Source organism: Myxococcus eversor (assembly GCF_010894455.1).
Taxonomy (GTDB): Bacteria; Myxococcota; Myxococcia; order Myxococcales; family Myxococcaceae; genus Myxococcus; species Myxococcus eversor.
In genome coordinates this window covers 400,655-456,688 of sequence record NZ_JAAIXY010000003.1, presented here as the reverse complement: position 1 = coordinate 456,688, position 56,034 = coordinate 400,655, and the positions used below count along the sequence as shown (strand labels likewise).

47 protein-coding genes and 1 pseudogene (2 of these 48 only partly in view) are annotated in these 56,034 nt (G+C 69.1%); 19 read left to right on the top strand and 29 right to left on the bottom strand.

The annotated features are described in order from the left end of the window. On the bottom strand, positions 1-508 hold the 5' portion of the coding sequence (locus G4D83_RS08710; RefSeq protein WP_163864210.1) for an ABC transporter ATP-binding protein. The gene continues 254 nt to the left of window position 1, outside the view; the window shows 508 of its 762 coding nt (coding positions 1-508); it begins with the start codon at positions 506-508; the stop codon falls past the left edge of the window. A 22-nt stretch (positions 509-530) separates the two neighbouring features. Then, complete coding sequence (locus G4D83_RS08705; RefSeq protein WP_420826625.1) at positions 531-1,094, bottom strand: YdeI/OmpD-associated family protein; 564 nt, start codon at positions 1,092-1,094, stop codon at positions 531-533. On the opposite strand from G4D83_RS08705, the pseudogene G4D83_RS47200 reads away from it, so the two are divergent. Then, a pseudogene (locus tag G4D83_RS47200) lies at positions 1,087-1,170 on the top strand (hypothetical protein); the annotation flags it as partial. The gene G4D83_RS08705 and the pseudogene G4D83_RS47200 sit on opposite strands and share 8 nt — an antisense overlap. 153 nt (positions 1,171-1,323) lie before the next feature. On the opposite strand, the gene G4D83_RS08700 reads toward G4D83_RS47200, so the two are convergent. Then, the gene (locus tag G4D83_RS08700; RefSeq protein WP_163864208.1) at positions 1,324-1,929 is read right to left on the bottom strand and encodes a macro domain-containing protein; all 606 of its coding nucleotides are present in this window, start codon (positions 1,927-1,929) and stop codon (positions 1,324-1,326) included. Between the two features lie 79 nt (positions 1,930-2,008). Between G4D83_RS08700 and G4D83_RS08695 the strand changes: the two genes are divergently transcribed. Then, the gene (locus tag G4D83_RS08695; RefSeq protein ID WP_163864207.1) at positions 2,009-2,797 is read left to right on the top strand and encodes a glutathione S-transferase family protein; all 789 of its coding nucleotides are present in this window, start codon (positions 2,009-2,011) and stop codon (positions 2,795-2,797) included. A 7-nt stretch (positions 2,798-2,804) separates the two neighbouring features. On the opposite strand, the gene G4D83_RS08690 is transcribed toward G4D83_RS08695, so the two are convergent. The 4 genes from G4D83_RS08690 to G4D83_RS08675 form a co-directional block, all read right to left on the bottom strand. After that, positions 2,805-3,581, bottom strand: coding sequence for a LolA family protein (locus G4D83_RS08690; protein ID WP_163864206.1), 777 nt, complete (start codon positions 3,579-3,581; stop codon positions 2,805-2,807). Between the two features lie 60 nt (positions 3,582-3,641). Continuing rightward, on the bottom strand, positions 3,642-4,532 hold the full coding sequence (locus G4D83_RS08685) for an alpha/beta hydrolase family protein (RefSeq protein WP_163864205.1): 891 nt from the start codon (positions 4,530-4,532) through the stop codon (positions 3,642-3,644). A 175-nt stretch (positions 4,533-4,707) separates the two neighbouring features. Beyond that, complete coding sequence (locus tag G4D83_RS08680; protein WP_163864204.1) at positions 4,708-5,742, bottom strand: rod shape-determining protein; 1,035 nt, start codon at positions 5,740-5,742, stop codon at positions 4,708-4,710. 169 nt (positions 5,743-5,911) lie between these two features. Further along, positions 5,912-6,454 carry a putative ABC transporter permease gene (locus tag G4D83_RS08675; protein WP_163864203.1) on the bottom strand — a complete coding sequence of 181 codons (543 nt, stop codon included), beginning with the start codon at positions 6,452-6,454 and terminating at the stop codon, positions 5,912-5,914. Between the two features lie 564 nt (positions 6,455-7,018). On the opposite strand from G4D83_RS08675, the gene G4D83_RS08670 reads away from it, so the two are divergent. Both G4D83_RS08670 and G4D83_RS08665 read left to right on the top strand, forming a co-directional pair. Beyond that, the gene (locus tag G4D83_RS08670) at positions 7,019-7,489 is read left to right on the top strand and encodes a hypothetical protein (protein WP_163864202.1); all 471 of its coding nucleotides are present in this window, start codon (positions 7,019-7,021) and stop codon (positions 7,487-7,489) included. Positions 7,490-7,663: 174 nt separating this feature from the next. Further along, positions 7,664-9,775 (top strand): monovalent cation:proton antiporter family protein, encoded by a 2,112-nt coding sequence (locus G4D83_RS08665; protein ID WP_163864201.1) that lies wholly within the window; start codon positions 7,664-7,666, stop codon positions 9,773-9,775. Positions 9,776-9,814: 39 nt separating this feature from the next. On the opposite strand, the gene G4D83_RS08660 is transcribed toward G4D83_RS08665, so the two are convergent. Then, positions 9,815-10,534, bottom strand: a complete 720-nt coding sequence (locus G4D83_RS08660) for a glycosyltransferase family 2 protein (protein WP_163864200.1) — start codon at positions 10,532-10,534, stop codon at positions 9,815-9,817. Positions 10,535-10,734: 200 nt separating this feature from the next. On the opposite strand from G4D83_RS08660, the gene G4D83_RS46775 reads away from it, so the two are divergent. Beyond that, positions 10,735-13,242, top strand: a complete 2,508-nt coding sequence (locus G4D83_RS46775) for an ATP-binding response regulator (RefSeq protein ID WP_163864199.1) — start codon at positions 10,735-10,737, stop codon at positions 13,240-13,242. On the opposite strand, the gene G4D83_RS08650 is transcribed toward G4D83_RS46775, so the two are convergent. Continuing rightward, on the bottom strand, positions 13,220-14,662 hold the full coding sequence (locus tag G4D83_RS08650) for a pyridoxal phosphate-dependent decarboxylase family protein (RefSeq protein ID WP_163864198.1): 1,443 nt from the start codon (positions 14,660-14,662) through the stop codon (positions 13,220-13,222). The genes G4D83_RS46775 and G4D83_RS08650 overlap by 23 nt on opposite strands. 242 nt (positions 14,663-14,904) lie before the next feature. On the opposite strand from G4D83_RS08650, the gene G4D83_RS08645 reads away from it, so the two are divergent. Next, positions 14,905-15,144: a SelT/SelW/SelH family protein gene (locus G4D83_RS08645; RefSeq protein ID WP_240356218.1), complete on the top strand. Its 240-nt coding sequence runs from the start codon at positions 14,905-14,907 to the stop codon at positions 15,142-15,144. A gap of 50 nt (positions 15,145-15,194) precedes the next feature. Here the strand turns inward: G4D83_RS08645 and G4D83_RS08640 are convergent, their stop codons facing one another. Together G4D83_RS08640 and G4D83_RS08635 are read right to left on the bottom strand one after the other, a co-directional pair. Then, on the bottom strand, positions 15,195-16,865 hold the full coding sequence (locus G4D83_RS08640) for a DUF1501 domain-containing protein (RefSeq protein WP_163864197.1): 1,671 nt from the start codon (positions 16,863-16,865) through the stop codon (positions 15,195-15,197). 23 nt (positions 16,866-16,888) lie between these two features. Then, entirely contained in the window at positions 16,889-19,285 is a 2,397-nt protein-coding gene (locus G4D83_RS08635; protein ID WP_163864196.1) for a carbohydrate-binding domain-containing protein, read from the bottom strand. A gap of 211 nt (positions 19,286-19,496) precedes the next feature. On the opposite strand from G4D83_RS08635, the gene G4D83_RS08630 reads away from it, so the two are divergent. From G4D83_RS08630 to G4D83_RS08615, 4 genes are all read left to right on the top strand, one after another. After that, entirely contained in the window at positions 19,497-19,802 is a 306-nt protein-coding gene (locus tag G4D83_RS08630) for a hypothetical protein (RefSeq protein WP_163864195.1), read from the top strand. Between the two features lie 73 nt (positions 19,803-19,875). Next, positions 19,876-20,700 carry a 2,3,4,5-tetrahydropyridine-2,6-dicarboxylate N-succinyltransferase gene (locus tag G4D83_RS08625; protein WP_163864194.1) on the top strand — a complete coding sequence of 275 codons (825 nt, stop codon included), beginning with the start codon at positions 19,876-19,878 and terminating at the stop codon, positions 20,698-20,700. Positions 20,701-20,742: 42 nt separating this feature from the next. Then, positions 20,743-21,399: a cupin domain-containing protein gene (locus tag G4D83_RS08620; RefSeq protein WP_163864193.1), complete on the top strand. Its 657-nt coding sequence runs from the start codon at positions 20,743-20,745 to the stop codon at positions 21,397-21,399. A 108-nt stretch (positions 21,400-21,507) separates the two neighbouring features. Next, entirely contained in the window at positions 21,508-23,265 is a 1,758-nt protein-coding gene (locus G4D83_RS08615) for a hypothetical protein (protein ID WP_163864192.1), read from the top strand. A gap of 52 nt (positions 23,266-23,317) precedes the next feature. Here G4D83_RS08615 and G4D83_RS08610 read toward each other — a convergent pair whose 3' ends face one another. Continuing rightward, the gene (locus G4D83_RS08610; protein ID WP_163864191.1) at positions 23,318-25,051 is read right to left on the bottom strand and encodes an ankyrin repeat domain-containing protein; all 1,734 of its coding nucleotides are present in this window, start codon (positions 25,049-25,051) and stop codon (positions 23,318-23,320) included. A gap of 244 nt (positions 25,052-25,295) precedes the next feature. Between G4D83_RS08610 and dapE the strand changes: the two genes are divergently transcribed. From dapE to G4D83_RS08595, 3 genes are all read left to right on the top strand, one after another. After that, the gene (dapE, locus tag G4D83_RS08605; RefSeq protein ID WP_163864190.1) at positions 25,296-26,378 is read left to right on the top strand and encodes a succinyl-diaminopimelate desuccinylase; all 1,083 of its coding nucleotides are present in this window, start codon (positions 25,296-25,298) and stop codon (positions 26,376-26,378) included. A 72-nt stretch (positions 26,379-26,450) separates the two neighbouring features. After that, entirely contained in the window at positions 26,451-27,590 is a 1,140-nt protein-coding gene (locus G4D83_RS08600) for a sensor histidine kinase (protein ID WP_163864189.1), read from the top strand. Further along, positions 27,587-28,357, top strand: coding sequence for a LytR/AlgR family response regulator transcription factor (locus G4D83_RS08595; RefSeq protein WP_163864188.1), 771 nt, complete (start codon positions 27,587-27,589; stop codon positions 28,355-28,357). The genes G4D83_RS08600 and G4D83_RS08595 overlap by 4 nt, the downstream gene beginning before the upstream one ends. 13 nt (positions 28,358-28,370) lie before the next feature. On the opposite strand, the gene G4D83_RS08590 is transcribed toward G4D83_RS08595, so the two are convergent. Then, the gene (locus tag G4D83_RS08590) at positions 28,371-28,607 is read right to left on the bottom strand and encodes a helix-turn-helix domain-containing protein (protein ID WP_163864187.1); all 237 of its coding nucleotides are present in this window, start codon (positions 28,605-28,607) and stop codon (positions 28,371-28,373) included. Continuing rightward, positions 28,607-29,110 (bottom strand): DUF2975 domain-containing protein, encoded by a 504-nt coding sequence (locus tag G4D83_RS08585; RefSeq protein ID WP_163864186.1) that lies wholly within the window; start codon positions 29,108-29,110, stop codon positions 28,607-28,609. Before G4D83_RS08585 ends, G4D83_RS08590 begins: the two co-directional genes overlap by 1 nt. An 87-nt stretch (positions 29,111-29,197) precedes the next feature. Here G4D83_RS08585 and G4D83_RS08580 point away from each other — a divergent pair, with 87 nt between their 5' ends. Together G4D83_RS08580 and G4D83_RS08575 are read left to right on the top strand one after the other, a co-directional pair. Then, positions 29,198-30,106 (top strand): ABC transporter ATP-binding protein, encoded by a 909-nt coding sequence (locus G4D83_RS08580; RefSeq protein WP_163864185.1) that lies wholly within the window; start codon positions 29,198-29,200, stop codon positions 30,104-30,106. Then, entirely contained in the window at positions 30,103-30,888 is a 786-nt protein-coding gene (locus G4D83_RS08575; RefSeq protein ID WP_163864184.1) for an ABC transporter permease, read from the top strand. The genes G4D83_RS08580 and G4D83_RS08575 overlap by 4 nt, the downstream gene beginning before the upstream one ends. Positions 30,889-30,906: 18 nt before the next feature. On the opposite strand, the gene G4D83_RS08570 is transcribed toward G4D83_RS08575, so the two are convergent. Further along, the gene (locus G4D83_RS08570; protein WP_163864183.1) at positions 30,907-31,287 is read right to left on the bottom strand and encodes a hypothetical protein; all 381 of its coding nucleotides are present in this window, start codon (positions 31,285-31,287) and stop codon (positions 30,907-30,909) included. Positions 31,288-31,458: 171 nt separating this feature from the next. Here G4D83_RS08570 and G4D83_RS08565 point away from each other — a divergent pair, with 171 nt between their 5' ends. Together G4D83_RS08565 and G4D83_RS08560 are read left to right on the top strand one after the other, a co-directional pair. Then, positions 31,459-32,613: a tetratricopeptide repeat protein gene (locus tag G4D83_RS08565; RefSeq protein WP_163864182.1), complete on the top strand. Its 1,155-nt coding sequence runs from the start codon at positions 31,459-31,461 to the stop codon at positions 32,611-32,613. 128 nt (positions 32,614-32,741) lie between these two features. Further along, positions 32,742-33,149 (top strand): cell envelope biogenesis protein TolA, encoded by a 408-nt coding sequence (locus G4D83_RS08560; protein WP_163864181.1) that lies wholly within the window; start codon positions 32,742-32,744, stop codon positions 33,147-33,149. Between the two features lie 57 nt (positions 33,150-33,206). On the opposite strand, the gene G4D83_RS08555 is transcribed toward G4D83_RS08560, so the two are convergent. The 6 genes from G4D83_RS08555 to G4D83_RS08530 all read right to left on the bottom strand — a co-directional run bounded on the left by G4D83_RS08555 (position 33,207) and on the right by G4D83_RS08530 (position 41,187). Further along, entirely contained in the window at positions 33,207-34,763 is a 1,557-nt protein-coding gene (locus G4D83_RS08555; RefSeq protein ID WP_163864180.1) for a hypothetical protein, read from the bottom strand. Positions 34,764-34,952: 189 nt separating this feature from the next. After that, entirely contained in the window at positions 34,953-36,221 is a 1,269-nt protein-coding gene (locus G4D83_RS08550) for a hypothetical protein (protein ID WP_176435864.1), read from the bottom strand. Between the two features lie 44 nt (positions 36,222-36,265). Further along, complete coding sequence (locus G4D83_RS08545) at positions 36,266-36,577, bottom strand: 4a-hydroxytetrahydrobiopterin dehydratase (protein ID WP_163864366.1); 312 nt, start codon at positions 36,575-36,577, stop codon at positions 36,266-36,268. A 55-nt stretch (positions 36,578-36,632) separates the two neighbouring features. Beyond that, positions 36,633-38,018 carry a hypothetical protein gene (locus tag G4D83_RS08540; RefSeq protein WP_163864179.1) on the bottom strand — a complete coding sequence of 462 codons (1,386 nt, stop codon included), beginning with the start codon at positions 38,016-38,018 and terminating at the stop codon, positions 36,633-36,635. Further along, positions 38,015-39,505, bottom strand: coding sequence for a glycerol kinase GlpK (gene glpK, locus G4D83_RS08535; protein WP_163864178.1), 1,491 nt, complete (start codon positions 39,503-39,505; stop codon positions 38,015-38,017). Before glpK ends, G4D83_RS08540 begins: the two co-directional genes overlap by 4 nt. Positions 39,506-39,555: 50 nt before the next feature. Then, the gene (locus G4D83_RS08530; protein ID WP_163864177.1) at positions 39,556-41,187 is read right to left on the bottom strand and encodes a ligand-binding sensor domain-containing protein; all 1,632 of its coding nucleotides are present in this window, start codon (positions 41,185-41,187) and stop codon (positions 39,556-39,558) included. 418 nt (positions 41,188-41,605) lie between these two features. On the opposite strand from G4D83_RS08530, the gene G4D83_RS08525 reads away from it, so the two are divergent. Continuing rightward, entirely contained in the window at positions 41,606-42,571 is a 966-nt protein-coding gene (locus G4D83_RS08525) for an MBL fold metallo-hydrolase (RefSeq protein WP_163864176.1), read from the top strand. A gap of 4 nt (positions 42,572-42,575) precedes the next feature. Here G4D83_RS08525 and G4D83_RS08520 read toward each other — a convergent pair whose 3' ends face one another. The 8 genes from G4D83_RS08520 to G4D83_RS08485 all read right to left on the bottom strand — a co-directional run bounded on the left by G4D83_RS08520 (position 42,576) and on the right by G4D83_RS08485 (position 53,042). Beyond that, complete coding sequence (locus G4D83_RS08520; protein ID WP_163864175.1) at positions 42,576-43,133, bottom strand: TetR/AcrR family transcriptional regulator; 558 nt, start codon at positions 43,131-43,133, stop codon at positions 42,576-42,578. Between the two features lie 23 nt (positions 43,134-43,156). Next, positions 43,157-44,500 carry a POTRA domain-containing protein gene (locus G4D83_RS08515; protein ID WP_163864174.1) on the bottom strand — a complete coding sequence of 448 codons (1,344 nt, stop codon included), beginning with the start codon at positions 44,498-44,500 and terminating at the stop codon, positions 43,157-43,159. A gap of 19 nt (positions 44,501-44,519) precedes the next feature. Beyond that, entirely contained in the window at positions 44,520-45,971 is a 1,452-nt protein-coding gene (locus G4D83_RS08510) for a TolC family protein (RefSeq protein WP_163864173.1), read from the bottom strand. Between the two features lie 159 nt (positions 45,972-46,130). Beyond that, positions 46,131-49,250, bottom strand: a complete 3,120-nt coding sequence (locus G4D83_RS08505) for an efflux RND transporter permease subunit (protein ID WP_163864172.1) — start codon at positions 49,248-49,250, stop codon at positions 46,131-46,133. A 39-nt stretch (positions 49,251-49,289) separates the two neighbouring features. Further along, a complete protein-coding gene (locus G4D83_RS08500; protein ID WP_163864171.1) occupies positions 49,290-50,405 on the bottom strand; it encodes an efflux RND transporter periplasmic adaptor subunit in 1,116 nt (371 codons plus the stop codon). 136 nt (positions 50,406-50,541) lie between these two features. Next, positions 50,542-51,144 (bottom strand): TetR/AcrR family transcriptional regulator, encoded by a 603-nt coding sequence (locus G4D83_RS08495; protein ID WP_163864170.1) that lies wholly within the window; start codon positions 51,142-51,144, stop codon positions 50,542-50,544. Positions 51,145-51,216: 72 nt separating this feature from the next. Continuing rightward, complete coding sequence (locus G4D83_RS08490) at positions 51,217-52,080, bottom strand: AraC family transcriptional regulator (RefSeq protein WP_163864169.1); 864 nt, start codon at positions 52,078-52,080, stop codon at positions 51,217-51,219. A 92-nt stretch (positions 52,081-52,172) separates the two neighbouring features. Beyond that, the gene (locus tag G4D83_RS08485; RefSeq protein ID WP_163864168.1) at positions 52,173-53,042 is read right to left on the bottom strand and encodes a hypothetical protein; all 870 of its coding nucleotides are present in this window, start codon (positions 53,040-53,042) and stop codon (positions 52,173-52,175) included. Positions 53,043-53,430: 388 nt separating this feature from the next. On the opposite strand from G4D83_RS08485, the gene G4D83_RS08480 reads away from it, so the two are divergent. Beyond that, positions 53,431-56,034 carry the 5' portion of a S8 family peptidase gene (locus G4D83_RS08480; RefSeq protein WP_163864167.1) on the top strand. The gene runs 429 nt beyond the window's last position, so the window shows 2,604 of its 3,033 coding nt (coding positions 1-2,604); the start codon lies at positions 53,431-53,433; its stop codon lies beyond the right edge, outside the window.

Here is a 56,034-nt window from a genome sequence, read left to right as displayed (position 1 = left end):
GCGAGGCGGTGGGCTCGTCGAGGAGCAACAGTTGGGGCCGGTTGAGCATGGCCTTGGCGAGCGCGACGCGCGTCTGCTCTCCCGAGGACAGCACCCCGCACTTGGTGTCGCGGAAGCGCACGAGGTCGAACTCCTGGAGCAGGGCCTCGATTCGCTCGGAGATGCGCTGCACGCCGTAGATCATCCCGAAGTAGCGCAGGTTCTGGACGACGGTGAGGTTGCCGGGGAGCGGCGCGTAGACGGCGGCGAAGTTGGTGTACTCGAGCGCCTGCGAGCGGCGCTTGGAGAGGTCCACGCCCTGGATGTGGATGGTGCCGGAGGTGGGCTCGAGGACGCCGAGAACCATGTTGATGGTCGTCGTCTTTCCGGCGCCGTTGGGCCCGAGCAGACCGACGATTTCGTTGCGGCCGACCTCGAAGGAGATGCCATCCACGGCGACGGTGTTCGCGTAGGACTTGCAGAGCTCGCGGACGGAGAGCACCGGTGGATTGCTGGAGGATTCGGCCATGTCGGAGGTGGAGCGTCCTGCGTCAGTTGTGAAGCTTCTCGTGCTTGCCGAGCATCTCGACGTACTCGGCGATTTTGCGCGCGCGCGTCTCGGCCTTCTTCACGTGGTGGATGCGGAAGAGGACCGCGTAGCGGTTGACCGAGTTGAGGGTGGCGAAGAACGCCTCCGCGCGGGGATGGGCGGCCAGGGCCGCCGCGAGGTCCTCGGGCACGGTGATTTTGCTCTGGGAGTCATACGCGGCCTCCCAGCGTCCGTTCTGTTTCGCGTTCTCGATTTCGGCCAGGCCCGAGGGCTTCATCCGGCCTGCTTCGATGAGCGCGAGCACCTTGTCGCGATTGATTTTCGACCAGATGCTCCGAGGCCCGCGCGGGGTGAACTTCAGGACATAGGCCGAGTCGTCGAAGCGACCCTTCTGGCTGTCAATCCAGCCCCACGTCAGCGCGACCTCGAGTGCCTCCTGGTACGTGAGGGACACGGGGCTCTTGCCCTTCTTGGAGAACTTGAGCCACGCACCGCGCGACGTGGCAGCGTGTTTCTGGAGCCACGTGTCGAAGGCGTCCGGGTTCGCGAAGAAGACGATGGGCAAGTCGCCCGTGGGCGTCGCGGTGGCGGGCGCGGACTTCGAGGCCACGGACTTCGCGGGAGCGGACTTCGCGGCCACGGACTTCACGGGCGCGGGCTTCGCGGGAGCGGACTTCCCAGCGGCCGATGACTTCGTGGCCGGAGACTTCTTCCGCGCGGACGGGGTCTTCTTGGCGGGGCTCATCGGGCGGGCTTGTACCACGGGGCCGAGGAGGCGGAGGACCCGCGCGGCGCTACTGTCTCAGCTTCCAGTCATCCTCAGCGGCCTGTCGTACAGAAACGGGAATGTACTGCGGTCCCCGCACGGTGTTCAGCCAGGCTTCCTTCATCTGCTTCGCGCACCGTGCTGGTGGCATGCGACCGACGGCGGTGCCCAGTCCTGGGCAGAGCACGGTGCGGATGGGGTGCTTCGCGGTGGCGTTGTGAGCGAGGACGGCTCGGAGTGAGGCCCGGAGCGCCAGATAGGCATTGACGGTTTCGCTGACGTCCGAGGGGACGCGCATGGTGGGGGCGCTGATGCACCAGGGAATCTCCTCGCGCCCTGTGGGCACGATGACGGCGCAGCCAACGGGCAGCTCGCCGCCGTGCTCCTGGGCGAGCAGTTCCTGGAGTCGCTCCTGTACCTGAGGGCCGAGTTGGTACGTGTAGACCGCGTCGATGCCTCCATCCATGAAGCCGAAGCTGTTGGCGGGGCTGACGATGGCGTCCGCGCGCACGTCGATGGGGGCCTCGGAGGAGAGGGTTCCCTCTCGCTCGGAGAAGATGTCGCCGTGGGAGATGGTGACGCCGGGCAGGTCCGCGAACTCCTGTCGCCAGGCTGTGACCAGGGCGCTGCTCAAGTCTCGGAGGTGAAGCTGGAGCGCTGGAAGCATGGGGCCAGTATGCATGGAGCCCATGGAGGCTGTAGCGTCCCGGCGCATGCGCACTCTTTACGGGATGCACTACTCGGGTTGGACGGAGAAGGCTCGCTGGGCGCTGGACCACCACCGTGTGGACTACCGTTACCGTGAGCACATGCCGCTCATCGGTGAGTTGGCCCTGCGTTGGCGCACCCCGAAAGGCACGCATCCCTCTGTTCCGATGTTCGTCGACGAGGATGTCGCGACGACGACGGGCTCGTTCGCCATCGCCCGCCGCGCGGAGACGCTGGGGCAGGGCTCGGCCTTGTTTCCCGACAGCGCGATGGCCTCCATCCAGCGCTGGGAGGCGTTGAGTGACCAGGTGTTGGGCATCGCCCGCTCCAGCGTGGTGAGTCGCCTGTCTCACCATCCGCGCGCGCAGGCGGAGAGCCTGCCTTCCTTCATCCCAGGCTTCCTCCGGGGTGTGTCCGCGCCGACGGCCCGGCTGGGGGCGCGCTTCATCGCACGCAAGCACAAGGCGATGGCCGACCCGGAGGCGGCGATTCGGCAGACGGCCATCCCCGCGCTGGAGCACCTGCGCGCGGAGCTTCGGGGGCGGCCCTACTTGGAAGACGGCTTCACCTACGCGGACGTCACCGCGTGCATGATGCTCCAGTTCACGCGGCCGGTGGATGATGCGTGGATGCCGCTTGGCCCGGGGACGCGCGAAATCTGGCATCACGAAGCAGTGGCCGCCGAGTTCCCCGACCTGCTGGCGTGGCGAGACGACCTGTATGCGAAGCACCGCCGCCCCCAAGCTCGTGCATTGAGCTCCGGTAGCGGCGGCGCGGCGTCCCGCGTGGGGTGACTCGGAGCTACTTCGTCTTCGCGGGGGGAGGCGCGGGCGGCGTGCCCTGCTGGCCCATGCGCTGACGAATCATCTCCTGGATCTGCTCGGGCGTCTTGCCCTTGAAGTCCTCCGGCTTGAAGGACCCCATGATGGGGGGCGCGGCGCTGGTGGCGTCCAGCTCCTCATAGCCGGGAGGAACGGCGAAGAGCGCCGCGGCCTGCGCGCCCATCTGGATGTTGGTGACCTCGATGTCCGCTTGGACCTTGCCGTCCTTGCCGAACGTCTGGCTGCGCACGTAGGCGACCTCGGGGAGGTCCGTGGGACGCCAGACCTTCTGACGCTGGATGCTGCCCTCGGCGCCAGGAGGCACGCCCTCATACACGACGGTGGGATGTCCGTTGACCTTCTCCGTGCCGACCTTCTTGAAGCCCTGCTCCTTGAAGCAGGCGTCGAAGTCCTGCGTCTTGCCCACGCAGGTGCCGGGAATCTTCACGGACATGTCATCCAGGCTGCGGCTCGTGGCCGCCTTCTTCGCGTGGAAGAGCGTGGTGCCCGTGCGCTTCTCCCAGTCGAAGATGATGGACATGCCGCCGGGAACCTCGGCCGGCGCCAGGTCCATGCGCAGCATGCCCGGACGGCCGAACATCTTGCCCTTCGTCTCCGGGGCCGCCCCCTTCTGTCCGGCCAGCGGCGCGCTCTTCACCCGCAGGTCCCCGACCCAGTCGGCCAGGGCGGGCGTGGACAGCAGCAGCGTGGTGGCGAGGACTCCCGACAACCTGTGACGCACCGAGAATGAGCTCATGCGACGCACCACAATCCAGGCGCCGCATGGCTGTCAAACCCGGACGGATTCATCCACCCCTCAGGGCAGGACACCGTGCACGCGATACCAATTCCTCACGCGAGTCAGCATCGTGGCGTCGAGCGGAATCTGCGTGTGCGTATACCCCGCGTAGACATGGAGCTGGTGGGGGATGCCGTTCCCCACGAGGATGGACCGAAGCGCCTGGTCCTGCGAGAGCGGCACCACCGTGTCCGCGTCGCCGTGGTGGAGCTGATACGGCGTGGTGATGAACCCCGCGGTCACCGGGTCGGTGGAGTTCGGACCCGTGCTCACGCCCCCCGCCGTGTGCGAGGCCGCGCGGAAATCCGCCGGATGCGTCCCCAACAACTGTCCCGTGACGAAGCCCCCCATGCTGTGGCCATGCGCCGCCACGCGCGTGAAGTCGACGTTGCCCACGCACGAGAGCAAATCCCAGGCCTTGTGCGCGCGCTGCACGTTCTCCGCAGAAGCGCCCTCAGCGCCCGTCGGCAGCGTGCCCGCGGCGTCCGAGCCATGCGTGTACGAGGTGGCGATGGCCACCAACCCCCACGTCACCATGCTCCGCGCGATGTTGGCCGAGTAGCCGCGCGCGCTGCCTCCCTTGCCGTGGCTGATGACCACCGCGGGAAACGGCCCCGTCCCCGTCGGCGGGACGAAGACGACACCCTTGAGCACGTAGTGCACACCCAGGTCCACGGAGTTATAACTCCACGTCGCCCCCGTCGCCGCCGTCGGACTGCCGACGACGATGAACCGCGAGCAGTCCGCCACCGGCGTGGAGAGCGCCGCGGGGGACGTGCCCACGGGCGCGGAACTCTCGGGAGCCGACAGCGACTCGGGCACACCACCCCCACAGCCCATGAGCAGGGCGCTCAGCGCTCCCGCACGGACACTCCAGGATGAAACGGTGCAACAGCTCCACGTCGTCATGGCTCGGGCTCCCGCGCGCGGCCTGCGCGTTGAACCAGGAACAACCCGCTTCCCATGCATGGGTTGCGGGGGCCCATGCTTTCCAGCCAATGCCCAGGCCCCGGACACACGAACGGCGCCGGCCTCGTGAAAGGCACGGCGCCGTGGCGCACGCGGGCACGAGGCTTTCAGCCTCTCAGCCCGGCTGGCAGACCTGCCGGAGGATATCGAGCGACTCCAGCGCCTTGCCCGCGCCCATCACCACGGCGGAGAGCGGGTCCTCGGCGAGGAACACGGGCAGGCCCGTCTCTTCGCGCAAGAGCGTGTCCAGGTTCTTCAGGAGCGCGCCACCACCGGCCAGCACGATGCCCCTGTCGGCGATGTCACCGGCGAGCTCCGGCGGCGTGCGCTCCAGCGTCAGCTTCACGGCCTCGACGATGCCGTTGACGGGCTCGGCGAGCGCGTCGCGGACCTCGTCGCTGGACACCGTCAGCGTGCGCGGCACACCGGCCACCAGGTCGCGACCCTTGATCTCCATGGTCATGACCTCGTCCGTCGGGTACGCGGTGCCGATGCCCATCTTGATGAGCTCGGCCGTGCGCTCACCGATGAGCAGGTTGTACTTGCGCTTCACGTACTGAATGATGGCTTCGTCCAGCTTGTCGCCGCCGATGCGCACGCTCTTGGCGAACACGATGCCGGCCAGGCTGATGACCGCGACGTCGGACGTACCCCCGCCGATATCCACAATCATGTTGCCGCTGGGCTCCGTCACCGGAAGGCCCGCGCCGATGGCCGCCGCCATGGGCTGCTCAATCAGGTAGACCTCGCGCGCTCCCGCGTTCGCCGCCGCCTCACGCACCGCGCGACGCTCCACCTCGGTGATGCCCGAGGGGATGCCGATGATGATGCGCGGATTGACCAGCGTCTTGCGATTGTGCGCGCTCTGGATGAAGTAGCGCAGCATCGCCGCCGTGATTTCGAAGTCGGCGATGACGCCGTCCTTCATCGGCCGGATGGCAACGATGTTGCCCGGCGTCCGCCCCAGCATCTCCTTGGCTTCCTTGCCCACCGCGAGGACCTTCTTGCCCCCGCGCGAGTCATGCTGGACGGCCACCACGGAGGGTTCGTTGGACACGATGCCCTGACCGCGGATGTAGATGAGCGTATTCGCCGTCCCGAGGTCGATGGCGAGGTCGCGCGAAAATAGGGTGTGAAGCCAGTCGAACATACGGGGGCGGAAACTTTCGAAGAGTCGGCGGAATTTCCCGCTGGCGCGTGGGAAGAGCGGTCGCGAAGGTACTACGCGACGCGGCACGGAGGAAGAAAAGCCGGCGGCGCTCCAATAACCGCCTGGGGGGCAGTCGGCCACAGGACTCGGAGGCCCGAGTCCAGGGAGTTCAGGGGGACGCTTCCGAGTGGGCCTGCTCGAAGCGCGAGGCCACCACCCCGGCCTGCTCCGCCTGGCCTTCCGGCAGGCACACGGGCAGTTCCCCCGCCTGTTCCGCCTCCCGATACTCGGGGGTGTGGCGCAGGGCCTCGCTGGTGACGTGGAGCAGGCCATCCCGGACGGGCTCGAACATCAGCGCGGTGAGGTACCAGGCGGGCGCGTAGTCCAGGCGGATGAGCCCGTGCACGCTCCACCGGTGCGGCGCGTAGTCCCACGGGCAGCGGCCGAGCAGCTTCCGGAGCATCCACCCCGTGGCGTACTCGGCGCCGAAGATGAGCGCGGTGTAGGCCAACGCCCGCAGGGGCCGGGGCAGGGGCTTGAGCCGCGCGGAGACCTCCTCGAGCGCCAGCGCCGTGCCCCCATAGATGGGGTGCATCCACAGGTAGGTCCGCGCCGTGGCGCTCCTGTCCCTGCTCAAGGCCGCGCCCGCCCCGGTGAAGAGGACCTCCAACACCCAACCCGTGCACCCGTAGAGCAAGAATCGTGAAAGCACGCGCTCAAGTTAGGTCTGATCCTCCCGGCCGGCAGGCCCCGCCGCGCGCCGAATCGCCGCCTGCCGTGGATGTGCACCGGTGGACGTTCTCCCCGTCCACACGGGGGTGACGGCCACGACTCCGGGCCGATGCGCCGACGCAGCGGCGTTTTCGCTCGGGGGGACATGGCCCTACAGCGCCGTGACGCACCCGCCTGGAGCGGGGCGCCGTCTCCACGCGTCAGCGACAGCCCTGGCCGATGGCGCGAGCCGCGAGCCTCGGCTCGGCGTCCAGGCGTCTGGGCCTCGGGCTTCGCTGGCGGGCCTGGCCTCGGCGTCGAGGTGCTCGGCCCCGGGCTTCGTCGCCGGACCTCGACCTCCGGGAGCGCGGTGCCTTGGCCACGTTGGATGGCGCGGGACTCCGAAGCGAGCCTGCGTGCTCGCGGGGGGCAGCGCCTGTCACCTCGTCCGCGCCAGTAGCCAGGCTCCAGCGGACTGGCGGGCGTGAGGCAGGGCGCGCTTTACGGGCCCAGGTCCGGCGTAGTACCTGAACGAGTGATGCGCTCCCCCGGCACGACATCGCGAATGCCCGGCTCCGGGAGCGAGACGCTCCGGACGGTGCTGCTCGCCTTGGGGGTGGCCCTCGTCCTGGCCACGGTGCTGCGCGCCGAGGCCGCCGAGTGCCCCACGGCGACGGAGCGGGGCTTCTACCTGGACACCGGCGCGACGTCCGTCCGCCAGGGCGCGAAGTCCTCCAAGGGCCCCGCCCGCCGGTGGGGCGCGCAGTTCCACGTCACCGACCTGGGGGGCTGGGACGCGGGGCTCCATGTCGGCTCCGGCCCCGCCTTCTCGCCGCCCTCCTCCGCGCGGGGCCGCACCCCCTTCGCGCCCGACCTCCAGGCCCTCCATCGCTGGGGCCGGGAGCGGCGGCACGCCGTCGCGCGCGTCACCTTGAGAGAACGTCGCTCCGCGGCGGCCCCCACCTCGAGCGGGGACATCGCGGACCGTCCCTCCATCGTCACCCGCCCGCTGCGAGGCCCTCCTCGGGGCGCTTGAGCGGTGAGCGTCGCGCCGGAGTTCCTCCGGTACCGAGCGCTTGAGCGAGCCCGGCGGTATTCCGGGCGTTACGACGTCTTTTCCTTTCCTTCGCGCGCGACGGCCCTTGTCTCCGGTTTCCCGGGGTGGGGCAGGTCGTGCCCCAGCCGAGCTTCCCATTCTTGAGGTGACCTGATGCACGGAGCCCACGAGGTCCTCCAGGCCATTGCCATTGTCCTGTGCGTCGCCGCGGTGACGACCGTTCTCTTCCAGAAGCTGCGACAACCCGTGGTGCTGGGCTACATCCTCGCGGGCCTCGTGGTGGGGCCCTTCGTGCCCATTCCACTGGTGGCCAATCCGGACGTCGTCACGACGCTGTCGGAGCTGGGCGTCATCCTGCTGATGTTCTCGCTCGGGCTGGAGTTCAGCCTGCGCAAGCTGTTCTCCGTGGGCTTCACCGCCGGCGTCACCGCCGTCATCCAGTGCAGCATCATGGTGTGGCTGGGCTTCGTGGTGGGCCGGGCCTTCGGGTGGACGACGCTGGAGAGCCTCTTCACCGGCGCGCTCATCGCCATCTCCAGCACCACCATCATCGCCAAGGCGTTCGACGAGCAGGGCATCAAGGGAAAGCTGCGGGAGCTGGTGGTGGGGGTGCTCATCGTCGAGGACCTCATCGCCGTGCTGCTGATGGCGACCCTGACGGCCGTCTCCACGGGCGCGGGCCTGAACGTGAAGGACCTGACGCTCACCACGGGCAAGCTGGTGGCGTTCCTGGTGGGCCTGGTGGCGGTGGGCCTGTTCATCATCCCCCGGGCCATGCGCGCGGTCATCAAGCTGAACCGGCCGGAGACGACGCTGGTGACGAGCGTGGGCATCTGCTTCGCGGTGGCGCTGCTCGCGCAGTCGTTCGGCTACTCGGTGGCGCTCGGCGCGTTCCTCGCGGGCTCGCTGGTGGCGGAGTCGGGTGAGGAGAAGCTGGTGGAGCACCTGGTGCAGCCGGTGCGAGACATGTTCGCGGCCATCTTCTTCGTGTCGGTGGGCATGCTCATCAACCCGGAGCTCATCGTCGAGCACTGGGCGGCCATCCTCGTGCTCACCGTGACGGTCATCGTGGGCAAGCTCATCAGCGTCACGCTGGGCGCCTTCCTCACCGGCAACGGGACGCGCACGTCCGTCCAGGCGGGCATGAGCCTGGCGCAGATTGGCGAGTTCTCCTTCATCATCGCCGGCCTGGGACTGTCGCTGAAGGCGACGGGCAGCTTCATCTATCCGGTGGCGGTGGCCGTGTCCGCCATCACCACGCTGACGACGCCCCTGCTCATCAAGACGTCGGGGCCGGTGGCGACGTGGGTGGACCGCAAGCTGCCCAAGCCGCTGCAGACCTTCGTCACGTTGTACGGCACGTGGGTGGAGCGGCTGCGGCAGGCGCCCCGGCGGGAGACGCTGGGCGCGGGCGTGCGGCGACTGATTCGCCTGCTCGTGCTGGACGCCGTCCTCCTGGTGACGCTGGTGATTGGCACGTCCCTCTCCGCCGAGCGGATGGCCAGCTTCGTGGAGACGCGGACCGGCGTGGACGAGGACGTGTCCAGGAACATCATCCTCGGAGGCGCGGTGCTGCTGGCGGTGCCGTTCATCCTGGGCGTCATCGGCATCGCCCGGCGGCTGGGCGCGACGCTGGCGGAGGCCGCGCTGCCCGCGCGCAAGGACGGCAAGTTGGACCTGGCCGCGGCGCCCCGGCGGGTGCTGCTCGTCACGCTGCAGGTGGGAATCATCCTCCTGGTGAGCATCCCCATCGTCGTGGTGACGCAGCCCTTCCTCAAGGGCGCCACCGGTCCCCTCATCGTGCTGACGCTGGTGGGCGCGCTGGGCGTGGCGTTCTGGCGGGGCGCGACCAATCTGCACGGCCACGTGCGCGCCGGAGCGCAGGTCATCGTCGCGGCGCTGGCGGCGCAGTCGCACTCGAAGGAGCCGGGCGCGGAAGAGCACGCGCTGGACCACGTCCAGGGGCTGTTGCCGGGCCTGGGCGCTCCGGCCTCCGTGCGGCTGGAGGAGACGAGCCCCGTGGCGGGCAAGACGCTGGCGCAGGTGAACCTGCGCGGCCTCACGGGCGCGACGGTGCTCGCGATTCAGCGCGGGGAGGAGAGCCTCTCGGTGCCCACCGCGCAGGAGGTGCTGCGGGTGGGTGACGTGCTCGCGCTGACGGGCACGTGCGAGGCGGTGGACGCGGCGAAGGCGCTGCTGTCGGGCGTGGAGCCCGCGGCGCCGCTACCCGAGCCCCCGGCACCGGAGACGCGGGCCCACGGGTAGAACCCGGTGGGTGGGGGCGGCGGCCGTGTCCCGCCGTCCCTACCGCTTCAGCGCGTACTTGCCGATGACGTAGAGGGCGCGCACGCCGTCCTTCCAGCCAATCTTCTTGCCCTCTTCGTACGTGCGCCCGTGGTAGCTGATGGGCACCTCGAAGATGCGCCAGTTGCCGCGCGCCACCTTGGCGGTGATTTCGGGCTCGAAGCCGAAGCGGTTCTCCTCCACCTCGACGGAGCGCAGCACCTCGGCGCGGAAGGCCTTGTAGCAGGTCTCCATGTCCGTGAGGTTCAGCCCGCTCGTCATGTTGGAGAGCGTGGTCAGGATGTTGTTGAGCACCGTGTGCCAGTAGTACAGCACCCGCCGGGGCGTCCCGGTGAAGCGGCTGCCGAAGACGACGTCCGCATCTCCGTCGATGATGGGCTGAATCACCTTCGGGATATCCTTCGGGTCATATTCCAGGTCCGCGTCCTGCACGAGGATGATGTCCCCCGTGGACTCGGCGAAGCCGCGCCGCAGCGCCGCGCCCTTGCCCTGGTTCTGCTCCTGGAACAGCACCCGGACTTCGTTCCGGTTCTTGGGGGACCCACCCAATACGCCCACCCCCTGCTCCGCGAGCTGCTGGAGCAGCTCCCGACTTCCGTCCCGGGAACAATCGTCCACCAGGACGAGCTCCTTCGGAAAGTCGACGGCGATGCAGCGGCGCAGCAGCTCCGCGAGGGTGGGAATCTCGTTGTAAACAGGAATGACAAGAGAGACGAGCATGGCGGTGTGCGCTCTACCTCATTTTGACGCGGGGGGCGACTGTCCAGCACCCGGCGCGCTGCACCCAGGTGCATGCCCTTTCCTCGCGCGAGGGTGTGAGATGGGCGGTATCAAGAGTCGCCTGCTTTTCGTGGAATGCTCCGTTGAGGGGAGGGCCTAGGGGGGCTCCTCTTTCATGCGGGACAGCGGAAGGGAACGCCATGAACGACCAGCTCGGACGTGCGGTGCGCGGCGCGGTTTCCCTGGAGCGGTTTTCCCTGGTGGATGAGGGCCCCTGGGCGGGCCTGCGGGACTTTTTCCTCGGTGCCTGGAACATGCCGCATGGCCACTGCTACCTGTGGAAACAGGACCTGGTGGCGATGCATGTCGTGTCGGACGCCCTCATCGGCTCCGCCTACTTCTTCATCTCGCTGACGCTGTACGCGATGGTGCGACGCAGCCGCCTGCCCTTCGGCGGGATGATTCTGTCCTTTGGTGTCTTCATCGCCGCGTGTGGGCTGACGCACCTGATGGAGGTGTGGAACGTCTGGTATTCGGCCTACTACCTGGGAGGGGGCATCAAGGTGGTGACGGCGGTGGCGTCGGTGGCCACGGGCATGTACCTGGTGCCGCTGCGCGGGCGGGTGGTGGAGTTCACGGACGCGGCGCGGCTCTCCGAGGAGAGGCGGGTGCGTCTGGAGAAGAGCTCCGTGGAGCTGGAGGAGCTGTACGCGAGGCTGAAGGCGTCGGAGGCGCAGCGCACGGGCTTCTTCGCCAATGTCAGCCATGAGCTGCGCACGCCGCTGACGCTCATCCTGGGGCCGGTGGAGCGGCTGCTGCACGACGGGGAGCTGTCCGAGTCCGCCCGAAAGGACCTGGAGGTGATGCGCCGCAACGCGCGGGTGTTGTTGCGGCACGTGAATGCATTGCTGGACGTGGCCAAGCTGGACGCGGGGAAGATGCGCCTCCAGTACGAGGAGATGGACCTGGCGAGGCTGGTGCGGCTGGGCGCGGAGAACTTCGAGGGCCTGGCGGCGGAGCGGCGGCTGGACTTCGAGGTGGAGCTGCCGGACATGCTGCCGGCGCAGGTGGACTCCGAGAAGCTGGACCGCGTGGTGCTCAACCTCCTGTCCAACGCGGCCAAATTCACTCCGCCGGGCGGCGGCATCCGCGTCGCGCTGAGCTCGGAGGCTGGCCGGGCGCGCCTGGTGGTGGAGGACACCGGGCCGGGGGTGCGGCCGGAGCTGCGGGAGGCCATCTTCGAGCGCTTCCGCCAGGGGGACGAGGCCACGGTGCGGGATTTGGGAGGCACCGGGCTGGGGTTGGCCATCACCCGCGACTTCGTGATGCTGCACGAGGGACGCGTCTGGGTGGAGGACCGGGAGGGAGGGGGCGCCCGCTTCGTGGTGGAGCTGCCGCTGATGGCGCCCGAGGGCGTGAAGCTGATGGCCCGGCCGGAGCTGGAGGTCCGGGTGGAGCAGCGCGCGGCGGCGCGCGCGGAGCTGGACGTGTTGCGGCCGGAGGCGCGGGAGGTGGTGGCATCGACGCGCTCGGAGGACTCGAGCCGCCCGCGCGTGCTGGTGGTGGAGGACACGCGGGAGATGCGCCGCTTCGTGGTGGAGACGCTGTCGAAGGACTTCCAGGTGGCCACCGCGGTGGACGGCGTGGACGGGCTGGTGCAGGCGGAGCGGATGCAGCCGGACGTCATCGTCAGTGACCTGATGATGCCGCGCATGGGGGGAGACCAACTGGTGCGCGCGGTGCGCTCGCGCCCCGGAATCGAGTCCACGCCCATCCTGCTGCTCACCGCGCGCGCGGACGATGCGATGCGGGTGGACCTGCTGCGCTCGGGGGCGCAGGACTACGTGGTGAAGCCCTTCGTGTCCGAGGAACTGGTGGCGCGGGTGAGGAACCTGGCGGTGATGAAGCGCACGCGCGAGGTGCTCCAGGGCCTGTTGGCCGCGCGCTCGGTGGACCTGGAGGCGATGGCGCGAGAGCTGGGCATGCGCAAGCGCCAGTTGGAGGTGGCGCTGGAGACCACCGAGCGCGCCAGCACGTCGCGCAGCACGCTGCTCCAGTTGGTGTCGCACGAGCTGCGCACGCCGCTGTCGGTGCTCCAGCTCACCCAGCACGCCCTCCAGAAGGAGCTGGGCGGCATGCCACCCCGGGCGCTGGACATGTTCGACCGGATGCACCGCTCCACGGTGCGGCTGCGGGACATGGTGGAGATGGTGCTCCAGTACAACCAGCTCGAAGAGGGCCGGCTGGTGGTGAGGCGTCAGGCGGTGGATTTGGGCGAGGTGGTGGAGGAGGTGGTGGAGGAGGCGCGCGCGGAGGCGCGGCGCAAGGGGCTGGCGCTGGAGCTGGAGCGTCCGCCCGGCAAGGCGGTGGCGCGCACGGACCCGCGCATCGTCCAGATGGTGCTGCTCAACCTGGTGACGAACGCGGTGAAGTACACCGAGCAGGGCGGCGTGTCGGTGGCGGTGGAGGAGCACGCCCAGGGCTGGCGGCTGCGGGTGCGCGACACCGGCCCGGGCATCCCCCGCGCCGCGCAGTCGCGCGTCTTCGAGCCCTTCGCGCACCTGGAGCCCCTGGAGAACAAGTCCAAGCCGGGCGTGGGCCTGGGGCTGACGCTGGTGCGGGAGATGGTGTCGGTGCTGGGCGGCGTCGTCTCGGTGGCCTCCGAGCCTGGCGTCGGCAGCGAGTTCACCGTCGAGCTGCCGTCCTGAGCGCCTCCATCAGCGCGTCCAGGTCCGCGTCGGTGGTGAGGGGGTTGATGAGGGTGACGCGCAGGTACACGCCTCCGGGCAGCTTCGTCTGCACCAGGTAGAAGTCCCCGCGCGTCACCAGTCGCTCGCGCAGGCGCGCCTGCAGGGCGTCCCACTCCTCGGGCGGGACGTGCGCGGGCGTGTGGCGGAAGCAGACGATGTTGCAGTCGGGGGAGACGGGCACGTCGAAGTCGGGGGCGGCGGACAGGCGCTCGGCGAAGCGGCGGGCCAGGGTGTATGACTCCGTCACCGCGTCCGCGAACAGGCGCGTGCCCAGCACGCTGAGGCAGGCGTAGAGCTTGAGCGCCATCATCTCCTTGGTGCACTCCATCGTCCTCAGGCCCACGTCGCTCCAGGGGCGCTGCGTGTCGCCGAAGAGGTAGCTGGCCTCCTGGGCGAAGGACTCGAAGGAGCGCGCGCCGTCGCGGAAGAGGACGGCCGTGATGAGCGCGGGCATCAGCAGGCCCTTGTGCGCGTCCCAGACGACGGAGTCGGCGCGGTCGATGCCGCGCGCCTGGTGGCGGTACTCGGAGCTGAGCACGGCGGCGGCGCCATGCGCGGCGTCCACGTGGAACCACAGGCCGTGGCGCTCGCAGAAGTCGGCCACGGGCTCCAGCGGGTCGAACGCGCCGGTGGCGGTGGAGCCGGCGCTGGCGACGACGGCGATGACCTTGCGCCCCGCGCGCGTGGCCGCCTCCAGCGCGGGCTCCAGGCCTTCCGGACGCAGGCGGAAGCGCTCGTCGACGGGGAGGGGCACCACGCCGCCCGAGCCCCAGCCCATGACGCGCGTGGCGCGCGACAGGCAGTAGTGCGCGGTCGTCGGCACCAGCACGGCGAGCGGCGGCCCCGCGTGCGCGCCTTCGTTCCACGCGTCATAGCCGGCCTTCGCCTGCCGCGCGGCGAGCAGCGCGGTGAGGTTGCCGAGCGAGCCGCCCGAGGTCAGCACCCCGTCGCTGGACTCCGGCAGGCCCAGGCGCGCCGCCATCCACCTGAGCACGTTGCGCTCCATGGCGGTGGAGACGGGGCCCATCTCGTACACGGCCATGCCGTTGTTGAGCAGGGAGGACACGGCGTCGCACAGCGCGGCCAGGGGCACCGGGGCCGTCACCTGGTGGCCGACGTAGCGCGGGTGGTGCAGGTGGTTGGAGCCGGAGAGCACGCGTGCCACCAGCTCCGTGAAGTCGCCCGTGGGCTCCTCCGGGAAGGACGCGGCGAAGCGGTCCACGTTCACCGCGGGCGCCGCCCACGGCAGCACGGGCATTCCCTCGCCGCGTTCCGCCTGGCCCAGGTAGTCCGCCAGCGTGTCCACCAGGGTGCGGCCCTCGCGACGGAAGGCCTCGGTGTCATAGGCGGCGGCGATGCGCTCACGAAAGTCGGTCATGGCGGAGCGGGAACCTATCCGTATCGGGTGGCGACGTCCTCGGCCGCGCGCGGAGTGTCCGAAGTCCCGCTCGCCAATGAACGACCCTCGCGGACGTGCGGCGGGGAGGAGGGGGCCCAGGGTCGCGCACGATTCGCGCGGACGTGCGGCGCGGGCAGGCAAGCAGGCTGGCCCGCGCACTCGAAACGCATTATCTCCAGGGGAACGGGCGCGGCCGATGCGCCCGGCGGAGGAGACACGCCATGGCGGACGCGAAGCAGGTCTCGATTACGTACTGCAATTCCTGAGGCTACAAGCCTCGGGCCGCCCGTGCGGCGGCCGTGCTGAAGGATGAGCTGGATGTGGAGACGGAGCTGAAGCCAGGACCGTCGGGCAGCTACGAGGTCCGGGTCGGCGACAAGGTGGTCATCCGGAAGGACTCGCTGGCCTTCCCCACGGACCAGGAGGTGGTCGACGCGGTGGCGCGCGCCCTCGACGGATGAGCCGCGCACGAGGGCGACCCGGAGCGGAACTCCAGGTCGCCTTCGTCACTTCAGCGCTTGATGAACTTCATCGCCGGCCTGTCGTTCTTGCCCTTGCCCGCGGCCTTCAGGGCCACGGGGTCCAGGCCGGACAGGTGCAGCGCCGTCGCGTACAGGTGGCCCGCGTCGGAGATGAAGCTGTTGGCGTTCTTGGTCCGCCCCGAAATCAGCAGGCCCGTGTCCGGGTCGAAGGCCGGGTCCAACGTGCCGTCCGGCATCATGGGGATGCCGTCCAGCGACACGCTGCCCACGCGGCCGTACTGCGTGTTGCCGCGCACGGTGCCGCCCAGGAAGGCCGCGCTGTTCACCCGCCAGTGCTGGCAGCAGTCCTGGAGCATGATCTCCTCGTACTTCTGCGCGTCCGTCACGTCCGCCTTGGTGAGGATGCCCTCCACGTCGCCCTGAATCGTGCGGCCCATCTCCGAGGCGAGGACGATGGTGGTGAAGTCGTAGTAGCTCTTGCCCGTCGTCCCGTACGGCGTCGACTTGAGCTTCGCCACCAGCGTCTTGAGCGGGTCCCAGAGGTTCTTGCGCATGGTGTCGCGCTGCTCCGTCTGGCCCTTGTTGTTCATGATGGAGCGCCTGTCCCGGTGCGTGTCGAACTGGCGCAGGCCCCGGTTCTCGATGAAGAAGCCGATGGACAGCCCCTTCGTCATCATCTCGTACGTCATCAACGCCTGCACGTTGGTGTTGGGCGTCTCCTTCGTGCGGGCGGGGTTGCCGTTGATTGACGAGGAGTCGGTGGCCTCGTCCGCGGCGGTGACGCCGAACTCGGCGCGCAGCGTGGTGTTGGTGAACAGCGTGCGCGGGTCCAGGTTGATGCTGCCGCCGGCCGTCAGCGCGCGGTGAATCTGGAGCGCGGACGAGAAGGCGCGCACCGACTCGCTGTTCTTCTCCGCCAGGAAGCTGGCCTGGAGGTTGTCGGTGAACTGGCGGATGCGCGCGTCGCGCTGCCCCTGCGCCACGTTGCCCAGCGAGGCCAGCCTGTCGCGCATCGCGGCGGGCGTCTTGCCGTAGAGCGTGTGGGCGTGCACCGGGCCCAGCTTCTCGTAGTAGCCGGTGCCCTCCGGATAGGACGGAATGGACAGCTCACCGTCCGACAGCCAGCGGTGCCAGGAGACGTGGGGCAACAGGAAGCCCGTGCCGTACGCCTCGCAGAAGGCCTGCATCACCGTGCGCTCGTCCGCGTTGCGCTTGCCGGACAGCGACGCGCTGTACTTGCCGTAGTGGTACTCCCACCGGCCGCCGGAGTGGAAGGTGTTGCCGTTGTGGCTGGACACCACCGCCATGTCCGGGAACAGGTCCAGGCCGTCCTGCGCCAGGTAGCCGTACTGGATGTTGCCCTTCGTCCGCGGCGGGTCCCAGGGCGTGGTGCCGTAGTTCTTCGGACGATACCGGTGCTGCGTCCACGAGGGCACGGGCCGCAGCTCTCCCGCGGGGATGACCCGGATGGAGTCATTGGGCGTGTGGACGGGGTTGAGCATCGAGTACCCGTCCCAGCCTCCCTCCTGGAACCAGTAGATGAGGAAGTGCGGGTTGTCGGCCTCGGCGGCGGCGGCCTCGGCGAAGCCCAGCTCCTTCTTCGTCCCGGGCACTCCGAAGGAGCGGAAGAAGCGGAGCCAGTCCAGGGTGCTGATGGCGGCGCCCGCTGCGGCGCCCGCGAGGAATCGGCGGCGGTTCATGGCGGCGGTCCTTTGGGGCGCGGTTACTGGCGCAGGTATTCGGGCGAGGTGGCGAGAGACTTGAGCACGGCCTTCAGGTTGCCGTGCTGCGCCTGGCTGACGTCCCACAGGCGCTTGTAGATGACGCGCTCGTCCTCCAGGTGCCGCATCTCCCGGCCGAAGAGGAGGGCGTACTGGGCGTTGAGCGTGCGTCGCACGAAGGCTTCCTTCTTCACCGCCTGGGTGGCGAAGGCCTCCATGCCCGAGCCCTTGAAGGCATACGTGGTGGCCAGGTTCCGGTCCGTGTCGTCCAGCGTGACGCCCTGCTCGTCCGCCGTGCGGAAGTTGCCCTCGTCGTCCCACTTCAAGCGCTGGTGCGCCAGCGGGGTGAGCGTCTGGTGGCACGAGAAGCAGATGCTGCTGGGGTCCACCGTGGAGGAGGCCGTGGCCGCGCCGCGCATGTCGAAGACCTCGGCGGGCACCTCGTACATCGTGCCCATGAAGTCCGTCATCACGCGGGCCGCGTAGTTGTAGTGCGGCAGGCCGGGCTTGTTCTTGATGAAGCCCTTCATGGTGAGCACGCCCGTCTTGCCGTGCTGCGAGGGCCGCGCCACCTGCTTGAAGGCCGCGTCCACCGAGTAGTCACCGACGAGCAGTTCTTGCAGCGGGCGCTCCTGGTCGACGAGGAAGGTCCACAGGCGCGCGGGCTCGTCCGTGTCCGCGGTGCCCTCGCTCTCCGTGCGCACGCGCATGCGGCGGAAGTAGTTGGAGCGGAAGTCCGCTGACGCCAGATAGGCGTCCACCAGGGCCTCCCACGTCTTCGTGCCGCTCTCCAGCGCGGTGAAGTCCGCGGCCGTGGGCGGGTGGCCGAGGAGGTCCTGCGCCAGCTTCACCAGCAGCAGCCTGTCGCGCTCCTTGCCGGAGAGCGTCTCGTAGGAGGGTGGCAGCGTGAAGAGGAAGTCGGGGGCGCGCATCAGGCCCTCGCACAGGCCGCTCCACGCCTTGGTGGCGTTGGCCTCGATGTCCATCAGGCTCGTCACCAGCGCGTAGCCGTTGGAGCGCTCCTGCGACGTCGCGGCGCGGTACAGCATCCGCCGGTAGAGGGTGTCCACCTTGGCCTTCGCCGCGTCCGCGCGAGTCGTGCCGGTGGCGGCCTCCGTGGGGCCGTACACCACCAGCGCGTCCACGTGCAGGTTGCGGTCGCAGACGCCCGTCTCGCCGTAGTCGTTGGTGAAGCCCACCGTGAGGATGTGGTCCCCGCTGGTGACGGCCTGCGTGTGCACGAAGTCCGCGTAGGCCGTGTTGTTGGGGACGGTCCACTCCTTCACCAGCACGCCGTCCACCTTGAGCTGCATGTTCGGCAGGTCCGGGCCGCACAGGTCTCCCTTGGCCTTCACCGTGAAGCGGTAGGTGGCGGACGCGGGGAAGACATACGGCTGGAGCGTGGTGAGGGTGCCGGTGGTGTAGAGGTTCCACCCGGTGCTGCCGGACTTGCCGCCCGTGCTCGCGAGAATCTGCGTGCCCGGGGGAATGGTGGTGCCGTCCTTCGCGGCGGCCTCCATCTCATACGTCTTGGTGGAGGGCGCGGGGATGTCCGTCAGCGGCAGGCCCAGGTCCAGGCCGGAGAAGGGCCCCGTCTTCGCGGTGGCGGCCGTGAGGCACACGTCGCGAGACAGGTCATCCAGGCCCAGGAAGAAGTCGGCCGAGGCCACGCGCGCCTCGACGAAGTGGTCCTTGTAGTCCACGCCGCCGAACACGCCCACGTTCTGCGCGAAGCGGTCCACGCCACCGCGCACCCAGTCGTCGTTGAAGACAGCCTTCACCTTGCCCTTGAGCTGGTCGTAGCTCAGGAAGGGATTGTCATACGTGGCGACGGCCGGGCCGCCGTAGGCCTCCAGCAGCGCCGGAGGAAACTCCTCGTCCGGAGGCGACGAGGGCTGCCGCGTCTCCACCGCCGCCAACTGGCAGGTGAGGCTGGCCACGGCGGCGATCTCCTGCGCGCTCCAGGACGGCTGCGCCCGAGGCATCCGCGCGCTCTCGTCCGTGGTGACCAGACGCGACAGCATGGAGCCCGACGACGGGGTGAGGTAGCCCGCGGCGCGGATGGCGTAGAAGTTCTCCACGCCGTTGAGGCCCACCTTGAAGAGCCGTCCGCTGGTGGGCGCGTGGCAGGAGATACAGCCCGACGTCTCCCGCACCAATGCGGGCTGCACCACGCGGTTGAAGTCGTTGGCGATGCCCGCGAGCGTCACCCCGGCGGGCACGCTCTCCAAATCACACGGCAGCGAACCATCCTGCTGGACCGGGGGAGGGGGCGGGTTCGGATTGTCGTAATCCGGCGCACCTTGCATGTCGAGCGTCGCCTCGCCGAGGCAACCGGCGGCGAATGACGCGAGCACTGCCACTGCGAGGCTCCACGGGCGCGGGGGGGTAGCGCTCATGTTGCCCTCCAGGGGTAGGGGTGAGGGGTGACCCCATGCTGGCACGACCGTGGGGCGATTGACCAGTCGTCAACATGGCGCATTCAGAGAAAACAGGAAGTTATCGGATTTGTTGGGGCTCCAGTTGCCGGTGCTGGCGAGGAAGCAGGGGGGCGAGGGGTGCTCCCAGGTAGGTGGGGGAAGGCGCAGGTTGGAGGGAGGAGGTGGACGGATGGCCTGGCCCGACACGGCGTCGCCCTATGAGCGGCGCTCCATCATTCGAGGCATGCGCGTGCGCGACGAGGGGGGCGCGTTGCTGGGGTACGTGGCCCTGCTGAGCGGCACGCACATCTATGTGCGGCGCTGGCCGTTCAGCCAGAAGTGGGGACAGGTGCCGCTCTCCCGGGTGCGACACGTGACGCCGGGCACGGTGGAGCTGGAGGGGACGGCGCCCGTGGAGGTGGCGTCCCCCTCGCTGCACGGGGAAATCACCACCCAGACGCTGCCCCTGGTGGATCCGAGCGCGGCGTCGACCTGAGCACGCCGGGCCTGGCCTCGGGCTTGCGGTTGGGTGCGGCGCGGCGCTCCAAATTGTGATTCAAGGAGGCGCCATGTCGCCCATTGACGAGCTTGCCCAGAAGGTCTCCGCCGCGTTCGCGGACCGGACGAAGCTGAAGGACCCGGACTTCGTGTCCGCCGTGCGCGAGACGGTGGCGCGGCTGGACTCGGGCGAGCTGCGCGTGGCGGAGAAGGGCCCGGAGGGCTGGAAGGTCCACGCCTGGGTGAAGGAGGCCATCCTCCTGTTCTTCGCCGTGTCGGAGATGCAGGTGATGGAGGTGGGGCCCTTCGAGTTCCACGACAAGGTCCCGCTGAAGAAGGGCCTGGCCCAGGCGGGCGTGCGCGTGGTGCCGCCGGGCACGGTGCGCTACGGCGCCTTCGTGGAGCGGGGCGCGGTGGTGATGCCCGGCTACGTCAACATCGGCGCGCGCGTGGGCTCGGGCACCATGGTGGATACGTGGGCCACGGTGGGCAGCTGCGCGCAGGTGGGCAGCGACGTGCATCTGTCCGGGGGCGTGGGGCTGGGGGGCGTGCTGGAGCCGCCCACCGCGTCGCCCGTCATCATCGAGGACCGGGCCTTCCTGGGCAGCCGCTGCATCGTCGTGGAGGGCGTGGTGGTGGAGGAGGAGGCGGTGCTGGGCGCCAACGTGGTGCTCACCGCGTCCACGCAAATCATCGATGTCACCGGCCCCGAGGAGCGCGTCTACAAGGGCCGCGTCCCCGCGCGCAGCGTGGTGATTCCGGGGATGCGGGAGAAGCAGTTCCCGGCGGGCAGGTTCATGGTCCCCTGCGCGCTCATCATCGGCCAGCGGACACAGTCCACGGACAAGAAGACGAGCCTCAACTCGGCCCTGCGCGACTTCGCCGTGCCAGTCTGAGCGCCAGAAATCCGGAGCGGCTGATACTTCCGTAGAGGGAGTGTGACGGGACGGAATGTGACGATGGAGCACCTCGACGACATCCTGGCCGAGTGGGCCCTGGGTACGCTGGACTCCCCTGCCTGGGAGGCCGCGGAGCGTCATCTGTCCACGTGCTCGCGTTGCCGGGTCGAGGCCGACCGCCTGTCCATGGCTCGCGAGGGCCTGTCGATGGCGGTGCCGCCCGTCGAGCCGCCCGCCGCCGTGCTGCGGGGGTTGATGGAGCGCATGGAGGGGCCGCGTCGCCTGGAGCGCTTCGCGGACCGGGTGGCCGCGTTCTACGACGTGTCGAGGGAGCGGGCGCTGGCCCTGCTGGAGTCGCTCTCGGACGCGTCGCAGTGGATGCCGGGGCCGGTGGAGGGCTCGGAGCTGCTGCCGGTGGAGTCGGGCCCAGGGCGCGAGGGGATGATGGCCGCGGTGCTGCGGCTGAACCCGGGCGTGTATTACCCCAGGCACACGCACCATGGCCGCGAGCTGAACCTGGTGCTGGAGGGCGGGCTGCGCGAGGACGGCGGGCACGAGGTGTGGCCGGGCGAGGAGCTGGAGAAGACGGAGGGCAGTGCCCACGGCTTCAGCGCGCTGCGGGGCCCCGCGTGTCTGTGCGCGACGCTGCTGGAGGGCGCGACGGAGTTCGAGGAAGAACTCGCCACGCCCGGGTGAGTTGTCATAGCCTCCCAGACATCTGGCGCCCCTACTTCGTCCATGAGTCCCTGATGGCTTGCCTTCAGGGACGGGGCGCCGACTTTTCTTTTCAGGTCGGGAGGGGACATGCCTCAGGTGCTGCGTGAGGTGGTGGGAGCGCTGACACACGAGGGCGCCGCGGCCTTCGACCTGTCCCAGACGGACCCGCTGACGCACCTGACCTTCACCCAGGGTTCGGCGCTGTTCGAGGACAGCTTCTACCGGACCCAGGTGGAGGAGATTCGGAGCTACGCGACGGCGCTGCTCGGGGCGGAGCGTCACGAGCGGGGCTTCGGCTGGAAGTTCGCCGCGTACATGCGCGACCCGGTGAAGGGGAAGGGCAATCGCATCCAGGGGAGTGTCGCGCCGGCCATCCTCGCGGCGGCGGACCCGGACGGGCCCTTCACGGAGGAGTACACGTTCCGCTGTCTGCGACACCGCGCGGATGACGTGGCGGTGTTCCTCACGCACTTCGACAACCTGGGGCTGGGCGAGGTGCCCGAGGCGGCGCGCAAGGGCATGGCGCGGGCGCTGGCGGGCATGGACCTGTACCAGGTGCTCAAGTACGCGGGGCGGCAGTTCCCGCTCACGCGGCGCCGGAAGAACGGCCAGCGCGCGAGCCTGCGGCTGGTGGATGCGATGGGCGTGGCGAAGGCGCACCTGGACGAGCGCACGCTGAAGCTCTACCGCTACCTGCACGCGCCCACGCGCGAGCGCTCGGCCCTGGCGGAGGGGCTGGAGCTGTTGGAGGCGCGCCGCGCGTTCTTCGGCGGCGAGACGAGCGTGGAGCACTTCGTGAAGGGGCGGCTCTCCACGGAGCAGGCGCTGTCGTTCCTGGGGTCGACGCAGGAGACGTGGCGCCGCGTGCTGGACGTGCCGGGGCTGCTGCCGGACCTGGCCTTCAAGGGCTACCTGCGCGCGATGTACCTGGCGGGCATTCCGGTGGAGGTGCTGCTGGCGGAGGCGCGCAAGCGTCGCTTCGCGGGGCTGTGGCCGCATCAGGTCTACATGGGGTGGTGGGCGGCGAAGGAGGGCAAGACGCGGGAGGACTCCCAGGGCGAGGACTGCTTCCACGCGGACGCGGTGCCGGCGATTGCTCCCGTGTTCGAGGTCATCCTGGAGAAGGTGTGCGAGGGCTTGTTGCCGGAGGGCAAGAGCCTGGGCATCGCGGATATCTCCGGCTCCATGTTCGGCGCGAAGCTGGGCGGGGCGAAGAGTTCGGCGCACGTAGGTGACGTGGCGGTGGTGCTGGCCGCGGTGATGGCGCGCGAGCTGGGGTACGCGGCGACGTTCTCCGATGACATCTTCGTGGAGGACCGCGCGCCGGGGCAGGGGGTGTTCGACCTGGCCACGAAGCTGCGCGGCGGGCAGGGGTGGGGCGGCACGCAGGTGGTGAACTCGGTGATGAACCTCATCGCCCTGCTGCTGAAGAACCCCTCGCGGCCGAGGCCCCGCACGCTCTACTTCTTCTCCGACATGCAGTTCCATCCGCCGGAGGTCCAGAGCGCGGACCCGGCCCTGGTGGAGTCGCTGCGAAAGAAGGGCCTCGAGTTCGACGCGAGCGTGCCTCCGCTCCAGGCCGTGCTCCGGGCGTGGCACCACGTGCTGGGTCCGGTGGACGTGGTGTTGTGGAACCTGGCGGCCTACGAGAACGCGCCGCTGCCCTCGCGGGTGCCCAACGTGTTGATGCTCGCGGGCTTCGACGCCAACTCGTTCCGCCACGTGTCCGCGTGGCAGGCGTCGGGCAGCCCGGCGCTTCCGGCGAAGGCCCCGGCGGTGACCTCCTCCGACGCGGGTGGCACGAAGAAGCCGGGCGTGGAGCTCGACTTCATCCGGACGTTCTGACGGGCCGCTTCAGGCACGGGAGGGATGTTCCCGTGCCTGCTTCGCGGGGCTCCTACTTCTTCGCCTTCTTGCGGAAGACAGGCAGCCCCTTGCGGATGCGGTCGAAGAGCGCTCCCTTGTCGAGCTGCGGCGTCTCTTCATCCTCGTCGTCGTCCGACTCCTCTTCATCATCGGAGTCGTCGTCCGTTGCTTCTTCGTCGCTGGAGTCCTCGTCGTCCAGCTCCTCCTCGTCGTCGGACTCCTCATCGTCTGACGCGTCGTCGTCGGAGTCGTCTTCATCATCGGACGCGTCGTCGGAGTTCTCTTCGTCCGCTTCTTCTTCGTCGTCGGAATCGACGTCGTCCGAGTCCTCCACGTCGAGGTCGTCCACATCGGAGTCCTCTTCGTCCAGCTCCTCCTCGTCCGACTCCTCTTCCTCGGGCACGTCCTTGGCGCCCTCGAACACCTGGTCGACGAAGATGGCGCGGAGGGAGTCGGCCACGCCATCGCCGTAGCCCTGGGCATACGTGTCGATGTCGAAGTGGTGCTCGGCCTCGACGGTGGCATCGACGGCGTGTTCATCCTCGATGACGACCTTGGCCCGGATGGTGTCCGCGCTCAGGATGTGGTCGTTGTAGTAGCCGAGCACCACGTCCCGCGCCTCGATGTCGCCCCCGACGCTGAACTCTCCGTCGGTGTAGAGGCCGTGGCACTTCAGGTCGCCCAGGATGTTCACGAGCGAGTCATTCCCGCAGTCGCGCACCACGCCGTGCACGATGACGTCCCCTGTCACCGCGAACGGCTTCTGGATGTCCAGGTCGCCGTCCACCTCCAGGTCGCCGTGGTGGAAGAAGGCGCGCTTCAGCGTCAGCGGGCCCTTCAGCCGGACCGTCCGCTCCTCCACTTCGAGCACGTCACTCACGGCCTCCAGCTTGTCCAACGCGTCGTTCGGGTCACCGAAGCTATGCAGCCCCGTGGCCAGCTCCTGCGCCGAACTCACCGCGTGCTTGAAGGAGAGCTTCTTGCCCTCCAGGGCCTTCGTCAGCGCGGCCTCGTCGATGGGGAAGGGCGCGAACGGGTCCGTGCTGTCGTACTGGAAGGGAACTCTCGCCTTGCCTCCGGCGGCCTCCAGCGCGCTGATGGCCGCGACGAAGCCCGGCGTGCGCTTGTTGTGGGCCACCCACACCTCCTCCTTGGTGCGCAGCCCCACGCCCATCGGCGTGCGTCCCATCCCGTCGATGGCATTCACTTCGGCGCCGCGCTCGAGCAGCAGCGTCACGAGCTCCGGCTTGCCCACGGCCATCGCGCGGTGAAGCGGCGTCTGTCCCGAATCGTCCCGTGCGTTGACGGCCGCGCCCGCGTCCAGGACCTCCCGGTAGAGCGCCTCGGTCGACAGTCTGAACGCGCCGCCGCTCCTGTCCTTCACCTCCGAGGGCACCTTGCCGCCCGCGGCGCGCAGCACCCGGATGATCTCCAGCGCCCGGTCCTCGCTGGCCTTGTCCGGCTCGTAGCTGACGGCATGTATCAACGGCGTCTGCTGATGGTCGTCGCGCGCATTCACATCCGCGCCCGCGTCGATGAGCGCCCGAGCCACGTCGACGCTGGGGAGCGGGTCACCCTTCGAGTAGGGCGCCTGCACGGCGAGATGCAGGGCCGTCATGCCGTACTGATTGCCAGCCTTCACGTCAGCGCCTTCGGCAACGGCCTTCTTCACGGCCTCCGCGGTCAGTTCGTTCTTCCAGCGGGCCTTGGCTTCGCAGAGCGAGAGCAAAGCCTGGGTCGCGTCACTGTTCGACTTCGCCGACATTTCAGCCTCGGAGGTGGAAAGCGGCGCGAGTGTCAGGGAACCCCTTCGCACTGTCACCCGCAATCCCGGGGGACTCGTCGCGCACCGCCCGTCCCCTGGAGCACGGGCGGGGCCCCATGTCATGGGTTTTCCACAAATCGATGGTTTCGAGCCCCCTCGTTCTGCCTGCTTGCCGACCCCGTTCGTTGTCGCCATGAAGGCGAGACCACCGGGCGGGGGGAGGTGGCGCTATGGTACGCGGCGTATGTCCTCCCAAGACCTCGCCATGAGGCTCGCCCGCACGACGCTCGAGCTGTGCCGCATCTCCAGCCCCATCACCCACGAAGGCCCCATCGCGGACTTCGTCGAGCGCTGGGCGCTCCAGCACTTCCCCGCGGGGGAGGTCTTCCGGGTAGGGCACACGTTGCTGCTCGGTCGCCTGGACGACCCTCGTCCCACGGTGGCGCTCATCGGCCATCTGGACACGGTGCCCGCGCACCCCAGTGACGTGGGGCGGGAGCCTCGCATCGAGGGTGAGCGCGTCTTCGGCCTGGGTGCTTCGGACATGAAGGGCGGGCTGGCGGTGATGATGGCGCTGGCGGAGGACCTGCGCCGCGACACGCTGCCGGTGAATCTCGCGTTCCTCTTCTACGAGCGCGAGGAGGGCGCCTATGCGGAGAGCGGCTTGATTCCGCTCTTCGCGAAGCGGCCGGACCTGGCGGGTGTGAAGTTCGGCATCGCGATGGAGCCCACGGACAGCGAGGTGCAGGTGGGCTGCGTCGGCTCCATGCAGGTGACGGTGCGCTTCACCGGGCGCAGCGCGCACTCGGCGCGGCCGTGGCAGGGGGAGAACGCCATCCACAAGGCGGGGCCGTTCCTCACGGAGCTGCTGGCCCGTCAGCGCGTGGAGGTGGATGTCGACGGCTTCCGCTTCTACGAGGTCATCAACGCCACGCTCGCCAAGGGCGGGCGCGCGCGCAACGTCATCCCCGAGGCGTTCGAGCTGAACCTCAACTACCGCTTCGCGCCGGGCAAGAGCATCGAACAGGCGAAGGCGGACGTGCACGCGCTGGTCGCGGGCCGCGCGGAGGTGGAAATCTCGGACGCGTCGCCCAGCGGGCCCGTCGTCGCCGGCAACCCGCTGTTCCAGAAGCTGCTCGCCATCACCGGACTGCCCGCCGCGTCCAAGCAGGCGTGGACGGACGTGGCCCGCTTCGGCGAGTGGGGCGTGGATGCCATCAACTACGGGCCCGGTGAGACGGCGCAGGCCCATCAGGCCAACGAGAGCGCGCCCATCGCTCCGTTGGCGGTGGCCTACGAGAAGCTGGCCGCGTTCCTCAAGGGTTGACGGGGCGGACTCCGCAAGGAGGGCGCGGGAGGATTAGAATCCACCGCGCCCGCCATGTCGTCGAGTCCTCCCTTGTCATTGAACACCCCCGCTCGCGCCGCCGAGCCCGCTGCCTCCTGGCGCGGACTTGCGAGCCACTGGCGTTGGCCCGCGCTGGTGCTGGCGGGCTACACGGTGCTCGCGCTCCTCTATGGCGCGCAGCTCTTCGTCTACCGCGCGTCGCGAGGCGAGCCCCCCAACACCGGCGAGGCCCTGCTGACGGGCGCCATCGTCTGGTACTGCTGGGCGGTCCTGACGCCGTTCATCCTCGCGGTGGCGCGCCGGGTGGCGGCGACGGGGAAGCCCTGGCCCGTGCAGCTCGTGCTCCATGTGCCGCCGGGGTTGTTCTTCGCGGTGCTGCACCTGGCGCTTGTCGCGGTGCTGAGGCAGTTCGTCCAGGTGCCAAACGGAGGCGGGTGGCCGGCGGCGTGGGCGCACTTCACGTGGATGCTGTCGAAGACGACGGACTTCGATTTGCTCGTCTACCTCTCCGTGGTGGGGCTCGATGCGGCGCTCGGGTATTCGCGGAGGATGCGCGAGGAGGCGGTGCGGGCTTCGATGCTCGAGGCGCAGCTCGCGCAGGCGCAGCTCCACCTCTTGCGCAGCCAGCTCCGTCCCCACTTCCTGTTCAACACGCTGCATGCCATCTCCACGCTGATGCACAGGGATGTGGAGTCGGCGGACCGCATGGTGGGGCAACTCAGCGAGTTGCTGCGCGCGAGCCTGGAGCGGGACGGCCGCCACGAAGTGCCTCTGTCCGAGGAGCTGGAGCTGCTGTCGCCCTACCTCGACATCGAGCGCACCCGCTTCTCGGACCGGCTCCAGGTGGAGGTGGACGTGGCGCTGGAGGTGCGTGATGCCCTGGTGCCTCCGTTGCTGCTCCAGCCCCTGGTCGAGAACGCGATTCGTCACGGCATCGCCCCGCGTCGGGGACCAGGCTGTGTCTGGGTTCGCGTGCATCGCGAAGGGGCGCGGCTTGCACTGGAGGTGGGTGACGACGGAGTGGGGCCGCCACCGGGAGTCACGGAGCTGCACGAGGGCATCGGTCTGGGGTCTACGCGTGCGCGCTTGGAGCGGCTCCATGGCGCCGAGCAGTCGCTGACGTGGCGGGCCCAGGTGCCGAGCGGCTTTGTCGTCTCGCTCTCGATTCCTTATCGGAGCGCGCGGACATGATGGTGCGCACGCTCATCGTCGATGACGAGCCGCTGGCCCGCGAGCGCCTGCGCATGCTCCTGGCCTCGGAGCCGGACCTGCACCCGGTGGCCGAATGTGGTGACGGGCAGGAAGCCCTGGAGGTGCTGGCTCGGGAGCGGCCCGCGCTGGTCTTCCTGGATGTGGAGATGCCGGAGCGGGATGGCTTCGGAGTGCTGACCGAGGCGTCGCTGGTGCCCCTTCCCGTCATCGTCTTCGTGACGGCGTGGCCCCAACACGCGCTGCGGGCCTTCGATGCCGCCGCGGTGGACTATCTGCTCAAGCCCTTCACCGTGGAGCGCTTCCGTCGCACGTTGACGCGGGTGCGTGAGCGGCTGGCCGCGCCTCCGGGCGACTTGCGTCAGCAGCTCCAGCGCTTGTTCCAGGAACTGCGTCCGGACCCAGTTCCTGGGAGCGCGGAGCGCCTGGTGGTGAAGACCGGGAGCCGGACGCTGCTGGTGCCCGTGGAGGACCTCGACTGGGTGGAGTCCGCCGGCAACTACGTCACGCTGCATGTTGGCGCGGAGGAGCACCTGCTGCGCGAGACGATGGCGGAACTGGAAGCGCGGTTGCCGCCGCGTCGGTTCGCTCGGGTGCACCGCTCGGCGCTCGTGAACGTGGACCGCATCGTCTCGCTGTCACCCACGCTGTCGGGGGACCACCGGCTGGTGCTTCGCGATGGGCAGGAGCTGACGTTGAGCCGCACCTACCGGGCCCGACTGGAGCAGGTGCTCGGCCATCCGTTGTGACGGGTGCCCCTGCTCACTCCTCGTCGACGGCCACCAAATCTTCAGGGTCCGGGTCGTACTGGATGAGGTCGCCCGGAGCGCATTCGAGCGCCATGCACAGCTTGGACAGGGTCGAGAACCGGACGCCCTTGACCTTGCCCGAGCGGAACAGGGACAGGTGCGTCTGGCTCACGCCGATCTGCTCGGCGAGCTGCTTCGCCTTCAGCCCCTTCCTGGCGAGCACCTCATCCAGCGTGATTCGAATCGGCATCAGAAAATCTCTTCAAGCTCGCTCTGCAGAGCGAAGGCATGCGTCAGCACGTTGGCGAGGAGCGTCAGCGCGAGACCGACCGCCCCCAGCACGAGTCCACCCACGTCATACGCGATGACATAGCCCGGCTCGAAGCCGATGAGGCGCATCAAGCTCGGGACGATGAACACGCCGAGCAATGCACCCGTGGCCAGCATGACCCCGACGCGACTCAAGGCCCGCGTGAGCGTGGGCGTGTAGAACTCCCCGCGCGCGAACGCCGCCAACGCCTGGCGAATCCACCACAGCGCCAGCAGGTAGAAGACCTCGGGAATCGCCGCCACGCCCTGAAAGGCCAGCCGGCGCGCTGCTTCCGCGCCACCGCCCCGGTAGAGCGCGAGCGTGACGGCGGAGAACCGCTCCAGCACCAGCAACACCGACAACAGCGCCACCAGCAGCGTCATCACTCGGCGCAGTCGCGCGCTGCGGGTCCGGATTCGCGCCGTCATCGTTTTCGAGGTCATGGCAGGTGGGGAATTTAAGCTTGACTTAAATAAAACGGCCACTAATTTAATTAAGAGTTAAATTTCTCCAGCCTGAGGACAGGCTCCATGCACTCCATCGAAGTGGGCGGGCTGGTCCATCGCTACGGAGGGGACACCGTTCTGGGAGGCATCGACCTCCAGGTGCCTCGCGGAAGCATCTATGGGTTCCTGGGCCCGAATGGCGCGGGGAAGACGACGACGCTGCGGTTGATGCTGGGCCTGTTGCGCAAGCAACACGGTTCCATCCACGTCTTCGGACGAAGCTTCGACGAACATCGCATCGAGATTCTTCGCAAGGTCGGCGCGCTCATCGAGAGCCCCTCGCTCTACGACCACCTCACGGCCGTCGAAAACCTGGAGCTGTTGCAGCGCGTGCATCAATGTCCCCGGGCACGCATCCAGGAGGTCCTCACGCTCGTGGACCTGGCCGACACGAGAGGGAAGACCACCCGCCAGTTCTCGCTGGGCATGAAGCAGCGACTGAGCATCGCCATCGCGCTCTTGCACAGTCCTGAGTTGCTCATCCTGGATGAACCGACCAACGGGTTGGACCCGAACGGCATCATCGAGATGCGCGAGCTGCTCAAGCGGCTGAACCGGGAGCACGGCATCACGATTGTGATTTCGAGCCACCTCCTCCCGGAGATTGAGCGACTGGTGACCGATGTCGGAATCATCAGCCGGGGAACGATGCGGTTCCAGGGCACCATGAGCGAGCTGAAGCAGCGGCGGCACCGTGCGCTCGCCGTCACTGTGCGCACCCGTGATGACGGCAAGGCCCTGCGGCTCCTCACGGAGCAAGGCCTCTCTGTCCGCGCCGAGGAGGGCCAGCTCGTCCTGCCTGGGTCCACGGACGAAGAGGTCGCCGCGGTGAACCGGTGCCTCGTGAGCAGCGGCCTGGATGTCTACGAGCTCCACGTGGCCCGGAACGACCTGGAGTCCATCTTCATGGAGCTGATTGAAGGTGTCGCGTGAGCCTGGCCTTTGTTCACAGTCTCCACAGTGAGTGGCTCAAGCAGCGCAAGAGCTTCGCCTCCTGGATGGTGCTGCTGGGGGCGTTCTTCACGCCGGCGGTCATCATCGTGGTCCGGCTGCTTCACCATGAAACGCTGCCGGCCCTCTACGCCACGGACGGCTTCTGGGCCCTGCTCTGGAAGAACTCGTGGGAGTCAGCGGCCATCTTCTTCCTGCCGATGGGCGGAATCCTGGCGACCACGCTGATGACCCAGATTGAGTACAAGAACAACGCTTGGAAGCTGGTCCACGTGTTGCCGCTGAGCCTGGCGACCATCTACTTCTCCAAGCTCGCCATCATCCTGCTGACGCTCGTGCAGTTCTTCCTGCTGTTCAATGTCGGCATCTATCTGTCGGGCGTCATCCCGCCCCTGCTCGTGTCGGGCGTCCCCTATCCGAAGGGCCCGATTCCCTTCACGCGGTTCCTCGGGGAGAACCTGCTGTTCTTCGTGGACTGTCTGCCCATCGTGGCGCTGCAGTACCTCATCAGCCTGCGCTCCCGGAACTTCCTCGCGCCGATTGGCTTCGGGTTCCTGCTCTGGGTCGGGACGCTGGCCGCGCTGTCCTGGCGGTGGAACTTCCTGATTCCCTACGCCTACACGATGATCGACTACCTGCGGGCCGGGAACAGCAGCAAGGTCGCCACTCCCCTCGTCGACATCCATTGGATGGCCAGCGGGTACTTCCTCCTCTTCACCGTCGCCGGGTATTGGCTCTTCTCGACTCGGGCTGAGAAGGGCTGAGCGCGTCGGTCCGACTCCTCACGGAGACGAGGATGGTTCCTTCGGGGCGTCGAGAATCGCGAGCGCGAGGGGCTTCGCCTGGCGGTTCAGGTTGATGCCGGGCGCCGCGCGAATCCTCGGGATGGACGCATGGTCTCCGAGCAGGGCGAGGCTCAAGGAGGCCAGCGCGTTCTCATTCAGGGAGTTCGTCGTCGCGAAGAACGGCTCGTCGAGAACGCGATGCAGGGTGGGAATCACGCCCGGGTCTCCCGCGAGGGCACCCCTGACCGCGGACGCGAGCTGCTCGTAACCACTGAGTGGCTTGCCCTGCACGCGAGTCGCCGGCTCCCAGTGGGGCACCTGCTCCAGGAGGATGGCGCGAGCGCGCTCGATGAGTCTCTGCTTCTCCTCGGGCGTCATGGTGGCTCGGGAGGCTAGACGCACCCGCCTGCCTCCGCGAGGAGTTCGTCCCCGCCCGGCCTCGGCTCGTCCCCCGATTCCGCGTCTCATCCCAGCCACGCCCCACCGGACCGCGACGTCCCTAGCCTTCCGTCCACCAGGGAGGCCCATCGCCTCCCCACGGAGGACGTCATGAGGTCTGTCGTGTGTGTGGGATTGGCTGCGCTCGTCACGGCGTGCGCGGCCGGGAAGTCGGCGCGTGGACATGGAGACGCTGTCACCTCGGAGGAGGGGCGCCGGTTCACCGAGGCGGCCGTCACCGTCATCCAGGCCTACGATTTGGAGAGTCGCTTCAATGAGGCCGCGGCCCTGGGCCGGTTCGCCAGTGAGCGGGCCCGACTCCTGAAGGACCCGGGCGGAGAGGCCCGCCTCCAGGTCGAGCTGGGACGTGTCCTCTCCCGCCAGCTCCGCCATGAGCCCGGAATGGACGCGGGCGCCGTCCTCGACCTGCTGCGTCGAGCACGTCGGCTCGCGGAGGACTCGGGGGACGCTCGCGCGAGGGTGGCCGCGCTGGATGCCGAGGGCATGTTCCACTACTTCGACAAGCTCCTGTCGGGGAAGGGCGAGTGGGCGCCCATCGTCTCCCTCTTCGAGCAGGCCCGCGCCCTGGCCGAGTCCTCCGGGGACACGCGCGGGCACACCGAGGCGCTCTTCCACCTGGGCCTCACCCAACAGTTCCAGGATGACTTCGCGGGCGCGAAGGCGAGCTTCGAGCACTCCCTGGCCCTGGCCCGGTCGTCGGGAGACGCGCTGATGCAGTCCTACGGCCTGCGGCACCTCGCGGGGCTCGCGGAGGACCGGGGGGAGCTGCACCTGGCCCTGGAACAGTTCGAGGAGTCGCTGCGCCTGCGGGAGCAGGTGGGCTTTCGAACGGGCCAGATGTTCGCGCTCGTCACGGTGGCCCTGGTCCGCTCCCGGCTGGAGCCCAAGGGCACCTTGGCGCTGGAGCCCGCGCGCAAGGCGCTGGCGCTGGCCCTGGAGCTGAAGGACCCGTCGGGCGAGCGCGAGGCTCGGGCCGCCCTCGGCCGCATCCATCTGCGCCGCGAGGACGCCACCTCCGCGCTCCCCTTCCTGGAGCAGTCCCTCTCCAACGCGGAGTCCCACGAGGACTGGCTCTCGACGGTGGACCTGCTGCTGGATTCGGCGCGGGCCCACGCCCTGCGCGGCGAGCGGGCCCGAGTCGAGGAACGGCTGCGACAGGCGCGCGCGGTGGCGACGGAGCACGGGCTGACGGCGTCGCTCGCGAAGGTGGATCAGCACGAACGCGAGCTGACGCGCGCACCGTGATGCGCGAAGGCTGACGCGCCATTCGTCCGCTGTCGTTCATCTTCGCGAGGGGATGGCTCTCATCGCGTGCTCATCGGCGTACGCTGTGGGTCGTAATCCATGAAGTTGCCCTCACTGGAGGAGTTGGAATGACTCACGAGACCGTCAATTCGCAAATCACCGATGCCACGGCGCCCACGGACCTGGGTGCGACCTCTGACTCGTCGTCCTCGACGCGCAAGTCGTCCACGCGTCGTCGCCGCGTGACGAAGAAGGCCGCTGGCCGCACCGGTGCCCGTGCGAAGAAGACCACCTCGCGCCGTGCCTCCGCGAAGCGGGGCAAGACCGCCGCTCGCAAGTCGACGACGCGCAAGACGGCCAAGCGGAAGACCGCGGTCCGGGGCACGCGCAAGGGTGTTCGCAAGGCCACCACGCGCAGGACGGCCGCCGCCGGTCGCACCGCTCGCAAGAGCCCGGCCCGGAAGAAGACCGCCACCCGTGGCGTCGCGCGCAAGGGAGCCCGGAAGACCACCACCCGCCGCACGACGCGCCGCTAATCACCCGAGCGCAAGCAAGCGGGGACCCCCTCCAAGGACAGGGTCCCCGCCGCGTGCTCAGCGCTTCATGCGCAGCAGGAACAAATCACTGCGTGCGGGCGCCCTGCGGCCGGTGCCGAAGTCCGACTCCCGGTCGGAGTGACCGAAGAGCAGGGCATCGCCGTCCGGGAGCACCTCCACGAAGCGGATGTCCTCCACGCCATACAGCTCGCCTCGAGGCCGGGGCGGGTCCGACAGATACAGCCTCAACCCGAGCGACGTGCCATCCGCGCCGTAGCGCAGCGCCACGGGCTGCGCCGAGCCGAGCCCGTCCGGCCCCGACGCGCCATCCACGATGAGCGAGTAGGTGAACCCGGCGACGACGAGCCCGCCCGAGGGCTCCACGCCCAGCGCTCCCGCCAGGAGGCCATCGCCCAGGTTGCGGCTCCAGCGCTCCTTGCCCGAGGCATCCGCCGACACCAGGAACGGGCTTGCCCGGTACACGTGCCCCTGCAGCTTCGATGCACCCCACGACACCGTGCCCAGGAAGGAACCCAGCGCCACCACCGTGCCCTGGCCATCCACTCCCACGTCACTCACGGTGCCGCGGGCCTGGGCGAGCGGCCTCGCCCACACCAGGGTACCGGTCGCCTCGTACACGGCGACGAACGGGCTTCCATCCTTTGAGGACTCCGTGCTCTGCGTGCCGAACCGGGCCGTGCCCACGTAGCGCCCGCCCACCACGAGCCTGTCACTCGCGCCGCGCGCCAGGGTGGTCACCAGCACCCGCGAGTCCGAACCTTCCGCCCGGCCGATGGACAGCGCGCGCTCGGGCTTGCCGTCCAGCGAGTACGTCACCACCACCGCGCCGGAGCCCACCACGCCGCCGCCGAAGTCCGTGGCGCCCGAGGTGTTGAACGCCACCATCGGCCGCCCCTGGCCATCCAGCACCAGGTCCGCCACGGAGGTGTCTCCCCCCGGAACCGTGGCTGACCAGAGGACTTTGCCCGCCGGGTCCAACCGGACGAGGAAGGCGCCGTCACCCAACTGCTGCGGCTCGAAGTCCACCAGCCCTCGGGCATCCACCGCCACGAAGAGGCCCCCCTCGGGCGCCGGGGCGACGCGCGCATTCACGTCCGCGCGCATCGACGCGGGCAGCTCCGCCACGCGCACGGGGTAGCTCCGCGTCCAACGCACCTCACCCGTCGAGGCGCGCCGCGCGAGCGTCAGCCGCACCGTGTTGTCCGTGGGTTGACGCTCCTGCAGGTCATCCAATTCGTAGAGCGCCGCGGTGAGGAGGTCCCCATTCGCATCCATCGATGCGCCGAGCGCCAGGTCGTCCTGGGCGGTGCCCTCGCGCGCCAGCCACAGCGTGCTCCCGGGTGTCGCCGGAGGAGGAGGCGGTGGTGGCTCTACTGGCGGCGGACCGCCCGCATCCGGAGTCTCCTCGGGAGGTGGCGTCCCCGCGTCGTCTCCCTCCGAAGGTGTCTCCTGTTCGGGACAGTCCCTCCTCGAAGAGTTCGGACAATCGGAAGGCGTCTCGGCCTCCGCGTCATCACAGCCCGTCACCAGCCCCGCCCAGCCCAGCGCTGTCGCGATTGCGACAGTCCGGAACCACCGCCGCCCCTGATGCATGAAGCCTCCTCAGCCTTCCGAGGTTCTCCATGCTGGTAGGTGCCAGCAATACCGTGTGCGACGTCTGCCCGCCCGCCCGCTTCGAGCCGTGCGGGGACTCATTCGCGAGGCGCGCGCGTGCCTCGAATGAGCACCGGAAGTTCGCGGTGAGGGCGTCGCGCTTCCCACGTCGGGCCGCGCGCGCGCCCTTCAGCGCCAGAAGCCCACGGACAGGCCGACGTTGGTGTAGCGGCTCGCCAGGTCGAACGAGGCGCTGATGGACCAGTCCTCCCAGTAGCGCAGGATGAAGACCTCGAAGCCGCCGGTGAGGTGGGGGCGCGGCGGCCGGCCGTCGAAGGGCGAGGGCTCCGCGTACACGCCCGCTCGCAGCCGAATCATCCCCTGCACCGTGTCGTGCTCCACGCCCAGCCGGGGGGCGAACTCGGAGCCTGCGCCCACGCGCTCCTCTCCGGCCGTGGACGCGAAGGTGCGCAGCGGCACCGCGTTGTCCACGCCGGACAACAGGTCCACCTGCGCGCTGATGAGCCACCGTCCCGCCGGCGCATCCCGAGGCTCCTCGTCCGGCACCGGCAGCGCGTCCCCTTCGACGATGAGCTGACGCCGGGCGGCGGGAGACAGGCGGTTGTAGCGCTCCGCGCCCTCGCCCAGTCGCCAGCTCGCGCCCACGGAGAGCACCGCCGGAGACACCACCGCGCCGAACAGCGTCCGGTCCGCCAGCACCGGCGCCTGGCCCTCCTCGCGCCTCCAGTCCGCCACGACTTCCGGCCGCACCGTCACGCCCAGCCGCCAGGGGCGCCCATGCGGGCGGTACAACATGTCCACCGCCACGCCCGTGTCGCCGTAGCGCAGCTCCGTCCCGCCCGACGACAGCCGGAAGGACGCCTGCGCCGCGTAGATGCCCAGCGCGAGGATGAAGTCGTCCTGTCCGAAAGACACCGCTCCGGCCAGCACCGACTGCGTCATCGACACGCGGATGCGCTCGCTATCCCCCGCGCAGGCTTCCGTCGCGCAGTAGGTGACGGCGCTGTTGCGCAGCGCGAAGCCGATGCCGAAGCGCTTGTACTGGAGCAGCAGGCCGCCCAGCAGCTGGCGCCGGTCCTGCGACTCGTCCGGGCGCCCGTCGTTGTCCACGTCGCGCCCGCGGGAGCTGGTGAAGGGCAAATCCAACCAGGACAGGGTGACGCCCAAATCCCAGTCCTTCTCCAGCGCCGCGCCCCGGTGGGCCAGCGCCGCCAGGTTGCTGGGAAACCCCGCAGCGCCCTCGGCGATGCCCACGTAGGCGCCGCCCAGCGCCACCACGCGAGCGGAGCCCAGGAGCGCGCCGGGGTTGAAGTACAGCCGCTCCGGACGTGGCTCGGTGGGCTGCTCGTCCTGCGCCCAGGCCGCAGGCGAAAGGCCCAGCACCCCGCACGCACCGAGCGCGCGAAGCCATCCGTTCCACCGCGTCGAGCCGCCCATCCTGGAGTCCATCACGTTGTTGGAGGCACTCACCGCGAAGGGACTCACTGCTCCCGCACCACCTCGGCGAAGAGCCTGTCCGAGTCCGCCGCCAGGGCGGTGTCGCGGAAGGTGAGGCCCCCGGCGTCATGCGTGACGAGCGCCAGCGTCACCTTGCGCCAGCGGATGTCGATGTCCGGGTGGTGGTCCGCCTTCTCCGCCGCCTGGGCCACCTTCTCCACGAAGGCGATGCCCTCCAGGAAGGAGGGCGCCTCGTAGGTGCGGCGAATCATCCCGCCTTCGTGCTTCCAGTCGGGATGCTGGGTGAGGAAGGACTGGAGCGCCTCGGGAGCGAGCAGGGTGCGGTCATGGGCCATGATGACCTCCTTCATATCCGCTCCCGCGCCCGAGGGAAGCCATCCGTGGGTGGCGTCAGGGAGTGGACGTCCAGGGATAGATGCGCAGCTCGGGAATCACGTCGTGATTCACCGTCCAGGTGAAATGGTCCGAGATGCGCGTAACGGTGGTGTTCGCGCCGCCGCCAGGTACCAACACGAGCAACAGCTCACCACGCTCCGAGTCCCAGCGCGGGGTGGCGCGGGGGCCCGTGCTCGAGACGGGAGTGAGGACGGGCAGGGTGGGGCCGTAGCGCAGCTCCGGTTGGTGGAAGGAGAGGCTCGAGTCCAGGGAGAGGACGCCTTCTTCCCGGGGACCGTGCTCGGCGGTCACCGTGTAGCGGTGCAGGATGTTGCTGAACCCTTGCGTGGACGTGAGGGTCCCCCGCGTCCACAGCACGCCGTCGCCAAAGCCCTGGGGTTCGCCTTCGAGCGACGTGCAGGGCTGGCCCGTCACGGGCACATAGGTGTTCAGGGGGCCGAGCTGGAAGGGACAGGCCCACGTGCGCGGGACGAAGGTCACCCGCTCCTGTACGCGGCTCACCAGCCAGAGCGTCGCACCCGCGCGCAGCGCCAGCACCTGCGCGCTGTCCGCGCCGAAGGTCATCCCGGGCTGCTCGGCCCACTGGGACGTCGGGACGGGGAGCACGCCCACGCCCTCGCTGAAGGTGTAGCGGTACACGGTGGTGGCATCCAGCACCACGTACTCGTCCTCCGTGGCCAGCCGGGCGTGCGGGGTGTTGTCGGTCGTCGTGCTCGGCGGGAAGGGCGCGGTGCCGGTGAGGACGAGGGGACCCGTGCCCGGGTCGACGTAGCGGCGCACCTGACCTTCGAACATCGACCACACCACGTCACCGGCCACCGCCGTCGCGGGGTTGCGGCCCTGGCCAATCGACTGTTCCGGCTCGCTCGACTCCCGCCAGGCCCGGCCACCGCAGACCCAGGTGCCGCCGTGCGTGCGCGCCAGGAACGGGCAATCGGGCTTGTTGGTCATCCGCGTCACGGTGGAGCGCTGGCGACCGTCCTCCGCCACGAACACGTCGAACTGGCGCAGGCTGCCCACGGGCGAGAAGGCGACGATGAGGTGGTAGCGGCCCGGCATCGTCGGGGTGAAGTGGACGGTGGCCGTCCAGGAGGTCGGGCCCAGCTCGACGGTGGCGGGCACGGGCAGGTTGTACGGGTCCTGGGCCTCGACGGTGACGGACTCGGGTCGCTCGGCGCCCATGTCGCCGCAGGCCGAGTTCGCGCTGGCGGGGATGAGCAGGCTCGCCGGTTGGTTCACCGGAACGAGGAGCGACGGCGGCTCCACGCTGCTGCCGCCGCCCATGAGGCACTCCTCCGGGATGGGGGCGGGGCAGCCCACCCCGAGGACCAGGGCGAGCACCGCGGCGAGAAGCCGAGGTGTGCGCGCCGCCCGGCTCATGCGCGCTCCACCGCGCGCTTCCACTTGGCCAGGTGGCGCTCGCGCAGGTCGGCCTTCATCTTCGGCTTGAAGACCTTGTCCGCCTTCCACGCCCGGCGGATGGCCTCCGGACTGTCCCAGACGCCCGCGCCCAGGCCGCCGAGGAACGCCGCGCCCAGGCTGGTGGTCTCCAGATTCTTCGGGCGCACCACCGGCACGCCGAGCAGGTCGGCCTGGTACTGCATGAGCAGGTTGTTGGCCGCCGCGCCGCCGTCCGCCTTGAAGACGGGGATGTTCCGGCCGCTGTCGCGGCGCATGGCCTCCGCCAGGTCATGAATCTGCAGGGCGATGCCCTCCAGCACCGCGCGCGCCATGTGGGCCACCGTGGTGGAGCGGTCCATGCCGGCGAACAGGCCGCGTGCCTCGGGGCGCCAGTGCGGCGCGCCCAGGCCGGCGAGCGCGGGGACGAAGACGACGTCGCCGGAGTCCTTCACGCTGGCGGCGAGCGCCTCGATATCCGGCGCGCGCTTGATGACCTTGAGGCCGTCTCGCATCCACTGCACCGCGGCGCCCGCGATGAAGCTGCTGCCCTCCAGCGCGTACGTGGTGGAGCCGGTGCCGCTCAGGCGCCACGCCACGGTGGTGAGCAGGCCCGCCGACGAGCGCACCGGCTCCGTGCCGGTGTTCATCAACAGGAACGCGCCGGTGCCGTAGGTGCACTTGGACTCGCCGGGCTCGAAGCACGCCTGACCGAAGAGGGCGGCCTGCTGGTCCCCCGCCATGCCCGCCACGGGGATGCCGTCTGGCAGGCTGCGCATGCCGCGCGTGGTGCCGTAGACCTCCGCCGAGCCGCGAATCTGGGGCAGGCACGCGGCGGGGACCTTCAGGAGCGCGCGCATCTCGTCGCTCCACTGCAAGGTCTTCAGGTCCATCAGCATGGTGCGGCTGGCATTGGACACGTCGGTGACGTGGGTGGTGCCGCCGGTGAGCTTGTAGACGAGCCACGTGTCGATGGTGCCGAAGCACACGTCGCCTCGCTCCGCCTTCGCGCGAGCGCCCTTGAGGTGCTCGAAGAGCCAGGTGAGCTTGGTGCCGGAGAAGTACGGGTCGACGACGAGGCCCGTCGTCTCGCGCACGCGCGGCTCCACGCCGCGCTCCTTGAGGTGGCGACACATCTCCGAGGTGCGCCGGTCCTGCCAGACGATGGCGCGGTGCAGGGGCTTGCCGGTGTCGCGAGCCCACAGGCCCGTCGTCTCGCGCTGGTTGGTGATGCCCACCGCGGAGATGTCCCGGCCCACCAGCCCCGCGTGCTTCAGCGCGCGGCCGATGCACCACTCGCTGGTGGCCCAGATTTCATCCAAGTCATGCTCCACCCAGGATGGCTTGGGGAAGTGCTGGGTGAACTCCTTGTAGGAGCGACCCACCACCTTGAGCTTCGAGTCGAGGATGGAGACGTGGGTGCCAGTGGTGCCCTGGTCCAGGGCCAGGACGTACTTCGCCTTCGGCATGGGGTGAGTCCTCCCAAAGATTGACGGCGTTGGGAGGACCCTACTCCACGTCAACGGCCGGTGTAGATGCCGATGGCGCCCGGACGGGTGATGGTGTTGGCGCCATCACGTGTGGCCGAGAAGGCCACCAGCACCACGCGCGAGTCGCCCGTGCCCACCACCTGGATGTCCCAGATGGGCTGGCTGGCCAATCCGCCCAGCGCTTTGTTGTGGGTGACGAAGGTGCCCTCGGTGTGAAGGCGCATCAGGCCCCGACCCCAGCGGTGGCCAATCCACAGGCTGCCGTCGCGCGAGTCCCGCTCCAGCGAGGACACGAAGCGCTCCGCCTCTCCCGTCAGCTCATGGTCCACCACCTGCCCCGTGTCGTTCAGCTTGGCCAGGCCCCAGGCGAAGCTGGACACCCAGACGGTGCCGTCCGGCATCAGGGCGACATCGCTCACCAGGTCGTCCTTGCGCTGCGCGGACGTGGGAGGAATGGGCTCGGCCACGGCGTCGGGCCAGATGTCGATGCGGTTGGCGGCGTTCTTCTTGTCCTCGGACTGCTTGCGCGCGGCCTCGAAGTTCCAGGGTGCGCCGGTGCCCGCGTGGCCCACGGCGTTGGTCATGATGCGGAAGCGCGAGCTGCGGATGGCGGTGCCCATCCACACGTCGCCGTCCGGACGCACCGCCACGCCCCACACGTCTCCGGCGAGCCGGCTGTCCTCGTCCGTTTCGTCCGTGCCGTGCATCTGGATTGCGGGGTGGACGTGCTCCATGACGCCGAACTTGCAGCGCTGGCGCAGCTCGCGGTCCACCTCGTTGCCCTGGGAGTCGTGAGTCACATAGGCCCACGTGTTGACGGCGCGGACCTCGGCGTTGGCGCAGGCCTCTCCGCCCTGGTAGTTCGCCTCGCCCCACGCGAGGCCGTGGTTGGCGGCGAACCACAGGCCCTGGGTGGCCTTGTCCCAGACGATGCGGTTCACCGTGCAGAGCTTCTCGCGGTGGCCGTAGCCGGGCACCGAGTGCGCGGGCGAGTGGATGTCATAGTGGACGACGGCCAGGGTGCCATCGACCTTCAGCTCCACGCGGTCCGCGTCGCCGCTCTTGTAGATGGCGGGGTCCTCGGGCTGGCCGGGGGGCTTGTAGAACTCGTTCTCGCAGTGGGGGCGACCCTGGTAGCCGACGAAGACGGTGCCTGGAGGGCCGCCCGTCACCGCCGTCACCTTGAGGTAGCGGTTCTCCGGCAGCGGGTCCTTGCCCTTCCACGCGGCCCAGGGATGCAGGCCGTCCGCCATGGTGAAGCACTGGAAGGTGTTGGCGCCGGGGCGCAGCAGACAGAGGCCGTCCTCGCCGCCCGCGACCCAGATGTTGCCGCCCTCGTCCTGCGTGACGCCGAGCACCTCGCGAGGTCCGCCCTGCGCGGAGCCGAGGAAGCGCCAGCCGCTCGCATCCGGAGGCAGGGGAGGGCCGCTGGCTGGACCGGCATCCGGTGTGCCCGCGTCCTCGGGGAGGCCCGCGTCGGGAGGCTCACCCGCATCGGGGACTCCAGCGTCTTCTTCCTCGACGGGCGGTGGGCCCGAATCGGGAAGCTCCTCCTGGTCCTCGATGGGCGGAGCTTGTGTCTCCGCGCTCTCCTTGCAGCCGGCGAGCAATAGCGCGCCCAGCAATCCCAGCCACCATCGACCTCGTCCATGCCCGCACATGTCTGCTCCGCCTCCGACGTCCTTGGGCGGACGTCCCTCGAGCGCCGGTGGCTCAAAGGCAAGTCAGGTGCCAGCCGCGCGGGGGCTGGAAAGGGCCGCGTCACGGACATGACAGGGTGACGCGAGGGGCGTGAGGAACCCGCGTGCTTCCCACGAGTGGAAGCGCGAAGCCTGGCCCCCGAGGTGGGGAGCCACGTCACGTGGTGAGCAGCGCGGCGCGAACGGAATCCGTCACGACAGTGCACTCGGCGATGCGGGCGTGCCGCTCCTCGTGGCCCGCGTGCCGGGACGGTTGGCGGATTCAAGCAAATCGATGGCCGATGCGCGCAAGCGCGCCAGATGGGACGCGAGCATCTTTCGCCTCGCTCGCTGGGGCCTCGTGTGGAGGTTCCGGCCTTCTCACACGAGGACGACGACCATGGGCTTCACGATGAACGCGAAGGTGTTGATGCTGGGCGCGCTGTGTCTGCTGGGGTGCGCGGGGACCAAGGTGAACCTGGGTGACTCGGAGGTCCAGCACTACACGAGTGACGCGAACGGGTTCGACACGCACTCGTTCTTCTACGACACGGGCGCGGAGGTGGTGGTGTTCGACGCGCAGTTCACCGAGGCGGAGGCGAATCGGGTGCTGGAGCACATCCGCTCGCGGACGGACCACCCCATCCGCTACGTGGTCCTCACGCATCCGAACCCGGACAAGTTCAACGGCGCGGCGGTGTTCCAGCGCGTGGGCGCGAAGGTGGTGGCGAGCGAGGCCACCGCCGCGGCGATTCCCGCCGTGCACGCGTACAAGAAGTACTTCTGGGTGAACATCGCGAAGGCCTTCACCGAGGAGACCTATCCGGCACAGGCCTCGGTGGACGTCACGTTCCGGGGGACGTACTCGCTGCCGCTGGAGGGGGGCGCGAAGGTGGAGCTGACGGAGCTGAAGCACGCGGGAGTCACGGTGACGCAGACGGTGGCGTACGTGCCGGGGCGCGAGGCGCTCATCGTCGGAGACCTGGTGCACCACGGCGCGCATGCGTGGCTGGAGGGCGGGGTGCGTGACGGCAAGGTGGTGCCGGACGTCGAGGCGTGGAAGGCGGCGCTGGAGGAGCTGTCCGCGTGGCCGCGCGCCACGGTGTATGGAGGCCGGGGGACGTCAGCGCCGGTGGCGGAGGCGATTGCCGCGCAGCAGCGCTACCTGGATGGAATGGTGACGGTGGTGACGACGTACGCGGCGGAGCTGGGCGGGCGCAAGGCGGAGCTGTGCGGTGACGCGGCGGCGCCGCACCACGCGGAGCTGGAGAAGCGCGCGGCGGCGGCCTTCCCGGAGTACGCGCTGCCGTACATGGTGCGCTACGGCGTGTACGGGCTCGTCCACCGCGTCGCTTGCGGCGGGTGAGGGCTCACTCAAGGTGGGAGGCGCGCGGTCCTGGCATCAGGCAGAAGCGCACCATGGTGCACTCGATTTGATGCAGTCCCACCGCGAGTGCACGTGCGGTGGCCCGGGGGTTGGAGACGGTGAAGGCTCTCCGGACCCTGCCTTCCTCGAAGATGGCCTCCAGCAGCGCGAGCTCGCGAGCCCGGGGGCCGGCGAGGCACGGCTCGACGAGGGGAAGGATGTCGCGAAGCGCCGCGGTTGTGATGCGCAGCTCCCGGACCATCCGCTCCACCATCCCCTGGCGGATTTCGATGAACGTCTGCAACCGCACCTCGGGAGTCCGCGCGTCCCAGACCGCGGCCTCGAGTTCGGAGAGGGCCACCGTCCAGACCTGGTCCACCACCGCGTGGAACAGGTCCTTCTTGGTCTTGAAATAGGAGTGGAGCATCCCCGGTGACAGGCTCGCGCTTCGAGCAATGTCTTGCATGGAGGTCTGTGTGAAGCCCCTCCGGGAAAAGGCCTCGCGCGCCGCCGTGAGAATGGCGGCGCGCTGCCTGGGAATCATCGAAACGACGGTCATCATGTGAGCACGCGCTCCGAAGGCCGTTAGAAACCGAAGCCCACCGCCACCGAGGTCACCAGGTCTCCCGACAGCGGGTCCCGGGCCAGTTCGACGCCGACGGCCGGAATCGCCACCTCGCGGACGTAGGCGCGGACGCCCACGCCGGGAGAGACGTACTTGAGCAGCGAGTTGCGCCACTCCACCCGGCCCACATCCACGAAGGCATGCGCGGTGAGGGTCAACATGCTGGGGCTCCAGAGCGGCACCTGATATTCCAACGTCGCCGAGCTGGCCATCTCCGCCCACAGTGTCCCGGCGGCGAAGCCCCGGCTCCCCGTGCGGCCTCCCAGGAGCTGCGCATCCAGGAACGCATCTCCTCGTGTCTGCCCGTGCTGGGCCGTCAACGTCAGCGCATGGTTTCCAAAGACAGGCAGCGTGTAGCTCGCGAAGAGCGACACCTGACGCAGCTCGCGAGAGGAGCCCATGACGCCCAGGCCCTCGCGGTAGAGCGCCCGGGCCACCAGTCCCTCGTTGAAATAGAAGTGGAAGTCCTGGCCCAGGTACTCGGCCGAGACGCTCACCCCGTGCACCTCTCCGCGCTGGGGCGTCTCGGGGCCCTCCGGCAAGGCCAATGGCTTGTTGATGAGGGAGAACCAGCCCGCGCCGACATTCAGCTCGGGAGTCACCTGGTAGCCGAGCGTCCCCGCGATGTCGAAGCGCCGGTCCGTGTACGTGTCCATGATGACGTCCCGGACGTGGCGCTCCCGGTCCGTCTTGGAGAACTGGAACGAGAGGAGGCTCGTCCACTGGCTGCCTCCGATGCTCGGGTCCCGGTACATGGAGAACAGGGTGCCTCCCCGGTTGCCCCACATGCCTCCGCCCACCAGCGTCTTGCGCAGCCCGAACAGGTTGCTCTCGACGGCGAAGACACCCGCCTGCCACTGTCCCTTGCCCGAGGAGAAGACGGGGATGGGCAGCAGCGTCCAGCGCTCCTCCACCGTGACTTGGAGTCCGACGCCTTGGCCCTCGGGACGTGTCAGCACCTCCACGCTCTTGAAGCGCTGGAGGTTGAGGAGCCTGCGCTTCAGCTCGTCGGCGTCCCCGGTGGTGAGCACATCCCCCGGAGCCATGCGCATGGCCCGGAGGATGACGGACTCCTGTGTGCGGGTGTTGCCCTGGATGTCGATGCGCTCGATGCGCCCGACCAGCGTCGCGGGCGTGGGTGCCGCGCCTTCGACCGATACTTCTCCAGCGAGTGGCGCGGAGCTGGGACTCGGCGGGGCGGGCACGTCCTGAGCCCGACTCACGAATGGGAGGCCGACGGCATGCAGCACGACGAGGAGCCGGGCGTGATGCAGAGACGCGTTCAGCGTGGATGCGTTCTTCATGGCGTTCGTCGAGTCGCGGCTACTGCACGGGCGCCAGGGCGTTGCCGGTGGGGTCGAAGAGGCCCGTCGCGCGGGCCAGGGCGAGACGCGACAACTGCACGTTGAGCGCCTCCGTCACGGCGGACATCTGCGCGCTCGCGAGCGTCGCGTTGACGTCCGTCACCTGAAGGTACGTCGAGGCTCCCGCATCGAAGCTCTGCTTCGCCAGGCGCGCGCTCTCCCATGCCAGCTTCACCCGCTCCTCGGCTGTGCTGAGGTTGACCTCCGCGCTCTCCAGCTCGCTGCGCGCCTTGCGCACCTCGTCGCGAATCTTCTCCTCGGTGCCGCGCAGGTTGGCGTTCGCCTCGGCGATTTTTCCAGAGGACTCCCGCAGGTTGGCCTCGCGCAGTCCGCCGTCGAACAGGTTCCACGACAGGGCCAGCCCCGCAGTCCACGTGGACGCCACGCCGGTGAGGCCGGCGGTGTTGCTCGTCGAGACGTTGCCCGTGGCATGCAGGCTGGGGAGGTACTCCATGACGACCTGCTTGCGCCCGCCGCGAGCCAGGTCCACGTTGAGGCGCGCCGCCGAGGCATCCGGCCGCCGGTCCAGGGCCGTCTTCTCGGCGGACGCCGCATCCCCTGTCTCGGCGGGGAGTGACACGGCCGTCTGCTTGGGAGGCGCCACGTCGAAGTCCACCGGTCGCGCGAGGAGCGCGGCGAGAGAACTCTTCGCCGTCGCATAGGCATTGCGGCTTCGCACCACCTCCTGCTCGGCCTGCTTGCGGTCCAGCGTCGCGCGCAGCAGCGCCAGCCGCTCCACGTCACCCACCTCGAAGCGGTTCTGGGCGTCGCGCTCGAAGCCGCGGCGGACCTCCAGGAGCTGCTCCTGCACCGCCATGGCCTCCCGCAGGCTCGCGGCTCCGAGATAGGCCTGGGCCACCGAGAAGAGAATCTCGCGGCGCGAGTTCTCCGCCGTCAGCCCCGCCACCTTCTCGCCCAGGTAGGCATTCTTGATGGCGGGCCACAGCGTGGGGACAATCAGGGCCTGCCGCGCGGAGATTTGACCGGAGAGCTGGTCCCGCTTCTGCAAGGTGATGGGGTCCGGAGCACCGGGGAGGGCGAACGTCAGCTCCTGCGGATTGCGGATGTACGAGCCGCTCGCGGTGACACTGGGGAGGTATCCGGACCAGGCCTTGTTGCCCAGCTCCTTGGACTGCTGAAGGCGCGCACGTGCGGCGTCGAGGCTGGGGCTCTGCTTCTCCGCGAGGGCGATGGCCTCGTCGAGAGTGAGCAGCGGAAGCGCGGTCGCCTTCGTGCCAGACGCGGGCATCGGCACGGCGGAGTCGCTGGAGGCCGCCTGGGGCGCCGTGTCCCGCACGGGTGTGTCGGTGATGGCGGGAGCCGGCTGGGACGTGGGGGTGCGTTCGGGAGTGGCGGAGACGCTGGGAGTCTGCGTCAGCAGGACGCTGGTGATGAGCGCATGGAGGAGCATGGTGGAGACCGAGGTGGATGCGTCAGGAGCAGAGGACACACGAGGTGCGTCGCGGTCCCTTGAGAGGACCGGAGCGTCGACCGCGTGAATCAGGTGGAAGGGGGCGGAACCGGGTGTGTGGCTCCCGGTTCCGCCTTCAGCGGGGCGTGGGCTCGTGTCTCAGTGGGAGCCCTCCTCCGCGAGGAGCGGGCCGCTCGGCGCGACCACTTCCTCCGACGCATGGGCGTCACTCTTGCGACGGCTGAAGCGGGCGGAGAGCCCGTCCAGCAGCGAGTAGACGACGGGCACCACCACCAGCGTCAGCACCGTGGAGCTGATGAGGCCGCCGATGATGACGAGCGCCATCGGCACGCGAGTCTCGGCGCCGTCTCCCTTGGCGAGCGCCACCGGAATCATGCCGGCCACCATGGCGATGGTCGTCATGAGGATGGGACGCAGGCGAACCGGCGCGGCCTCCAGCAGCGCGTCGCGAGCGCTCTTGCCGGCATCTCGAAGCTGCTGGGTGAAGTCGACCAGCAGGATGCCGTTCTTCACGACGAGGCCCATCAGCATGATGACGCCGATGAGGGCAATCATCGACAGGGCGTGGCCCGACAGCAGCAGCGCGCCGATGGCACCGATGAGCGCGAAGGGCAGCGACAACATGATGGTGAACGGGTGGACGTAGCTGCCGAACTGCGCCGCCAGAATCATGTACAGCAGGAGGATGCCCAGCCCCAGCGCGGTCGCGAACGCGCCGACGGTCTTGTTCAGCTCCTTCGCGTTGCCGGCGAAGCCGCCCACCACGCCCTGGGGCAGCACCTGCTCCGCCTGCGCGGTGAGGAAGCTCATGCCCTCGCCCAGGGTGTAGCCGGGCGCCAGGTTGGCGAGCAGGGTGATCTGCCGCTTCTGGTTCATCCGGTCAATCTGCACCGGGCCCTCGGAGGGGGTGATGCTGGCCACGTTGCGCAGCTCCACCAACTGCCCGCCCGTGGTGCGCACGGTGAGCTGTCCCAGCGCCTCCTCGGAGGCGAGCGTCGCGTCGGGCAGGCGCAGCTTCACGTCATACGTCTCGCCGCCCTCGCGGTACGTCATGAACTCGTCGCGCCCCAGGTAGGCCCTCAGGGCGACGCCCACCTGGGCCGCGGGAACGCCCATCTGCGCGGCGCGCTCGCGGTCCACGCGCACGTCGAACTGCGGCTTGCCGCTGCGGAACGTCGTGTCGACGTCGGTGAAGCTGGGGTGGGACTTCATGAGGGTGAGCAGCTTCTCGCTGGACGCGACGACCTGGGGCCAGTCCGTGCCGCGCAGCACGTACTGGACCTGCTGGGTGCGGCCGCCACCACCGACGCCGGAGACGTCCTGGACGGAGAGCATCACCCCAGGGCGCTCGGCCAGCGCGTCACGCAGGCGCACCTTGAAGGCCTCCTGGTCGAAGGCGCGCTCCTTGCGCGGCACCAGGTTCACCAGCACCTCGCCCTTGTGCACCTCCTCGAGCGTGCCACCGCCCGCCGTGCTGAACGTCTCCTTCACGCCCTCCAGGGGGCGCACCTGCGCGGCCACGATTCCCAGCTCGCGCTCGGTGTCCTCGAGCGTGGAGCCCACGGGCAGCTCCAGCGTCACGCGCACCGCGCCGTTGTCGGAGGGCGGGATGAAGGTGAACTTGAGGAAGCGGGCCATGCCCAGCGTCAGCACCAGCACGCCCACCGCGACGGCGATGGCCAGGGCGCGTCGCTCCAGCACCCAGCCGAGGATGCGGCGATAGCCGCGCTCCATCCCGACGAGCCCGCGCTCGATGGAGGCGCTCACGCGGTTGCGGGGCCCGCCGTGGGCGTGGGCCTTGAGCAGGCGGCTGGAGAGCATGGGCGTGAGCGTCATCGACACCGCGTAGGAGATGAGCACCGCCACGGCCACCGTGACGCCGAACTGGAAGAAGAACTGGCCAATCGTTCCCTCCATGAAGGCCACGGGGATGAACACGGCGACGATGGCGAGCGTCACCGCGAGCACCGCGATGACAATCTGCGAGGTGCCCTCCAGCGCCGCCTTCATGGGCGTCTTGCCCTCCTCCAGGTGGCGCACGATGTTCTCGATGACCACGATGGCGTCATCGATGAGCAGGCCGATGGAGAGCGTCAGCGCCAGCATCGTAATCATGTTGAAGGTGAAGCCCAGCAGCGCCATCACCGCGAAGGTGCCGATGACGCTCACCGGCAGCGCGACGGCCGACACGAGCGTGGAGCGCCAGTCCCGCAGGAAGAAGAGCACGATGAGCACGGAGAGGACGCCGCCGATGAGCATGTCCTCCTGCACCGCGTGGATGGAGGCGCGAATCGTCGTCGAGTTGTCGCTGATGGTGCTGACCGTCACGCCCTGGGGCAGCTCGGCGTTGAGCTCCGCGAGCGACTCCTTGACGTTCTCGGCCACCTGCACCGTGTTGGCGCCCGACTGCTTGCGCACCACGAGGGCGAGCGCGGTGCCCGTGTCCGAGCGGGCAAGTCCTCGCGCCTCCTGCGCGCCGTCCACCACCGCCGCCACGTCACGCACGCGCACCGGCGTGCCATTGGGGCTGGCGACGATGATGGCGCCAATCTCCTCCACGCTGCGAGCCTCGGCCGTCAGCCGGACGATTCGCTCGCGGCCTCCCTGCGTGGCGCGCCCGCCGGGCAGATCCACGCTCTGGGACTGGAGGGCCTGGCTCACGTCGCCGATGGCCAGCCCGTAGCCGCGCAGCCGCTGCGGGTCGACCACCAGCTGAATCTCCCGCTCGCGGCCGCCCACCACGCCGATGCTGCCCACGCCCGCCTGGCTCTGGAGCGAGGGCTTCACCACGTCCTCCGCCACGCGCGTCAGCTCCTCGATGGGCAGCGCGCCGGAGAGCGACAGCGTGAGGATGGGCGCCGCGCCGATGTCGAACTTCTCCACGACGGGCGTTTCGATATCGTTGGGCAATTCGCGCAGCGTGGCCTGCACGCGGTCGCGAACGTCCTGGGCCGCCACGTCCACGTTGGTGCCCAGCTTGAAGCTGATGGTGACCTGGCTGACGTTCTCCAGGTTGATGGAGTTGAGCTCGTCCACGCCGTTGAGCGTGTTGAGCGCCTCCTCGAGCGGGTCGGAGACGTTCTTCTCCATGGACTCGGGGTCCGCGCCCGGCAAGAGCGTGGTGACGGTGACGACGGGGATGTCGACGTTGGGGTACTGGTCCACGCCGATGCGCGGATAGGCATACAGGCCGAAGACGACGACCGCCGCCATCAGCATGACGGTGAAGACGGAGTGTTTGATGAAGGTCTGGAGCATGGCAGTGGCGCTCGTCGAAGAAGGGAGGGAGGAGAAGGGCTACTGCACGACCTGGAGCGCGACGCCGTTCTGGAGCGGCAAGCTGGCGTCCGCGACGACGCGCTCCTCGTGGCCGAGCCCGTGGACGACGCGCACGAAGCCGGGCAGCACGCGCTCCACCTTGACGTCACGGCGCTGCGCCTTGCCGTCCTGGACCACCCAGACGAAGCCCTGCTGGCCCTTGGAGTTGACGGCCTGCGAGGGGAGGAAGACCCCCGCCTGTCCCGGCGCGTCGTCGGTGGCCATCATGTTGGAGAAGTCCAGCTCCACCAGCGCGCCCGCGCGCAGGACGACGCCTTCGCTCTTCGCCGGCAGCACGTCCGCGAGGACTTCGACGGTGCGCGTCTGCGAGTCGATGATGGCGCCGAGGCTCCGCACCTTCGCCTCGAACGGAGCACCGGAGGGATTGAGCGTGCCCTTGACGATGGTGCCAACCTTCACGCGGTCCACGAAGGCCTCGGGCACCGGGGCGCGCACCTCCAGCGCCTGCGGGTTGACGAGGCCGAAGATGGCCGTTCCCGGAGTCACGTAGTCGCCCTCGTTGCGGCTGCGGGTGGTGATGACGCCGTCGAAGGGCGCGGTGAGGGTGGCGTCGCGCAGCGTCTCCTGCGCGCTGGCGAGGACCGCGGCGGCCTGCTCGGCCTGGGCCTGCGCCTGGCGGTAGCCCACTTCGGCCTTGTCGAGCGAGGCGCGCGCGAGGCTGCCCGACTGCGCCAGCGTCCGTGCCCGCTCCACCTCCGTCTTCGCGCCCTCCAGCGCCGCTTCAGCCGCGGCCTTGGCGGCGCGTGCCTGGTTGGCGGTGAGGCGCGCATTGGAGGTGTCGAGCTGCGCGAGCACCTGTCCTCGCTTCACCGCGTCGCCCGCATTCACGGTGACTTTGGTGAGGGTGCCGGAGGCCTCCGCGCTCAGCGTCGCCTCCTGCCTGGCGCGCACGTTGCCGGTGGCCTGCAGGACGCTCGCCTCCAGCTTCGTGGCCGGCGTGACGGCCTTGACGCCCACGGGCTTCTGCGCGGCCTGCGCCGAGGGAGGAGGAGGCGCCACGGGCTTGGCGCCGCCGCCGCACGCGCCCGCCACCACGGCCACCGCCACCATTGCTGCCTTCAAGGTCGTCTTCATCGCTGCGTTCCTCGTCGTGGGGCCGGGGACTTCACAGGCATCCGGCACTGAGTGACTGATTTGGTTTTCTGGTCAGTCCCGGGCAAACGAACACCCCAACCCTCCGGGCACGGAGTGGGGTCCGTAAGGTGTCAGCTCATGGGGGGCTTGGGGCCGGGTGGGGCGGTGGGGCGGAGAGGCCGCGGATGAAGACCTCGAAGGCGGCGTCCAGGGATTGGAGCGTCAGGGGAGAGGTCTCCTGGGTCATCAGCCTGGGGACGAGCATGGTGATGAGCTCCACGAAGCCGCGCGCTGTCAGCTGGGGGTCGCTGACGGAGAAAGCCCCCTGCGCCGCCCCGCCCTCGATGACGCGCGCGAGGATGGCCGCGTCCGCCTCCTGCATCTGGGGCACGAGGTGCTGCACCTGAGTGCCCAGTTCGAAGAGCGTGGCCAACTCGATGCGCTCCCCGTCGGGCTTGCGGACGCTCTGCTCCAACTTGCAGCGGATGTACGCGCGGACCTGGGCCTCGGGCGTCGTGGCGCGCTGGACGCTCGCCTTGAGCTCGGCGAGGCTCATCTCGTGCGATTGCCGGACAATCGCCTCGAACAGCGCTTCCTTGCTCTCGAAGTGCAGGTAGATGCTGCCCTTGCCGACGCCCGCGCGTTTGGCGATGTCCTCCACCGAGGCCTTCTTGAAGCCGAACCGGGCGAAGACTTCGCCGGCGGCCTTGAGGATGGCGATGCGAGGGTCGGAACTCATTGACCAGGATGGTAATCTGGTCAGTCAGTCATCGCAAGTCCTCGTTCGTGGAGGCCCATGTGCCGCATGTGCCTACCCATGTGGCCCTCGGGGGGCTCGTCCGGCAGGTCGCCTGGGGCGGGGTGTCGCGCTCGGAAGAGGGACCGTGGTGCCCTGGGCGATGCGCTGGCGGAAGTCGCGAGGCCTCTCACCCGTGAAGGCGGTGAAGGCGTGGGTGAAGGCGGCGAGGCTCTCGAAGCCGACGGTGTAGGCCGTCTGGGTGACGCGGGCGCCGTCCTCGGCGAGCAGCTCCATGGCGCGCAGCATGCGGGCGTCATGGAGGAAGCGGCGCCAGGAGGTACCGGCTTCGTCCTCGAAGCGGCGGGCGAGGGTGCGCTGGGACAGGCCCGCCGCGCGTGCGGCGCCCGCGAGGGTGGCGGGTCCCGAGAGTCGGGCCAGGGTGTAGGCCATGGCGCGCTCCAGCTCGGGAGTGCGGGCGCGAGGCAGTCGCCACTCGCGAGGCTCCGCGGCCCACTCGGAGAGCAGGTGGGCCAGGGCGGAGAAGAAGCTCTCCGCGACGGCGTCCTTGGGTGAGCGCTCCGGTCCCCAGCGGGTGGAGTAGAGGAGCATCTCGCGCGCGAGTGGGGGGAGGACGAAGACGCGGCAGGGGCCTTCGGGGGTGGTGGGGACGCGCGAGGGCTCCAGGTACACGGTGCAGAGGGTGGCGGGCTGCGTGGAGCGCACGCGGTGGCGGGTGCCGGCGGCGAGCCACGCGGCGCGCTGGGGAGGCAGGAGCCACTGGGCCTCGGCGACTTCCAGGTGGAGGGCGCCGCGCGCGGCGTAGAGGAGCTGGTGGCGGCGGTGGGTGTGCCAGCCGGAGGTGAAGGGCGTCAGCGTGTCGGTGAGGCAGAAGGAGGAGGCGGGGGCCGCGTCCACGTCCACCAGGGGCTTGGGCACCGCGACGTTCCTCCGTGCTTGCGCGCTCGCGTGCTCGGACGCCCGGCGCTCGCGAGGGCGCGCCGGGGCCGAGCATACGGCGGGCGGGTGGCTCAGGAGGGCTTGGAGTTGGAGTGGTCGGTGGTCTTGCTGACGAGGTAGCCGCCATGGCTGATGGCGAGGAGGGCGACGAGTCCTTCGGAGAGCTCTGGGAGGCTGGTGAGGGAGCCGCCGCGTCGGAGGGACATGGCGATGTCGACGAAGTAGCTCACCGAGGCGATGGCGGTGAAAAAGAACATCTGCACCTTGGCGATGTCGATTTGCGCGGTGTTGCCGACCTCGTCGCCCTGGAACATGTCTGAGATTCGAGCGTCCTGGATGCCTTTGTTGGCGTAGAGGGCGCCCTGGCGCTGGGCGTTGATTTCGTCGGACGTCTCCGCGAGCTGGGCGGCGGTGGCATCGACGACCTTGGCGTCAGGAGTCTTGGAGCGCTTGCCGCTGAGCAGCAGGGGAGTGCCGAGCAGGGAGGTGGATGAGATGCCCATGGCCCACCAGAGTTCCTGGGGGATGGCGACGTCGACGGCATTGGGGGTGCCTGTCTTCACGCGGGCGATGACCATGGCCAGGTAGCCGGAGACGACGACGACGGTCCAGGTGACGGCCTGGAAGCGAGACAGGCTCATGCTGTTGCGTTCGCTGATGAGCACGCCGAAGGGAGTCCCGGTGATGCTCTGTCCGAGCACGGCGATGAAGGCGAGCAGCACGAGGGAGGTGGCGATGTAGCCCCAGCCAGGGGCGACGAACCACGCCGCCGCGAGACTGAGCAGTGGCAGCGCGGTGGTGAGCATCATCAGCCGCTGGTTCTGTGGGAGGGGGACGGGAGTGACGGCGCCTGTTTCTGGAGGCGCGAGGCGCACTTCGGATTGCACTGCGGCGACGGCGGACACACCGGTACTGGCGCTCGCTTCACTGTCATGACTCATGACACCCCCTCGGTGAGGGGGGAAATGTAGCAGAGCCCGGTGTGAGTTTGCTTTGGGGGCCTGTCAGTTGTGTCGTGATTTCCTCTGGCTCAGGTGTTCGGGGTGGAGCTCGTATGACTTGGTGCATCAGTGGTCAGGACCGCCCCAGTCATCGACAAATGTTGTCCAGGTGACAGTCTCGGGATGGCGCTGGATGATGGGCAAGGGTTGATGGCGTTACCCTTTCAATCACAGACATCAACAGGCCAGGGCAGGGAAACTCCGTTCCTCGCGGGGAGATTCTCGTTCTTCTCGGATACGTCTGATTGGCATGGCCACTGCAGTCCAGGCGTGCCGCACAGAACCTGTTTCCGCAACGTCCACCCCACATTCTCTGGGTCCGAGGCTCATGGCTGACACCGGCACGCCGTCCATCAAGTTCACAGGGCAGATTCACGTCAAGCTGCGCGAGACCTGGCACGAGCCCATCACCACGCTCGCCGCTGGGCCCCCGACGCGCCTCGAGCGTCTCGCGCAAGCGACGGGGCTCAAGGCGGTGGGCCGCCTTCTCGACGGAATCGAGCCTCTCGTGGGGACCCTGGCGGCCGGCGCTGTCGAGCCCTCGGGAGAGATGGACCGATGGGTGTCCTTGGCGCTCCCGGACTCTGGACTGGTCAGAGCCCTCTCCTCCTCCGCCCTGGACGAGCAGGTCTGGTTCGCGGTGAGGACCCTGCTGACTCAACCCGAGGTCGAGTACGCCGAACCGGATGCGATTCTCATCCATCCAGTTCCGGAGACGCTCGCGGTTGCCTCCGGGACTCAAGCGGGAGCCGCCGCGCTGGACTTCTGGCATCTCGATGTCGTTGGGGCCCACGCGGCGTGGGCGTTCATCGCGGATGCGGGGAAGGTGCCAGGAGAGGGCATCGTCATCGCGCACCTGGACACGGGTTATACGAACCACCCGGCTGTTCCTCGCGACCGCTTCGTCAGTCCAGGCATCGACCTGTGGGACCGGGACCGCGCGGATGCGAGCGACCCATTGGATAGTGGTATCGCCTTGGCCCCCGGACACGGAACGGGCACGCTCTGTCTGCTGGCGGCGGACCATCCGCAGTACAAGGGCATCGCGCGAGCCAGCAAGATCCTCCCCATTCGAATCTCTCCCTCGGTCATCCACATCGGGACGAAGTCGATGGCGTACGGAATCCTCTACGCCGTCAACAAGGGGGCGGACGTCATCACCATCAGCATGGGAGGGCTTCCCAGTCGCCTCTGGGCGGACGCGGTCAACTACGCCTACGAGCGGGGCGTCGTCATCTGCGCCGCGGCGGGCAACAACTTCCCGCTGCCCCTCGGCCTGCGGACTCCGTCGCGAGTCGTCTATCCCGCTCGCTTCAACCGGGTCCTTGCCGTGTCTGGAATCACGCGTGGAGAGCAACCCTACTGGTCTGACAGGGAGATGTCCGGTAACCGTGGCCCCGAGGTGGACATCTGCGCGCCCACGCCCGATGTGCTGTGGGCACGGCCAGGACAGGGCTACGCACCGGGCGCGGGGACTTCGACGGCGACGCCGCAGGTCGCGGGTGCCGCCGCGCTCTGGCTCTCCTATTACCGCGAGCAACTCAAGGGCTTCTCGCCCGTCGAGCGTGTCGAGGCCTGCCGCCGGGCCCTGCTGATGGGGGCACGGGATGCAGGCTCCGAGAGCTACACGCCCATCGACGGGGGACAGCGCACCCACAACAAGTACTTCGGGGATGGGCGGCTCGACATCGCGCGGAGCCTCCGGGAGTTTCCCCCTGTCGCTGGCCTCCCGGCGCAGCCCAAGGACGACGTGAGCTGGGCCGCGCTCAAGGTCCTGGGGCTCGTCACCAGCCTGTCGTCGCGAGGGCCGGAACTCGCTGATGCCATCGAGTTGCTCTGGACCAGCCACGCCATGGATATCGAGGGGCTCGCGCGAACCGCCCTCGCGGCGAGGTCCTCGTCTTCGCTCCAGACCCGGCTTGGGGAGCCAGAGTCGCACCTGGTGGCGTCCATGGCGGTCCCCGCACCAACGAGGACGCGCCCCCAGCGGAAGGCCGAGCTGGCCTCCCGACAGGTGCTCGTCGTTCCTCCTCCTTCGGTCCTGGCCTCGGCCATGACGAGCCTGGGGCTTGTCGGCGCCCTCTCCGCGACGCGCGCACCCACGTCCCACCGCGCGGCGATTCAGGAGCGAGGCCACTACCTGGAGGCGTTCGGGCGACTCGCCCTGTCAGGGGCCGGAGCCGCGGTACAAGATGCCATGTCCCTGGTTGCATTCACCGCGATGGCTTCCACCGGGCGGATGCTGGAGGCGGCGACCACGGCCCTGCGTCCGGCATTCGAGGTGCTCGCGGGAGTAGGGGCATTGCTGCTGGATGGCGACCAGGTGGACCGCACCGTGCTGGAGGCCTTGGGGGCTCGCGTCTACGAGGACGTCATCCTTCCTTGTGTCGAACCCATCCCGTCCGGAGGTGCGCCGGGAGCGCGCACGCGCTGGCACCTCGAACACCTGGGCGTCATCGATGCGCAGGGACAGCGGCTGGTCGAAGGCAGAGGAGCGGGCATCCTGGTCGGCGTACTCGACACGGGGATTGATGCCACGCACCAGGAGTTCCAGGGTCGCAAGGTGCACTTCGCCCATTTCGACCTCCTGGGCCGGCCTACTCAACAGGGTGCGCACGACGCGGATACGACCCGTGGCCATGGAACGCACGTGTGCGGGCTCATCGCGGGGCAGAGCGCGGGGGTCGCTCCTGATGCGGACCTGGCTGTGGCGTGCGTCCTCAATCAGCCGATTCCTGGTGGACACGGAATGGGGGGTGGACGCGTCCAGATTGCGAGAGGGCTCAACTGGTTGCTGACGGAGAATTTCCGGGGGACGGAGGGGGACGCGGGTGTTGACGTCCTCAACCTGTCTTTGGGGATTCCTGGCTATGACGAGTTCCTCCGGGACACCCTGAGCACCGCGCGAATCGCGGGAACGCTGGCCATCGCC

What these genes read in the sequence shown, in the direction of transcription:
- G4D83_RS08520 (WP_163864175.1), bottom strand. Translation starts at nt 43,133, where the DNA reads ATGATGACCGTCGTTTCGATGATTCCCAGGCAGCGCGCCGCCATTCTC.
- G4D83_RS08610 (WP_163864191.1), bottom strand. Translation starts at nt 25,051, where the DNA reads ATGTCGGCGAAGTCGAACAGTGACGCGACCCAGGCTTTGCTCTCGCTC.
- G4D83_RS46775 (WP_163864199.1), top strand. Translation starts at nt 10,735, where the DNA reads ATGAACGACCAGCTCGGACGTGCGGTGCGCGGCGCGGTTTCCCTGGAG.
- G4D83_RS08590 (WP_163864187.1), bottom strand. Translation starts at nt 28,607, where the DNA reads ATGCCGATTCGAATCACGCTGGATGAGGTGCTCGCCAGGAAGGGGCTG.
- G4D83_RS08595 (WP_163864188.1), top strand. Translation starts at nt 27,587, where the DNA reads ATGATGGTGCGCACGCTCATCGTCGATGACGAGCCGCTGGCCCGCGAG.
- G4D83_RS08530 (WP_163864177.1), bottom strand. Translation starts at nt 41,187, where the DNA reads ATGTGCGGGCATGGACGAGGTCGATGGTGGCTGGGATTGCTGGGCGCG.
- G4D83_RS08585 (WP_163864186.1), bottom strand. Translation starts at nt 29,110, where the DNA reads ATGACCTCGAAAACGATGACGGCGCGAATCCGGACCCGCAGCGCGCGA.
- G4D83_RS08550 (WP_176435864.1), bottom strand. Translation starts at nt 36,221, where the DNA reads ATGGGCGGCTCGACGCGGTGGAACGGATGGCTTCGCGCGCTCGGTGCG.
- G4D83_RS08505 (WP_163864172.1), bottom strand. Translation starts at nt 49,250, where the DNA reads ATGCTCCAGACCTTCATCAAACACTCCGTCTTCACCGTCATGCTGATG.
- G4D83_RS08525 (WP_163864176.1), top strand. Translation starts at nt 41,606, where the DNA reads ATGGGCTTCACGATGAACGCGAAGGTGTTGATGCTGGGCGCGCTGTGT.
- G4D83_RS08510 (WP_163864173.1), bottom strand. Translation starts at nt 45,971, where the DNA reads ATGCTCCTCCATGCGCTCATCACCAGCGTCCTGCTGACGCAGACTCCC.
- dapE (WP_163864190.1), top strand. Translation starts at nt 25,296, where the DNA reads ATGTCCTCCCAAGACCTCGCCATGAGGCTCGCCCGCACGACGCTCGAG.
- G4D83_RS08570 (WP_163864183.1), bottom strand. Translation starts at nt 31,287, where the DNA reads ATGACGCCCGAGGAGAAGCAGAGACTCATCGAGCGCGCTCGCGCCATC.
- G4D83_RS08495 (WP_163864170.1), bottom strand. Translation starts at nt 51,144, where the DNA reads ATGAGTTCCGACCCTCGCATCGCCATCCTCAAGGCCGCCGGCGAAGTC.
- G4D83_RS08625 (WP_163864194.1), top strand. Translation starts at nt 19,876, where the DNA reads ATGTCGCCCATTGACGAGCTTGCCCAGAAGGTCTCCGCCGCGTTCGCG.
- G4D83_RS08630 (WP_163864195.1), top strand. Translation starts at nt 19,497, where the DNA reads ATGGCCTGGCCCGACACGGCGTCGCCCTATGAGCGGCGCTCCATCATT.
- G4D83_RS08695 (WP_163864207.1), top strand. Translation starts at nt 2,009, where the DNA reads ATGCGCACTCTTTACGGGATGCACTACTCGGGTTGGACGGAGAAGGCT.
- G4D83_RS08670 (WP_163864202.1), top strand. Translation starts at nt 7,019, where the DNA reads ATGCCCGGCTCCGGGAGCGAGACGCTCCGGACGGTGCTGCTCGCCTTG.
- G4D83_RS08685 (WP_163864205.1), bottom strand. Translation starts at nt 4,532, where the DNA reads ATGACGACGTGGAGCTGTTGCACCGTTTCATCCTGGAGTGTCCGTGCG.
- G4D83_RS08660 (WP_163864200.1), bottom strand. Translation starts at nt 10,534, where the DNA reads ATGCTCGTCTCTCTTGTCATTCCTGTTTACAACGAGATTCCCACCCTC.
- G4D83_RS08565 (WP_163864182.1), top strand. Translation starts at nt 31,459, where the DNA reads ATGAGGTCTGTCGTGTGTGTGGGATTGGCTGCGCTCGTCACGGCGTGC.
- glpK (WP_163864178.1), bottom strand. Translation starts at nt 39,505, where the DNA reads ATGCCGAAGGCGAAGTACGTCCTGGCCCTGGACCAGGGCACCACTGGC.
- G4D83_RS08485 (WP_163864168.1), bottom strand. Translation starts at nt 53,042, where the DNA reads ATGAGTCATGACAGTGAAGCGAGCGCCAGTACCGGTGTGTCCGCCGTC.
- G4D83_RS08635 (WP_163864196.1), bottom strand. Translation starts at nt 19,285, where the DNA reads ATGAGCGCTACCCCCCCGCGCCCGTGGAGCCTCGCAGTGGCAGTGCTC.
- G4D83_RS08640 (WP_163864197.1), bottom strand. Translation starts at nt 16,865, where the DNA reads ATGAACCGCCGCCGATTCCTCGCGGGCGCCGCAGCGGGCGCCGCCATC.
- G4D83_RS08545 (WP_163864366.1), bottom strand. Translation starts at nt 36,577, where the DNA reads ATGGCCCATGACCGCACCCTGCTCGCTCCCGAGGCGCTCCAGTCCTTC.
- G4D83_RS08555 (WP_163864180.1), bottom strand. Translation starts at nt 34,763, where the DNA reads ATGCATCAGGGGCGGCGGTGGTTCCGGACTGTCGCAATCGCGACAGCG.
- G4D83_RS08500 (WP_163864171.1), bottom strand. Translation starts at nt 50,405, where the DNA reads ATGAAGACGACCTTGAAGGCAGCAATGGTGGCGGTGGCCGTGGTGGCG.
- G4D83_RS08650 (WP_163864198.1), bottom strand. Translation starts at nt 14,662, where the DNA reads ATGACCGACTTTCGTGAGCGCATCGCCGCCGCCTATGACACCGAGGCC.
- G4D83_RS08615 (WP_163864192.1), top strand. Translation starts at nt 21,508, where the DNA reads ATGCCTCAGGTGCTGCGTGAGGTGGTGGGAGCGCTGACACACGAGGGC.
- G4D83_RS08680 (WP_163864204.1), bottom strand. Translation starts at nt 5,742, where the DNA reads ATGTTCGACTGGCTTCACACCCTATTTTCGCGCGACCTCGCCATCGAC.
- G4D83_RS08540 (WP_163864179.1), bottom strand. Translation starts at nt 38,018, where the DNA reads ATGAGCCGGGCGGCGCGCACACCTCGGCTTCTCGCCGCGGTGCTCGCC.
- G4D83_RS08580 (WP_163864185.1), top strand. Translation starts at nt 29,198, where the DNA reads ATGCACTCCATCGAAGTGGGCGGGCTGGTCCATCGCTACGGAGGGGAC.
- G4D83_RS08665 (WP_163864201.1), top strand. Translation starts at nt 7,664, where the DNA reads ATGCACGGAGCCCACGAGGTCCTCCAGGCCATTGCCATTGTCCTGTGC.
- G4D83_RS08560 (WP_163864181.1), top strand. Translation starts at nt 32,742, where the DNA reads ATGACTCACGAGACCGTCAATTCGCAAATCACCGATGCCACGGCGCCC.
- G4D83_RS08690 (WP_163864206.1), bottom strand. Translation starts at nt 3,581, where the DNA reads ATGAGCTCATTCTCGGTGCGTCACAGGTTGTCGGGAGTCCTCGCCACC.
- G4D83_RS08515 (WP_163864174.1), bottom strand. Translation starts at nt 44,500, where the DNA reads ATGAAGAACGCATCCACGCTGAACGCGTCTCTGCATCACGCCCGGCTC.